We start from the raw sequence: 55,939 nt of genomic DNA, 5'->3' as shown, positions 1-55,939 counted from the left end.
GGCGGCCAACCAAGCGTTGATGACGGTCTACTTGATGAAGGCTGAACTCAAAACACTCTGGACCCCGAGTACTGCCTGGGGTTGGCGATCGGCCTGGAAGCAATGGCTGCGCCATGCGCATGAAAGCGAAATACCAGCTCTGATCCAGTTCGCCAAACGGCTAAAGGGTTACTGGCGGGGCATCGTGAGCCGGGTTCGCTGGCCGATGCACACCGGTCAGTTGGAAGGAATAAACAATCGAATAAAGGTCATCAAGCGGATGGCGTACGGTTACCGGGATAGCGAATTCTTTTTCATGAAGATCAAGAGCGTCTTTCCCGGTAATCCGTGAAGAACCTTTTTTCAGCCCCTTTCCTGCCGGCCCCGGAGGCTTTTTCCCGGTCATTGGCAACGTTGCCGCCCGACGCCTGGCCACCTTTGCGGCCGGCTTCCGAAGCCCGCTCAGGGTCGTTGGCAAAGTTACCCCCCGATGCTTGCCCGCCTTTGCGACCGGCTTCAGCGGCGCGTTGCGGGTCGTTGGCAAAATTGCCGCCTGACGCTTGGCCACCCTTGCGTCCAGCCTCGGAGGCGCGCTCAGGATTATTGGCGAAGTTGCCACCCGACGCCTGGCCACCTTTTTTCCCGGCTTCCGATGCCTTCTCACGATCGTTAGCGAAATTGCCAGGGTTGTTATTACCTGTGTTAGCCATTTCATTCACCTCGTTTAGTTGATATCCACGAGCCTTGCTGACTCGTCTTATTCGGAAAACATGACGCCGCCAAGGTTTGAAGGAAACGCGGCAAACGGCGACGAGTGGTCAATGCTCAATTCATATCGCCGCTGCCGTGGTCTTTAGTGCAACAGGCTATTAAACAGGCCGAGACCGAAACTTCATCCAGTGACAGTCCTGTGGGGCGAACTTGCTCGCGATGGCGGTGTGTCAGTCATATCAATGCAGGCTGATCCGACGCTATCGCGAGCAATCTCGCTCCCACAACTGCCTCGCTTCAACATTAAAAACAGTGCGTGTCTTTCCACGCTGTCCGCCAAAGGCCAAGCAACGCCGGCACCCCATTGCACCGGTCTCGTCACCTGGCCTCGCGCCGTTCCAGGAAGCCAAAACTCGCGGGCTGCCGGCGTTGTCCTGCACCACCGCACTGACCGGCTTGCGGCGTCCGGATACCCTGTCGCCGATACCCGGATTAGTGGTTGAACATCCGTTGCGGATCCATCTCGCCTTGGCAATCAGGGCAACCGCACTTTAATTTGCTCATGCTCTTTCTCCCGAGGTCACGGGCTGAAGGCGTCGTCACAACCGGACATCAAGGTTCGCCGCCGCAACACCGTGGTTGGCCACATACACATCGGCAGTCCAGCCCTTGGTCAGGTTGTGATAGGACTGGGTACCCAAGGCCGTACCACTGTCCCACGCCAGGATGTCGCCAATATCGATGTCACTGGCTGAACTCAGCTTCAGCACCGTATGGCGGTCCTCTTGCTTCACGTACACACCCACCATTGAACTCTCTCGATTGATGGCCCGTACTTCACCCTTGGTCCGCTTCATACGTTTCCTCTCTCGGCAGTTTCAGGAGCGGTCGCCCCCTAGGACCGGCCGCTCTTTGCTGCTCAGCGCTTGGCTTCGGCATGCGGGGGTTCTGAAGTACCGCACATAAAAGTGGATAGCGCGGCACGGGGGAAAGTTTGAACAAACCAGCCCCAGGGCGACGAAAGGCGTCGACTCGATCCAAGTGCTAACCTCAACGGCCCAAGGCCAGCGCAGACACCTCCCATGCCCGAAGACCTTCACCAGGCACCCATCGATCAGTTACTGGCGTACACCGCCGGGCGCCGCTTCCTGGTGCTCACCGGCGCCGGCATCAGTACCCCTTCGGGCATCCCCGACTACCGCGACAGCGACGGGGTCCGTCGGGGTCGACAACCGATGATGTACCAGGAGTTCCTCGCCCAGCCCGAGGCACGACGGCGCTATTGGGCAAGGGCGATGCTGGGCTGGCCGCGGGTCAGGCAGGCCAGGCCGAATGTGGCTCACGAAGCCTTGGCCGAGTTGCAGGCGCAGCAACGCATCACCGGCTTGATTACCCAGAATGTCGACACCCTGCACGACCAGGCCGGCAGCCAGGACGTCATCGAACTGCACGGCAGCCTGCATCGTGTGCTGTGCCTGGATTGCGGCCAGCGCAGCGAGCGACAGCAGATTCAACGGTTGATGGAAACCGAAAACCCTTATCTGGCCGGTGTCGATGCGGTGCAGGCCCCCGATGGCGACACCCTGCTCGACCCCGCGTTCGAGGCGCGCTTTCAAGTGCCCCATTGCCCCCATTGCGGCGGCGAGCGGTTGAAACCCGACGTGGTGTTTTTCGGCGAGAACGTCGCCCCCCTCACCGCGACCCGCGCCATGCAAGCCGTCGAGCAAGCGGAAGGCCTGCTGGTGGTGGGTTCGTCGCTGATGGCCTATTCGGCGTTTCGCCTGTGCCGGGCCATCAAGGACCAGGGCAAGCCGCTGTTGGCGATCAACCGAGGCAAGACCCGGGCCGATGAGCTGCTGGACCTCAAGCTTGAAGAGCCGTGTGAGCAATTACTGCCATTGCTGACACAACACCCGTTTTAGCAACACCCGGACCCTTTGTGGGAGCGGGCTTGCTCGCGAAAGCGATGGAACATTCGATACTGCTGTCGACTGACACACCGCTTTCGCGAGCAAGCCGGCTCCCACAGTGGCCGGGGTCAACCTGCGGCCAACTGCATACCCAACTCCTGATCCCTGAGCGTATCGAACAACGCCTGCGCCGCCGCCGACAGTTCATGGCCCGGCTTGGTCAGCACCCCGATGGCTCGCTCGATCACCGGGTCACTCAAGGTGATGCAGCGGGCACCCAGCTCATGCATCTGCCCGACGCACAATGCCGGTACGGCACTGACCCCCAGCCCACTGGCGACCATCCGGCCGACGGTCGCCAACTGGTGGCTCTCGAACTCCACCGGCAGCTTCATGCCCCGGGCTCGCAGATGCTCTTCCAGCATCACCCGTACGGTGGAGGGTCGTTGCAGCGTGATGAACGGCTGCTCCAGCAGGGTTTCCCAGTGGATTTCGTCGCGCTGGGCAAAAGCTGAATCCAACGGCACCACCGCGACGAAGCGATCGAGGTACAAGGGCGTGAACGCCAGGGACGAACCCTGCATCGGCTCGAACGCCACGCCCAGTTCGACATGACGATCACGAACCATTTCCAGCACTTGTTCGTTGATCACATCGTTGACCGTGACGTTGACATTCGGATAGCGGGCGCGGAAGGTCTTGAGGATCGGCGGCAACAAGTTGCCGGCAAACGAAGGCATCGCCGCCAGCGTCACGCGACCGCGCTGCAAGGTGAAGCGCTGGCGCATTTCGTCCTCGGCGTTGTCCCAGTCGGCCACCAGCCGTCGAGCCAGTGGCAGCAAGGATTCACCTTCGGGGGTCAACGCCACGTTACGGGTATTACGGCTGAACAAACGACCGCCGAGGCCTTCTTCCAGGGCCTTGATGGTCAGGCTCAAGGCCGATTGGGACAGGTGCAGCCGCTCGCAGGCCACAGCGAAGCTCAGGCTCTGGGCCACGGCGAGGAAGGCGCGGATTTGCTTGAGGGTCATGGGTGTTTGTGTCCGGTGGGGTAGGAGCTGCCGAAGGCTGCGATCTTTTGATCTTTTGCTTGGGATTCAAGTGTTTTTGGAAAGATCGCAGCCTCGTTGCACTCGACAGCTCCTACAGAAGGAGGCAATTGTTGAGTTTTATCAATCAATCCAACCTAAAAATCAACTTAACAAATATATGACTTGGCGCAACACTGCATTCATTGCGACCCCATCAAGAATAAAAGAGGTGTCTATGGCAGGTTTCGACAAACGCGTGAGCTCTTATGAACAAGCGCTGGAAGGCTTGAAGGACGGCATGACCGTCATCGCCGGCGGCTTCGGCCTGTGCGGTATTCCGGAAAACCTGATCGCCGAGATCAAGCGCAAGGGCATCCGCGACCTCACCGTGGTGTCCAACAACTGCGGCGTCGACGGTTTCGGCCTCGGCGTGCTGTTGGAAGACCGGCAGATCCGCAAGGTGGTCGCCTCCTACGTGGGCGAGAACGCCCTGTTCGAGCAGCAACTGCTGAGCGGCGAAATCGAAGTCGTGCTCACCCCCCAAGGCACCCTCGCCGAAAAAATGCGCGCCGGCGGCGCCGGCATCCCGGCGTTCTTCACCGCTACAGGCGTCGGCACGCCGGTGGCCGAAGGCAAGGAAGTGCGTGAGTTCCATGGCCGCCAGTACCTGATGGAAGAATCCATCACCGGCGACTTCGCCATCGTCAAAGGCTGGAAGGCCGACCATTTCGGCAACGTGATCTATCGCCACACCGCCCAGAACTTCAACCCGCTGGCCGCCACGGCGGGCAAGATCACGGTGGTGGAAGTCGAAGAAATCGTCGAACCCGGCGAGCTGGACCCGACGCAGATCCACACCCCTGGCATCTACGTCGACCGGGTCATTTGCGGCACGTTCGAAAAACGCATCGAACAGCGCACCGTGCGCAAGTGATCCCCTGCCCCCGGCCCGAATGAAGGAATAAGAACATGGCACTTTCCCGCGAACAAATGGCTCAACGCGTCGCCCGCGAAATGCAGGACGGCTACTACGTAAACCTGGGCATCGGCATTCCGACCCTGGTCGCCAACTACATTCCCGAAGGCATGGAAGTCATGCTGCAGTCGGAAAACGGCCTGCTCGGCATGGGCGCATTCCCCACCGAAGCCGAAGTCGATGCCGACATGATCAACGCCGGCAAACAGACGGTCACTGCGCGCATCGGCGCCTCGATCTTCTCTTCGGCCGAATCGTTTGCCATGATCCGTGGCGGCCACATCGACCTGACCGTGCTCGGCGCATTCGAGGTGGATGTCGAAGGCAACATTGCCTCGTGGATGATACCCGGCAAGCTGGTCAAGGGCATGGGCGGTGCGATGGACCTGGTGGCCGGTGCCGAGAACATCATCGTCACCATGACCCATGCGTCGAAAGACGGTGAGTCGAAACTGCTGCCGCGCTGCAGCCTGCCGCTGACCGGCGCCGGTTGCATCAAGCGCGTGCTGACCGACCTGGCCTACCTGGAAATCCAGGACGGCGCCTTCATCCTGAAAGAACGCGCCCCAGGCGTCAGCGTCGAGGAAATCGTCGCCAAGACCGCCGGCAAATTGATCGTGCCGGACCACGTGCCTGAAATGCAGTTCGCTGCCCAGTGAGGAGAGATTCGATGCAAGAAGTCGTGATTGTCGCCGCTACCCGGACCGCCATTGGCAGTTTCCAGGGTTCGCTGGCTTCCATTCCCGCACCGGAACTCGGTGCTGCGGTGATTCGGCGCCTGCTGGAGCAAACCGGCCTGTCCGGCGAGCAGGTCGATGAAGTGATCCTCGGCCAGGTGCTGACTGCGGGCTCCGGGCAAAACCCGGCGCGCCAGGCGTCGATCCTCGCCGGCCTGCCCCATGCGGTGCCGGCGCTGACCCTGAACAAGGTCTGCGGTTCGGGCCTCAAGGCGTTGCACCTGGGCGCCCAGGCGATTCGTTGTGGCGATGCCGAAGTGATCATCGCCGGCGGCATGGAAAACATGAGCCTGGCCCCGTATGTACTGCCGGCCGCCCGCACCGGCCTGCGCATGGGCCACGCGAAGATGATCGACAGCATGATCACCGACGGCTTGTGGGATGCCTTCAACGATTACCACATGGGCATCACCGCCGAGAACCTGGTGGACAAGTACGGCATCAGTCGCGAGGAGCAAGACGCCTTCGCCGCCGCTTCCCAGCAGAAGGCCGTTGCCGCCATCGAGGGCGGTCGGTTTGCCGATGAGATCACGCCGATCCTGATTCCCCAGCGCAAAGGCGATCCCGTGGCGTTCGCCACCGATGAACAACCGCGCGCCGGTACCACCGCCGAATCCCTGGGCAAGCTCAAGCCTGCCTTCAAGAAGGACGGCAGCGTCACCGCGGGCAATGCGTCCTCGCTCAACGATGGTGCCGCCGCCGTGATCCTGATGAGCGCGGAAAAAGCCAAGGCCCTGGGCCTGCCGGTGCTGGCGAAAATCAGTGCCTACGCCAATGCCGGCGTCGACCCGGCAATCATGGGCATCGGCCCGGTCTCGGCCACCCGTCGCTGCCTGGACAAGGCCGGCTGGTCGCTGGACCAACTGGACCTGATCGAAGCCAACGAAGCCTTCGCCGCCCAGTCGCTGGCCGTGGCCCGGGAACTGAAATGGGACATGGACAAGGTCAACGTCAATGGCGGCGCCATCGCCCTGGGCCACCCTATTGGCGCGTCGGGTTGCCGGGTCCTGGTGTCGCTGCTGCATGAAATGATCAAGCGCGACGCCAAGAAAGGCCTCGCGACCCTGTGCATCGGCGGCGGCCAAGGCGTGGCCCTGGCGCTGGAACGGGCATAACCGACACGGGTTCAACGGTGGCTGCACGGACCCACGAATATCCGTGCAGCCACTGGCACCACCACCGGCGCGACCTCGGTTACGCCGGTTTTTTTGCCTGCCGGTTTATGTGGATGGCTTGCTCGCGATAGCGGCGGGTCTGTTTGTTGCGGTAAGCCCTGGCCCAAAAAAAACGGCACCTTTCGGTGCCGTTCGTTTTCACATCCGGGGCTTTACTTGCGTGCCGCCTCCCATGATTTCAGCAGCTCGGCGTAGCTCACGGTTTCGCCTTTAGGCTTCTCGTTCGCCAGTTTCGGCTTCGGTGCGCCCGGTTGGTCGAACCAGTATTGCGCGTCGCGCTCAGGGTTCATCTTAGGTGCGCAAGTGGCTTGGGCCTTGGAGCGTTCCAGGCGGGTCATGATCGCATCCTGGTCCTTGGCCAACCCGTCGAGGGCCTGCTGCGGCGTTTTCTCGCCACTGGCAGCTTCGGCGATGTGGCTCCACCACAATTGCGCCAGGCGTGGGTAGTCCGGCACGTTGGTCCCGGTCGGGGTCCATTGCACGCGGGCCGGGCTGCGGTAGAACTCCACCAGTCCACCGAGTTTCGGTGCCAGGTCGGTCAGCGCCTGGGAGTTGATGTCCGACTCACGAATCGGCGTCAGGCCAACGATGGTCTTCTTCAGCGACACGGTCTTGGACGTCACGAACTGCGCATAGAGCCAGGCCGCGAGTTTCTGCTTCTCAGGCGTGGACTTCATGAACGTCCAGGAACCCACGTCCTGATAGCCCAGCTTCATGCCCTCTTCCCAATACGGACCGCGTGGCGATGGCGCCATGCGCCATTTCGGCGTGCCATCGGCGTTCATCACCGGCAGGCCCGGCTTGGTCATGTCGGCCGTGAAAGCGGTGTACCAGAAGATCTGCTGGGCGATGTTGCCTTGGGACGGCACCGGGCCGGACTCGGAGAAGGTCATGCCCGCCGCTTCCGGTGGCGCGTACTTCTTCATCCAGTCCACGTATTTGGTGGTGGCGAACACGGCCGCGGGACCGTTGGTGTCACCGCCGCGGGTCACGCTGGAGCCGACCGGATGGCAGTCTTCGACGCGAATACCCCACTCGTCCACCGGCAAACCATTGGGCAAGCCCTTGTCACCGCCACCGGCCATGGAGAACCAGGCATCGGTGAAGCGCCAGCCCAGGGACGGGTCTTTCTTGCCGTAGTCCATGTGCCCGTAGACGCGCTTGCCATCGATCTCCTTGACGTCTTCGGAGAAGAACTTGGCGATGTCTTCATAGGCCGACCAGTTCACCGGCACACCCAACTCGTAGCCGTATTTTTCCTTGAACTTGGCCTTCAGGTCCGCACGCTCGAACCAGTCGGCGCGGAACCAGTACAGGTTGGCGAATTGCTGGTCGGGCAGTTGATAGACCTTGCCGTCCGGCGCGGTGGTGAAGGAAATACCGATGAAGTCCTTGAGGTCCAGGGTCGGCGAGGTGAAGTCCTTGCCTTCGTTGGCCATCAGGTCGGTGATCGATTCGGTCTTGCCGTAGCGGAAGTGCGTACCGATCAAGTCCGAGTCGTTGACCCAGCCGTCATAGATATTCTTGTCCGATTGCATCTGGGTCTGCAGCTTCTCCACCACGTCGCCTTCCTGGAGCAGGTCGTGGGTCAGCTGGATCCCGGTGATTTCGCTGAAAGCCTTGGCCAGCACCTTGGATTCATATTCGTGGGTGGCGATGGTTTCCGACACCACGTTGATTTTCATCCCGCGAAACGGCTGGGCGGCCTTGATGAACCATTTGAGTTCTTCGAGCTGCTGCTCGGCTGTCAGGGTCGACGGCTTGAATTCACTGCCGATCCATTTTTTAGCGGCGTCTTCATAGGCGTCGGCCCAGGCCGTAGCGCTCAGCCCGCTGAGTGCCAGCATGGCTGCCAATGAAACGCTATGTCGCAGCTTATTGTTTTTATCGAACATAGAGACCTCCTGTTTGGGTTTAAGAGCCTGATCGTCGAATTGTCGCGATTAGCCCCACCGCATCACTGCCAACAGCCACACCCAAGACAACGCGAACGCTATCCAGATGCTCCAGTCGGTGGCGCCGATCACCAGCAAGTGCAGGTAGGCGCTACCGAGAAGACCGATAAACAACCGATCGCCACGGGTGGTGGCAATCGGCAGGAAACCACGCCGAGGGATGCTCGGCGAACGCAGTTCCCACGTGGTCATGCCTGCCAGCAGCAAGGCGATGACCCCAAAAAAAGCCGCCGTCGGGCCGGTCCAGTTCATCCATTCCATCATCGACTCCTCAGACCCGGCCCAGGGCAAAGCCCTTGGCCACGTGGTTGCGAACGAACCAGATCACCAGCATGCCCGGCAGGATGGTCAACACCCCCGCCGCCGCCAGCACCCCCCAGTCGATACCGGACGCCGATACCGTACGGGTCATGACCGCCGCGATCGGCTTGGCATTCACCGAGGTGAGCGTGCGCGCCAGCAACAGTTCGACCCAGGAAAACATGAAGCAGAAAAATGCCGTCACACCGATGCCGGAGCCGATCAACGGAATGAAGATCTTGGCGAAGAACTTGGGGAAACTGTAGCCGTCAATGTAGGCGGTCTCGTCAATTTCTTTCGGCACCCCGGACATGAACCCTTCGAGGATCCACACCGCCAACGGCACGTTGAACAGGCAATGGGCCAGGGCCACGGCGATATGGGTGTCGAACAGCCCGATGGACGAATACAGCTGGAAGAACGGCAACAGGAACACCGCCGGTGGCGCCATGCGGTTGGTCAGCAGCCAGAAGAACAGGTGCTTGTCCCCCAGGAACCGATAACGGGAAAACGCATAGGCGGCCGGCAACGCGACGCCCAGGGAAATCACCGTGTTCAGGCTCACGTAGTACAGCGAGTTCAAGTAACCGGTGTACCAGCTTGGGTCGGTGAAGATCACCTTGTAGTTGTGGAAGGTGAAATCCTGCGGCCACAGGGTCAGGCTGCCGAGGATCTCGGTGTTGCTCTTGAACGACATGTTCAGCAGCCAGTAGATGGGCACCAGCAGGAACAGGATGTAGATCAACAGCGGAATCAGCTTTTTCTTGCTCATTGTGCGGGCCTCAACGGTTGGCGTCGGAGTGCGTCATGGCGGTGTAGAACAGCCAGGACACCAACAGAATGATCAGGAAATACACCAGGGAAAACGCCGCCGCCGGGCCCAGGTCGAATTGGCCGATAGCCATCTGCGTCAGGGTCTGGCTGAGGAACGTGGTGGCGTTGCCCGGCCCGCCGCCGGTGAGTACGAACGGCTCGGTGTAGATCATGAAGCTGTCCATGAAACGCAGCATCACGGCGATCAGCAGCACGCTCTTCATCTTCGGCAACTGGATGTGACGGAACACGGCCCAGTTCGACGCCCGGTCGATCCGCGCAGCCTGGTAGTACACGTCGGGAATCGCTCGCAGCCCCGAATAGCACAGCAGCGCCACCAACGAAGTCCAGTGCCAGACATCCATCACCAACACAGTGACCCAGGCGTCCATGGTGTTGGCCGCATAGTTGTAGTTGATGCCCAGGCCGTTGAGGGTCGAGCCCAGCAAACCGATGTCGGCGCGGCCGAAAATCTGCCAGATGGTGCCCACCACGTTCCACGGGATCAGCAGCGGAATCGCCAGGATGATCAGCACCAGGGACGACCATTTGCCCTTGGTCGGCATGGTCAGGGCGATGGCGATGCCCAGGGGAATTTCAATCAGCAGCACGCACGCCGAGTAGATGAACTGGCGCAGCAGCGAATCGTGCAGCCGCGGATCGAGCAGCACCTGCTTGTACCAGTCGGCGCCGACGAAGTAGCGGCTGGATTGGTCGAAGATGTCCTGCACCGAATAGTTGACCACGGTCATCATCGGAATCACGGCGCTGAAGGCCACCAGCAGGAACACCGGCAATACCAACCACCAGGCCTTGTTGTTCTGCACCTTGTTCATGGCTGCACCTCGCTCAACGGTTCCAGCAAGTATTCATCGGCATAGACCATCAGCCATTGGGCCGGAAAACTGATGTACGCCGTGCCTTCGGGCACGGGCTTGTCTTCGGCCAGGCGGACCTTCAGCGGTGCGCCATCGAGGTTGAGGGTCAGGATCTTGTAGGTGCCCAGGTCTTCGACGTGCACCACATCAGCCTGCATCGCGTCGTCGTAGGGGCCATCCCAGACATGCACGAACTCGGGACGGATACCGACCTTCAGGCTTTTGCCTTCGGCTTCGGCGACACGACGTTGCAAGGTTTCCGACAGCGGCAAGTGGGTCGAGGCGAAACCGACACCGCCAGGCTGCACCGTGACCTCGATCAGGTTCATCCCCGGGCTGCCGATGAAGTAGCCGACAAAGGTGTGGCTCGGGCGCTCGAACAAGTCCCGGGGCGTACCGAACTGCACGATCTGGCCGCCGTACATCACCGCGATCTTGTCGGCGAACGTCGAGGCTTCCAACTGGTCGTGGGTGACGTAGACCATGGTGATGTTGAACTGCTCATGGATCTGCTTGAGCTTGCGCCGCAATTTCCATTTCAGGTGCGGGTCGATCACCGTCAGCGGTTCGTCGAACAGGATCGCCGACACATCGTCACGCACCAGCCCGCGGCCCATGGAGACTTTCTGCTTCTCATCGGCGGTGAGGTTGCGGGCCTTTTTGTCCAGCAGGTTCTGCAGGTCCAGGACCTCGGCGATTTCCTGCACCTTGGTGTGGATCCGCGCTTCGGCCATGCCCTGGTTGCGCAGCGGGAACGCCAGGTTGTCGAACACCGTCATGGTGTCGTACACCACCGGGAACTGGAAAACCTGGGCAATGTTGCGGTGTTCCGGGGTCAGGTCGTTGACGACTTTGCTGTCGAACATCACCTGCCCTTCGGAAGGGCTGAGCAAGCCGGAAATGATGTTGAGCAAGGTGGACTTGCCGCAGCCCGAAGGTCCGAGCAGCGCATAGGCGCCGCCCTGCTCCCAGATGTGGTTCATCTCGCGGATCGCGTAATCCTCGGGGCCCGCCGGGGTGCTGGTGTAGCTGTGGGCGAGGTTCTGCAAACGAATTTCAGCCATCAGGCAACCCTCGCGATACGCTGCCCTGGGGCTTGGACCAGCTTGCCCTGGGCGTCGAAGACAAACAGTTTATGGGTCGGAATGTAGATGCGAATCGGCGCATCCACGTCGTACTCATGTACCCCCGGCAAATGCAGCACCAGCAGGAAATGTTCATTGCGCACGTGCAGGAATGTCTCCGAGCCGCTGATCTCGGCCACTTCGACGGTCACCGCCAGTTCGAGGTCGTCGTCGTTGCTCGGCACCAGGGAAATATGGCTGGGGCGCACGCCGAAACGGAACTCGCCCTCGCCCACCGGGCGCAGGTCGACGTTCAGCGGGAAGTGCACGAAATTGGCGAAGCTGACTTCGTTGCCGGCGATACGACCCGGCATGAGGTTGATCGGCGGTTCGGAAAACAGCTCGGCGGCCAGCACGGTTTGTGGCTGGTGATAGACAGAAGACGACTTGCCACTTTGAATCACCCGGCCCTCATGCAGGATCGTGGTGGTGCCGCCCAGGGCCAGCGCTTCGTTAGGCTCGGTGGTGGCGTAGACAGCGATGGTGTGGCGGGCCTGGAACAGCTCGCGCATTTCCTGGCGCAGCTCTTCACGCAGCTTGTAGTCCAGGTTCACCAGGGGCTCGTCGAACAGGATCAGTTCGGCGTCCTTGACCAGCGCCCGGGCCATGGCCGTGCGCTGCTGCTGGCCGCCGGACAATTCCAGCGGATGGCGCTGCAGGAACTTCTCGATCCGCAGCATCCTGGCGGTTTCCAGCACCTTGCTCTGGATGACTTCGTCGGACACACCAGCCTGGCGCAACGGCGAGGCGATGTTTTCGAAAACAGTCATGGTCGGGTAGTTGATGAACTGCTGGTAAACCATCGACACATTGCGCAGCCGCACCGGGCGGTTGGTGACGTCGACGCCGTTCATCAGGATGCGGCCGCTGTCGGGCTTGTCCAGACCGGCCATCAGACGCATGAGACTGGTCTTGCCGGACAGCGTACGGCCCAACAGGACGTTGAAGGATCCGGGTTCGAAACTCAGATTGGCATCGTCGATCCAGGTCTGGCCTTCGACGGTGCGACAGATGTGCTCAAGCTTTAATGACATGGCTCGGCCTTTTTATTATTTGGAGTCAAGCGACCCAAGCTTAAAAGCGAAAGCCGTGCCAGAAATCACAACCCCTTGATCTTGCTTATTTTTGTAAAAAAATCCGAGAAAAACACGTTCGCAGATGAACACAAGTGAACAGCCACGACTGAACAACTGAACAATTCACGGGTTGACAATGAACAATTTTGAACAACACTGAATGAACGTTTTCGGTTAGCCTGAATTCGATCCCTGTGGGAGCGGGCTTGCTCGAAGGCGGTGTGTCAGTCAGTACAAATGTCGGCTGTCACGGCGCTTTCGCGAGCAAGCCCGCTCCCACAATGGTCTGTGTTATTACGTGCTATTCAGGCCTGCCCCAGCACAAGGAGTCTGTGCGAGACTTGCCACAACAATAAAAAACAGCACCTGCGAGAGTGCCCCATGGCCGCACCTGCTCCTGCCTTGTCCCACGAGGCCATCATCCAGGCCTCCTGGTCCCGTTGCCGTGCCTTTGGCCTGAACCACCAGAGCGTGCCGGCCTTCGATCAATTGCCCGCCCAAGGCATCGCCCAGTTGCTGGAGAGCCAGCATTCGCTGGTGCAGACCACCCACCAGGAAGTCTTGCCGTATTACGAGAACATCCTGAGCAACTCCAACTGCCTGATCATGCTGGCCGACAACCAGGGCCAAGTGCTGACCTCCTGGGGCACCCAGCGCTTCATCGAGCCGAAACTGGCCCATGGCTTCAGCGCCGGGGCGAGCTGGATGGAGCGCTGCACCGGCACCAACGCCATCGGCACCGCGCTGGCCTGCGAACAGGCAGTGCACATCGAGCACGATGAACATTTCCTCAAGGCCAATCGCTTCATGACCGGCTCCGCCGCGCCGATCTTCGATGCCGAGCGCAAGGTCATCGCCGTGCTGGACGTCTCCAGCGACAGCTACCTGCCGCCTTCCCACACCCTGGGCATGGTCAAGATGATGAGCCAGACCGTGGAGAACCGGCTGATCCTCAACTTGTTTCGCGGTGAACACTTCCAACTGACCTTCAACACCGGCTTGAACAACCTCGACAGCCAATGGGCGGGGCTGCTGATCTTCGACGAGAGCGGCCAAGTCCTGTCAGCCAATCGCCGGGCCGACAACCTGCTGGGCCTGAGCCTGTCACGGGTGAGTATTGAAAGCCTGTTCAAGGTTTCGCTGCTGGAACTGCTGAACCAACCCGACGGCCTGCCGTTCGCCCTGCAAGCCTCCGGCAGCAATCGATTCCAGTGCTTGCTCAGGCGTCCGAGCCAGGTGTCGATCAGGGCACGGGTCTTCACCGAGGCGACGCCTGCGCAAGCCCCCGCCAGCAACACCATCAGCCTCAATACCCTGCACTTCGGTGACAACCGTGTGGAAAAAGCCGTGCGCCAGGCCGAGCGCTTGCTGGAGAAGGACATTCCGCTGCTGATCCATGGCGAGACCGGCGTCGGCAAGGAAGTGTTCGTCAAAGCCCTGCACCAGGCCAGCTCGCGCTGCAAGCAGCCGTTCATTGCCGTGAACTGCGCCGCGATCCCCGCCGAGTTGGTGGAGTCGGAGCTGTTCGGTTATGAAAAAGGCGCGTTCACCGGCGCCAACCAGAAAGGCAGCATCGGCCTGATCCGCAAGGCCGACCGCGGCACGCTGTTCCTCGACGAAATCGGCGACATGCCACTGCCGACCCAGGCCCGACTGTTGCGGGTCTTGCAGGAGCGCTGCGTGCAACCGGTGGGCAGCGCCGAGTTGTTCCCGGTAGACATCCGTATCATCTCCGCCACCAACCGCTCGCTGCGCGAACAGGTGCAGCTGGGGCGGTTTCGCGAAGACTTGTACTACCGCATCGGCGGCCTGACCCTGGAACTGCCGCCCCTGCGCGAACGCAGCGACAAGCAGGCGCTGTTCAAACGCCTCTGGGAACACCACCGCGAACCGACCCAATGGGCCGGCCTGAGCCGTGAGGTACTGGATTTGTTCGAACGCCATCCCTGGCCGGGCAACCTGCGACAGGTCAGCAGCGTGCTGCAAGTGGCCCTGGCGATGGCCGAGGAACAGCCGATCCGGCCGGAGCACCTGCCCGACGACTTTTTTGTCGACCTGGAAATGGAGCCGGTGGAAACACCGGAGCCGCTGAGGGTAGACCTCAACGACACCGAAGACTTGAACCGCCAACTGCAGGCCGTGGGCGGAAACATTTCACACCTGGCGCGACGCTTGGGCGTCAGCCGCAACACCCTGTACAAACGCCTGCGACAACTTGAGAGCTGATACAAAACCTGTCCCGCAAGGTGTTTGTGGTGAATACCGAAACGGTGGGAGCGAGCTTGCTCGCGATAGCGTCCGTTCAGCCAATGATCAAATGACTGACACTAGGCCATCGCGAGCAAGCTCGCTCCCACAGGAGGTTCAGTTGGAACACGGGGTCAGTCGAACGCGCCATTGAGCACTTCATAGATGATGCCACTGGCGATCGCCACCAGGATCAGGTCCGTGCCGACCTGCTGCCATTCATAACCGTCATAGTGCGGCAACCGCCCCAGCAGCCGGCCATCAAGCTTCTTGGCGATGCCGGGGGGCAACGGCTTGCCTCGGGCCAGGTTTTTCTGGATACCCGGCGGCAGTGCCGGGCCAGGGCTCCAATAATCGCGATAGCCGCCAATCACGCCCAGGATGCCGCCACGGTCAATGCTCGGGCCGTTCTGCCAATCGCCACCTTGGTTTCCCTTGCCGCCCTGGTTGCCCTTGTTGCCGGGATTGCCTTGACCGCCCTTGTTGCCCTGCCCGCCTTTACCTCCTTGCCCGTGGCCCTGGCCTTGATCGAATTGGGCGTTGCCCTTGCCGTTACCCGGGTCCGCCACGACAACCTCGGAAGCCGCCACCAGGGCGAGGCAGGTTAAAGCTGCAATCAACGAGCGCGATGTGAACATGGTAATGCTCTCAAGAAAGGGGATATCCCCCTGTCAATGTAGACGATCAACACGGTCATCGGTTCGTGCAGCCGCAACCGCGGATACAAGCCCCATACAACCGAGGCAACATTCCGTTTTTATCAGTACGCGGGCCTACTGGGTTTCAAGAATATTCTTACTTAGGTTGAAAACTTATATTTAGGCAATTTCCCACACTTTCTTCGGACATCTAATATTGTCACGATACCGTGACAAAAACCTTGCACCAGCTCGGCCCGGCAAGCTTGACAGTCAAACTTCCGAATGGAACTATCAGGCCGACTTCAAGCTACAGCTTCATCATGGATGGCAATAAAAACAACAAGGAGATCACGCTTGTGCCGCCTCTCGGTGCCCCACTGCCTATCGCCTCTGAATACTCTTCTCGATCCTGCACTGGCGTGTATTTCTTCTCGCCGATAAATATCGCCGTCCTGGTGAATCTTCGATTCAATTGAAACGACAGGCGGTTAATGCAAAGGGATCGCTGATGCCTCTTTTTCATCATTTCTTCGAAAACAATGCCCGTCTTACGCCTGGTAAATCAGCACTGGTAATCGACGGTGTCCACACTCGGTATGACACCCTGGAAAAGCGCGCCACATCGATCGCCGCTTTGCTGATCAAGTGCGGCGTCAAGCGTGGCGACCGTGTGGCCCTGTACTCGCGGATCAGCGCAGACTTGATCGCGGCTTTTCTGGGCGTATTGAAAATCGGCGCAATCACTGCCGCGACACACCCCACCTACAGCCGCAGCAAACTGCTCTACCAACTGGAGCACACCGATGCCCGGGTATTGCTCACCGATCGCTATGAGGATCCAGGGGTGCTGGACTCGGTGGCCAAGCTGGAGACAATCCTTGTATTCGGTGCGCCCCAGGACCTCCCGGCAGACGCCCCCGGCCTTGGAAAAGCCCTGGAAGCACTGACGCCGGACGACCTGGAAAAACCGCTTCCCGCTATCGACGAACGCCTGCCGACCTCGATCTTCTACACCTCCGGATCCACCTTCAACCCCAAGGGCGTGGTGGTCAACCACCCCATCATGATCGCGGCCGCGACCAGCGTCATCGATTACCTGGGCAATACCGCCAGCGATGTCATCCTCAGTTACTCGACCCTGGCTTCCGACTACGGCGTCTACAACATCATGATGCCGTTGTTCTTTGGCGGCACCGCCGTGATCGAAAGCCAACCCGCGAACTGTGCCGACGACGTGCTCGAAGTGATCAGGCGAGAACAGGTGACCGGCCTGCATGAATCCGGCCTGGCGCGACGGCAGCTGTCCATGGACGAACTGCTGCGGCTCAAGCGTGATCGCAGCTACGTGGCGCGGCCCGATTCGCCCCGGCGATATCTACGTACTCGACCAGCATGACCGTCATTACCTGCGCGGCGGGAAAGACCAGGACCTGATCCTGGTCAGCGTCTTCAATCCGCCCCTCAAGGGCGACGAGCGACACAACCTGAATGACGCGTCCGGCTCTGCCTATTGACCGGCTCCCCAGCTCCTCGACACGAGAACACCATGCGCAAGGATTACCTGGCTTTTTTCACCTCAATGTTCCTCTCCCGGCTGGCCGACCAGATACTGTTGTTCATCGTCCCGCTGATTGTGTTCCAGACCACCAATAGCGTTTCCTGGGCGGGCCTGGCCTTCTTCGTCGAGTCCCTGCCGCGCTACTTGTCGTTCCCGATTTGCGGCGCCCTGTGCGACAAGTTCTCGCCCATCCGCATCCTGCACATCAGCCAGGTCTATCGCGCCGCGGCGTGTGTCGCGGCAGTGGTCCTGTACGCGATCTTTGGCGGCATCTACTGGATCGTGGCCCTCTCGGCGTTGTGTGGCGTACTGACCACCCAGGGCATCATGGCCCGCGAAGTGGTGATGCCTTACATATTCAAGCACTACACCTACACCAAGACCCTGTCGTACTCGCAAATCGCCGACCAGACCGGCCTGGTGCTGGGCCCGTTGCTCGCCGCGCTGATGCTTGAGGTGTGGGCGTGGCACTGGGTGGTGCTGGCGATTGCCGGACTGTTCCTGCTGGCGGACCTGGCGATGCTGTACTGGCAGCGCACCAGTTCGGTCACCCTGGAAACGTTCGAGCAACATCACGACCTCTGGCTCAACCCGTTGCGCATCGCTTTCGGCCATATCCGCAACCTGGCGGAACTGAAAAAAGTCATCAGCCTGGCGGTGGGCGTCAACTTGATCATCGGTGTCACACTCGCCACTTCGGCGGCCATGGTCATCGGTCAATACAGCACCGGCAAGGACTATTACGCCGGGGTGCAGGCGGCCGGTGCCGTGACCACCATCGTCATCCTGTTCTTCCTGGCGCGGGTCACGCTGCCCTTGAAATTGCTGGGTGCCCTGTCCTACACGTTGATTGCCGCCGGTGCGTTCATCACCGCGTTCAGCCCCCATGCCTGGGGGTATGTGGTCGGTTTCCTGCTGGTCGTCGGCTTCGACAAGATGTTCAACGTGTACATGCGCAGCATCCGCCAACAAGTCATTCCGCCCCAGGATTTCGGCAAGACCGTTGGCGTCATTACGCTGCTCAACAACTTGTCCCAACCGCTGGCAGGCCTGTTGGTCGCAGTGCTGGCCGCGCCTATCGGCACGCAACAGGTGATCCTGCTGCTGGCATTCGCCACCAGCCTGATCGGCATCGCAGTGATCGTGGCATTTAAAAAAACGACACCCGCGCCGGCAGCCTATGGCGTCGATCCGGAGTGATCGAGCTGGGCCTCGAAGACGTGGAACGGCCCGGCACACACAATCGTTTCGAATAGATCGGTTTGTATTATCAGTGACTTATTGTTGAGGCATGGTTGCAACGTTGCAGCGTCGTACGCGTCTGCCTGGGTGCTTTGCCCGCCATTCGTCGCTTGTCGAACGTTACGGCCAACCGACGACAAAGTCTGGCTTAGGGTTTGCACCGGCTTGCTCCAGCAGCCAAGAACGACGTAATTCTGACGCGGCGGCAAATCAATCAATGCTTGGTCAGCAAACGGAGATGTACCGTGTCAACTCTCAACGAAATCGCAGCGAACCACGCGAGAATGGCAAAGGCAAAGGAAGAAGAGTCGATGCGGCTGAGTGCGCTTCAGGGACAGGTGGTGGGGAGTTTCGAGATTGCGTCCAACGAGACGAAACCAGACATCCCCCTGCACCTCCTGGCGGGTGTGCAAGAGCACTCGTTCGGGGAGGCCGCTGCACTCAACTACTGACCTGCGCATCGATTGGATTCATCGCCCGCGGCGGGCGGGCGACTCCCTGCTTCACAATTGCCTGGCTAAAGCAGCGGCCAGGATGCCGGCGGCAATCGCCGGCAAGGGCTTTTTCAGTATCAGCATGATGACCGCTGTGGTCAGCAGGGCCAGCCGCGCACCGTTGTCGCCTTTAACCGCCAGTGGCGCCAGCACCGCCACCAGCACCGAGCCGGACATGGCCGTGATGAACTGCTGCACCCGATAGTTGATCGGCACGAAGGACATCACAAAAACACCGCCCCACCGAGTCGCCAATGTCACGGCGGCCATTATCAATACGACCAGCAAGGTGCCATACCCCGCCGTTTCAATATTCATTGTTTTTTCTCCATCCACAGTGCTCCCAGAATGCCCCCCGCCAAAGCCCCCACCACGACATGACTGTTAGCCGGTAAATACCAATAGGCCAACAGCGATGAGCAAGCCGCCACGGTCCAGATGATGAGCATGCGCAGGTTCTTTTTCCCGCCCACGACCATCGCCAACAAGAAACAGCCCATCACCATATCGAGCCCGAAACTGACCGGGTTCTCGATAGCGCTGCCAAAATGAAGCCCCAGCCAACTCCCCAGAATCCAAGTGACCCACAGTGCAATGCCGCCGCCAAATAAAATCCCCAGTCCCGGCTTGCCCTGACTGAACGCCTGCATCGCCATGGCCCAGTTGGCGTCCGAGACAACCAGCATCACACCGTAGCGTTTGGCAACGGGCAACTCCCGCAGCCACGGGTAAAGCGTCGCGCCCATCAACAAGTGCCGGGCGTTGATGGCGAAGACGGTGATCATCAGCGGAACCACCGGCACTTGCTGCCCCCACAGATCCAACGCGGCAAATTGAGACGCGCCGGCGAAAACCAAGGTGCTCATGAGCACGGCTGACGTATCGCTCAAGCCCGTTTGCGCAGCCGCCAGGCCGAAAGCAACGCCGAACACGACGACAAAAAGAGCGAGGGGGATCAGTTGCTTGAAACCGTCGTAAATGTGCTTCAGCTTTAACTCATGCAAATGGGGTTGTTCGCTCGACAAAACATCGCCTCTTCTGGTTATTCACGGTGAAAAAGCTGGGAGTATGAAGCTGAATCTTCATGGCGAAAACTTCTTGGCGAACCTATATCCGTCAACTTGGCGAATCCTATCCGTCGTAAAGCCCGCGATGAGCGCGTACCGTGCCCCATTTCCCGATTCAAAATGGGCGTCATTCAAACTGCCACTACGCCATAGGTGAATACCATGAGCACCCTTGAAAAAGCGATATCGATTGCCGCGCTGGCCCATGAAGGGCAAGTGGATAAGGGCGGCGCTCCTTACATTTTGCACCCCCTGAGGGTCATGCTGCGCCTGGCCCATGACGAAGAGCGCATCGTGGCGGTGCTGCACGACGTGGTCGAAGACACCGCGACAACCCTCGCCGACCTGCGCGATGAAGGCTTCAGCGATGCAATCCTGGGCGCCATCGACGCGCTCACCAAACGCGAAGGCGAGACTTACCAGGCCTTTATCGAGCGGGCTGCACGCGACCCGATCGCGCGTCGAGTGAAGCTGGCCGACCTTGCGGAAAACAGCGATTTATCCCGCATAAGCGAGCCAAGCCAGAAAGACCTGGATCGAATTGAAAAGTACCGCAAGGCAACTGACTACCTGATGGCCTTGCAGCAGTAGGTGCCATTGAAACCAATAGAGTGAAGCGCGTCACAGACCAAGCGACCGCTCAAGCTGCCAATGCGGAATGTTCCACATCAACGGTCATAAAGCGGCAAAATAAACACCCCGGACAACTCGCTCGAATCTTCGATAAAACCAAAGCAACCAATGCTCTAGACCAGAGCACAGGATTTCTTGGAAGAAAGACAACTATTTATGGAAAACAGGAGCCTTGAAAATGAGCACGACTGAACAAGTACAAAGCACGGGCAAATACAGCGCCAAGTGGCAGGAACGCTTCGACTTCTTTGACACCTACGGTGCGCCAAACGACCCGCGCTACAAGGAAGCCGTCAAGACGCTGCCTGGCGTCAAGAAGAAAATCCTCATCAACGCCAACGTGATTGCGTTTTTCTTCGGCCCTATCTATTTGTTTGTCCTGGGGCTCTGGAAGAAAAACCTGGCCCTGCTGGGTATTTTCCTGGCGATCAATATCGCATTGAGCGTGATTTTCGCACTCATCGGCATGGAGTTTCCCCGTCCCTTGAGCACAGGCCTGAGCATCGCCCTGTCGATGATGTACGCACTCATGGCCAACTACGCGTACTACCTCAAAGAAGTGAAGGGCGAGCAAGGCTGGAACCCGTTCAAAGGCATGCGTCTCTGATTGCAGGCTCGGCTCATCAACAGCCCGCACCTCGTCATGCGTGTGCGGGCTTGTTGTTTCTGAGTCGTGGGAATTTGGATAGCCAAGCCTACAGACCTCAAATCAGTCCTGCCCAGTCATGGCATTGGCTGCAGTCTGCGCCGAAAGCGGAACATCGAACACTCGATCGAACCCCCACTGAAAAACCAGCGCGTAAAAAAAGAAAAACACGAACAACCCCAGGTTGGTCACCAGCGCCAGCCACAGGCTGATGCCCAACCATGCGCCAATCACCGGAGTGAGGATCAACGTCAAGCCGCCTTCAAATCCGAGGGAGTGAAGCAGTCGTCGCTTCCAATTGCGACGGCGGCTGGGTTGGCGGCGCTCCCACCACTCGAACAGGCCGTTGAAAAGCATGTTCCAGGCCAGCGCGACGGCAGAAATCAACAGCGACAGCAGGGTTGAATACCCCATCCCTTGTTCGTAGGTCAGCGCGAGCGCCGGGGCCACGAACAGCACACCGCCGGCTTCGTAGAGGATGGCCTGGAGGATTTTACGGGGAGTGCCTTGCATCGGTGGGCTCCTGAGCCGAGTTGGAAGCCCCCAGCCTGGCAAGTTGAGCACCCGCGCACAATTGAGCTAAATTGAGCCACGCTCAACCTGAGTAACCTACCCGCCCATGTTCGCCAAACTGCCCCTCACCGCCTTGCGCGGCTTCGAGTCCGCCGCACGGCTGGGCAGCTTCAAGGCGGCGGCTCAGGAACTGAACGTCAGCCCGGCGGCGATCTCCCACCAAGTCAAAAGCCTTGAAGCCTTCCTTGGCGTGCGCCTGTTCGATCGCTCCAGCCAAAACGTGCGCCTGAGCGCCGACGGCGAGCGCCTTCACCCTTATATGCACCGCGCCCTGCTCGATATCCAGCAGGGCCTGCAGATACTGTCGCCATCGTGTACCGCGCAATCCCTGGTGGTGAGCACAACGCCGGCGTTCGCCAGCCTGTGGCTGATACCTCGGCTCGGGGACTTTCATCGGTTGCACCCGGAAATCGACGTCAGGCTGCACAGCAGCAACGACGTGGTGGATCTGCGACGAGACGCCAGCATCGACCTGGCGATCCGTGCCCTGTTCAGGCCGGATCCACAGCTGTACGAACAGCCTTTATTGGATGAGTATTTTGGCGTTTATTGCCGCCCCGGTTGGCAACCACCCGCGGCGGGCTCGCCTGTTGAACTGATCGACGTGCCATGGCTGAGCAGCGCAAACGTCGCAATCGACTGGCCTGCATGGTGCGCCAAGGCCGGTACCCTCGGCTGGCTGGAGCGCGCGCGTTTGCGGCGCTATGACGAAGAACAGCATGCCCTGCAAGCGGCGATCGCCGGGCACGGGTTGGTGCTCGCCAGCAATGTGCTGGTTGCTGAGGCGGTTGCGCGTGGGGAGCTGGTTGATTATCGCCCCGAGGTTCGCTTGGCGGGTGCGCGGTATACGGTGGTGTGCGTGCCGGGAAGGGAGCGGCAGGTGGAAGTGCGGGCTTTTAGTCAGTGGGTGCTGGGGCGAAGTATCGGTTGAATCAGGTGTTCTTGACTTCACCCGCAGCAACCACAGCCAACTGACCGCTTGTCGCTTCTGCCATACCTGACAGTTATCACTCGAACATATCACAGGTTACATAAGCAGTTACTTACTCAACTCGCCTGCTGAAAACTGACTGCATAAAATCTGGTGCACCCCCGCATTCAATTTCATTCCTAAGGTAGTACCTCGGTACTTATTACGTAGGAAATAGAACCATGAACTTTAAACTTGAAGAATTACCTGACAACTCAATTACCGAAGCCAAACTCGTGCGCCACCTGTCTGCACGCATCGGCGCGTTGTTTAGTTCGGTCTCCGAAATGCTGGAAGATGTCGAATTGAATGACTCGACAATATCGGCAGGAGACTCTCTTCTAGCGCAAGGCTTCCGGTATGAAGTCATGGCAGAAACGGCCGAACCTCATCTGGTGACTGCCGGAGGCCTGAAACTTCGCGTACTTGCCGACGCGTCGGAGCGAATGTCATTGGCGGCATTCGGTGCAGACCCCTTGGGCAACGAAGATAGCGTGCCCGCTTTGCAGAAAGCAGCAAGGGCGGCCAACGAGGCGCAAGCGACGCTGGTTGCAAGGGGCCGGTTCAAACTCCTCGGTAACGGCCTCATTGAACTCACCACCGATTGCGATTTCTCTGGCGCCGTATTCGACTGTTCGGCTTGGTCCGGGCGCTTTGTCTTTGGCAGAAAAAACAGCGCAGAGACCTACGGGCCAGACTCTGCCGTGGTCAGGCTTTTGATGAGCTCTCAGGATCTCGATGTAGGCTCGTCACGATTCTCGGGCTGGTTCGGCCGTCCGGAAGTCAGCGACAGTTTTGTCATCATCTATACCGAACAGGATTTTTACACCTACCGCTCGGAGGCAAAAAAAAGGATCGAGCTAAACAGAGTCTACAAGGATGGCGTTGTGTCCTCGCCGCTAAGGTATTCCCTGGCCGGCGTTAACGTATCCTCTGTGAAAGTATTTCGAATGGAAGATCGACGACGCACGGTCAAGGGATTAACGCTGGACATCCGCAACAACGCTGAATCAAACGAATACGTGCGTGTCAGCACCAGCTTGCTCGATCTGGATGTGCGCTTCATCCAGGATGAAAATATCTATACGCCACGCAACCCAACCTATGTTTATTTTGCTGAATGCTGTCAGGTGAGGGCTCGCACGGAGATGCAGTGGGCGATCCGGAACGAAAATTTCAACTATGCTTATAACTTCCAACTCAATACCTGCTACGACATAGAAATAACGCCCCATGCCGACGGTGAAGGATGGGGCGCGACCGGTAACAATCTTTGCCAACGGGTCACCCTGCGAGACGGCGTGCTCAGCCGTGTGGATTTCCATCAACCATTCATGGAATGGTTGCGATTGCGCAACATGGTGGTAGGACATAGCGGGATTCTTGTGACGGCACTCGGCACTTTAGATCTCGATACGGTGACCTTCCATGCCCGTAATATGGCAAGCCGCAGCGACGGGTTTGTGAAAGGAAGAGGTGATACGGGAGGGTTCTGCGATGGCGACCTCCTGATGCGTGACATCACGATCATCAGCAATAAAGGTGTCGGCGATCTGGAGCTTCTTCTGCATACACAAAGCTCTGGCACGGCAAAACCCGCCGGGACCCCAATCGAGTATCGATTTTGGCGCAGGATCGTTGTCGATGGACTTGAATATCGATCCCAATTGAATGTGCCGCAACGGCTCTGGGTCAGGCCCGGTAAAATTCAATTCGCCGACGCGTCCATTGCAGTATGCGAGGAGCTCACCGTCCACAATGCCCATGGCTCCGGCCTGAACGTGGATGTAAATCTCGATGACAGACTCCCCTCAAAAGAAAGCCTGTTCGCACTCAAACTCGACCTGGAAAACATGGTGGGTGAGGCCATTGCTACACAGGGCAATAACGCGAATTTTCGAGTGATAGCCTCCATAAGAAACTGTCGTGGTTTTGCTCAGGAAGACGGTATCGCCTTCAAGCCTCAAGCGCCAGGCGAATACACGATGACAGGCGGTTGCGTCTCAAGGATCGACTGCCTAGGCACTCGACCTCCCATTGCGCCAGTCCTGCTCCAAGCGTATGGCTCCGTTATCGTTGATACCTATGATGATCGAGACTTGCTCACTGCCAGCCAGAATGGCGATATCCGTTTAATAGATTGCACATTCAGGGTGGCGGTGCAGGACAGGCTTGCCACCCTACTGGGCGCCCTGCTGGAGCGCCCAAAGTTCTTCGTCAATGGCACCAGAAAACGCTGGTCTCTCGGCGAAGACTTGCATGGGAAGCCGGGAAACCTGGAGCTACCTCATTCCCCACGTGAAGGGCAAAAAGTCAGATTGGTCATGGGATACACCAGTAACTCGACTGCAACCGAAGTGGAGTTGCTTATGCCTGCCGTGGGACAACGTACGGTCTTTGCCGGCTTTCATGAAGACGATGAGCCGGGCTTGGGTATTTTGCACCGCACCGCAGAGACCACACTCGCGGTATCGGGCCCTGTCTGGTTCAGGTATCTGCGTCTCGGATGACGCTCGGCGCTGCATCGCGCCTGAGCGGCTCTCCGAAAAGTGGATGACGGACCACAATTTCGAGTTCACCTAAGAAAGAGGCGGATCCGCCGCGAAATTCGTAGGAATATTGAGAAAGGAATGCCAAGCATCCACAGCGTCATGATGGCGCTGGGTGGCATCCTCCCAAGAAGGACCGGAGACCTCTTTCGCAGAAACCAGCATCATCATTTTTATCGTTGCGGCATCCAGCTCTTTGAGAAGCTCATGGGATGTGGCCCTGAATTCTTCGAACGACGTCATTCCATTTACCTCGGGCGGTGCTCACCGCTATTGAGAAATACATATTCCTCGATAAATGGAGTCCCCCGGGGCGGCAGTAATTCCAAAGGGTCGGACCGCCGGTAAATTCATTACGAGGCGATGCTCACTGCCTGCGGAACTCTCTAATCACTGGGCAGGAATCGATTGATGATCATCGAGACCGCTTGCACCGGATGTAACCACTGTGTGAAGCCGGGGACATGCCAGTAAGCGCCGTCTTGAAGCGCAATGTCACGGCTTCGGCTAATCTTCGTTTTTTTGGCAAGGAGCCAATCTGATGAATTTCAGAACCGCTTGGGCGCTTCTCGTAGCCACGTCAGTTTCGGGCTGTGGAACCATCAATACCACCTTCCGCGACGACATCATCGCAAGCAACAAGCTGGCCCGCTGGAACTCGCACTGCGACTCGGTGCCAAGAATCTATAGCGGTGCTGTTTTTGATTACTGCACGCTTGATGCTGCACCTCGTCAAAGCACCGGCTTCGACGGACAGCCCTCTGCATCGCTAATTGCGTTGGATATGGGGCTGTCCGGGCTCGCTGACACGCTTGTTTTGCCCTACACGATTTACTTGCAAAACAAGCACGGGGATATCAAAAAGGCGATTGTTGAATAGCTGTCCTTGACAGATATCGCACAGCATCGGCCTATCCATATCCGACCCCGAGTCCGAACAGTGCCAGCAACAACGTTAGGGGACATCCGACGCCTCCTGAATAGAGGACTGTTTCTCGTAAGCACTTAATCGTCCCGGGCTTACCTGGCTCCGGCTTTCATAAAAGTGTCCAATGCAGAAAAAAATCTGTCCCCTTCCCACTCACGAAATCAGCCCTTATACAGGTACTTATGGACAAGTAACGGCCTTTCGAGACTGCTTCTTGGTCCACAGAAGACGACCGTTGATTCTTCCATCAGACCATGACTCGGTAACCAGAGCGCAATTGCCGCTCAGGTTCTCAACAAACGTCCTTGGATAGCCTTCAGGCTCATCTCCACCCCAACGCATCCAATTTGGATCTGGCGAAGTCACCGATCGATAAGGCATGCAGGCTGCCAGTGTGACCAGCGAGAATGCCAAAATTATTTTTCTCATATAAGTTCCGACCAATTTGGCGAGTGTCCGGGCAAAAACGCGGGGTATAAATTGATTGGATGCTTTCCCAGCGTGAGCGACGACGAGGACTTGCTGTAAGTGCCGCTATACAACCCACCTCGATCGGCGGAAACCAGAAAGCTGGGGACAGACCGCGATTTGAGTTCACGTGTAATCGGACCGTCTCATAGTCGTGGTCTGCCCGCGTCTCCCTTTCATCCGCAGCCCGCAAGACCATTGCCGCGGGTGAAGATGAGGGGATGGGGAAAGCCTTCGATTTGAACTCATGATCCAACCCACTGTAACGCCACCCTAGCGATGCTCGCTCCCTGCGGGCTCGGCCAGTAAAGAAGGCACGGAAACGGCGCAAAGGGTTTAAATTGGACCAGGCCATATCCAAGCGTGCCTGCACCATCTCATTTTTCGCCTGGACGATCAGCCCTGCCAAACTAAGCGCCCTCCTTTTGAACTCCCTGTGAAGCGCCTGCTCCTCGGTCTCGTTTCCCAGTGGCTTAACTTTCATCTCGGAAAATGTGAAAAGCGTTTTGTCGCTGAGCACGTAAAACGTGTCGCGACATTTTTGTATATTGCCCTGAAAGATAAAATCGACCGAACAGAACGCATGTTCGTCCATGTCTACGTAATACAGCGGCTCACCCAGAAGATTTCGAACTTTTCCGTCCTGATGAATCCGGCCCAAGGGCGCCCCATCGCTGCCTCTGCCTTTGAAGACCAGGTAGCGGCCGTTCGTATAGTTGTACGGCATTAGCGCTCCCCGTTGCCCATTCGCTTCGTGTTAGCACTTGAAAAGCACATTGCACCGGGTACACCACCCTTCAGCTGCGCTCCGGTTCATTGGAAAACGGAAGGGAGGATGACTTGTATCGGCAACCGTCAAAACCAGTGAGAATTTTATGAATCTACGCCGAAGCTCATCGACTGGAACGCTCATGCCTGCCCCATCGACTACTTGCATAACCCCGCCCGACACCCGGCTGTCAATCCGTAGCCACTCAAACTGCCAGCCTGTTACCCACGTGAAGTCTCGAATTTGATAGTCGCCGGTGACGCTTTGGCATTGAGCGAGTTTCTTGTTGGAAAGGTCAAAGACAAAAAATAGGGGGCTTGGATAGCCGAGCAGTTGAGTATCGTCAAGGCTCAGACCTTCTTTCAGGTTGATGGATGCGACAAGTGCTTTTGCTCGTCTCTTGCGCCATATCAAGTACCCTATGGCGAGGCAAAAAATAGAACAGGAAGCGACGAAGAGCTGACGTCCTTCGACTGTAAGCTGATCGGGCCAAAACCGTACCACACCCCACAAGAGTCCTATCGTCGCAAGCCCCGATACCCAAGCGGCGGGGATCACTATACTGTTAGCGAGATTAGCTCCGAGCGTCCTCGAACAGCTTTTCATAACCGCATCCTCATAGAAGAGCTCGCAGGTTATCACTCACAGGGCGCTAACTTATAAGACTTGGCCCGCAATGCGTAGGTATGTGCCTTGAGCAGGGCTTCGTTTGCTTGGTTGCGCTGAGAACCTCACCGTTGGCCGGCTAACCTCTTCAGTCGTCCAGAGCCATCATCGACGTATGCAAATACGCCCAGAAACGCGGCGAGTTCGCAGGCGAGCTGTTTCTGTTGATTGACTTTTTTTCCAACGACACGGCGAGCGATTAACAAGCGCCCGTTTTCATACTCGATGTAATTGCTGTAGGACGAGCGAAAAACAGCAGCGTGGCCGTCGGGCTTGAGCACTATTCGCAGCGGTGTACGTTTCGTTAGCCGATACCATCCGAGGAAAGCCACACCAGACGATCCCACAGTCAGTGAAGCACGCTCGCTGATATCTCTGCCCAATCGATATACCCACCACATCACAACAAGGCTTGCGAGGATGATACCCGGCCATTGCCTCCCAGGTAACGACAGCCCGGTCGATAAGCTGATACAGAAGACTGCCGTGATGCCCCAGGGTGCCTGGCGAAGCAGTGGGACAAAGAGCAAACGACCGATGCCGATCTGCGGCCGGATGATGAAAACCTCGTTGGAGCCAAGTGATGTCATCCGTAATCTTCTATCGCAGCCTGGGCACGCAGCCATTCACTCACCAGCCTTATCCACGAACGCCATAGAACTCGTTCAGTGCTATTAACTCGAACACAGCGACCAACACACAGAAAGCAACGAATCTTCTTGTGAAAACCCTTCGGGGCCTTTCGTATGGCTGGATCTCACCGAGCCCGTCAAAAAGCGCGGACAAGAAATCGAGCAACCCCATCGACACCTCCTAAGCACAGCAGGCCCCATCTATCAACGCTGAGGGCAACCAATCTTGAATCGCCTGATAGACAGCGCCTCGTTACGTGCGTCCTTTTCGTGCTGAGCTTTCATGGTGAAGCTGTCGTCTTGGTAGCTGCGAGCCATGGCTTGGTTGTTTCGGTCGATTTCACTGTAAATGCGCGCGCACTCAGTGGCCACTGCTGCCGGTTCGGTTGGAATGGGTGCATTTTCGACATCGAGAACGTATTGGGATTTCTGATAGGCGCAACCAGCCAGTGTGACCGCCGCCAAAAACGTCATTGCCATTTTGTACATGAGACATCCTTATCTTAGGTAGCGGACTCGTTTCAATGAAGAACCCTGCGGCTCTCCCCGATCCTGATGCGATCGAGCGCGCGATTTAACGCATCCAAGGCGTCTAGAAGCGCTTTTGCTTCAGCTTCACGACCATCTCCCCAAAGACGCTCAGCCATTTTATTGAGGGCCAGGATCGATCTCTCGATATCAGCCGCAGTTGCCGTTTTGGAGTCTGCTGACTGTTTCGTCATGCGGTTCTTCTGATTAGAGGCAAAACCCGGTCAATGGCGGGCTGTGCTTGTTAGTTCTTGCAGACCACCTGCGGAGGCGCAGCAGGCGTCAGCTTTTTGGGAATTACAAGTGGCGTGCCAGGTAAAGTGGCGAGTTCGAAAACCCCCAATATGCAAAGAAGCGCTTGCCCGCCTTCATTGTTTGGCATGCTACCCACCCCTGCCAAAGCTTCGTAGTCTTTTCCTGGTTCCAGCGTGTAAACGAGCGCCTGGCCACCGCAGGATGAGTAAGTGCTGCCATAGCTACCGATGGTCGCGCCCAGGGTCGCAATCTGGAATGGCAAATCAGCCCTGACGCGATACTCGGTTACGACCTCTTTATACATCCCTTCGCCCATCCGAATAGCAGGAATGTACTGAGTAAGAGTGGGCGAAACTCTTTTCGGCATGTCAATGGTCGTCGACTTCAGGGGGTGCTGCGGATAGTTGATGTTCGCCGTCCCGTCCCGCCCGAAACGTCCGGCTTCAGCCATCTTATGCCGGGTAGCAGGAGCGCAACCGCCCACGATGCTATCGCCATACACACTGGAATTGGTGATAACGCGAACACGCGCCAATCCCTCGGATTGAGCAGGCTCTTCGTATGGAACTGAAGGTATCCCAGAGCAACCAGTAAGGGCTGCAGCAAAAAAAGTTACGAAAGCGACAACCCGCATGACCATGTCCTTATGCACTCGATAAATCCAAAAAAACCCGACACTATGGCCGGGCTTTTTGTGCACTCCAGTGCACAGGAATGACAGGATGAATAGATGATGGCTTGTTGGCTCACCGGGAGTCAAACAGCTTTGGTGTGGTCGCAGCAAACGTCAGGGGCGCCCTGCCAGGCACTTGAACTCAAGGCCCGCCATGGACGGGCTACTCACGAAAGTACGCCAGCTAGCGATTAAAGCGCTCGACAAGCGAATATTGCGTTGACGCTGTCTTGGTCAACTCCTTGTTCAGATTTGCCGATTGGTTTGCTTGTTCAGAAGTTTGGTCGGCCAGGTGAGCGATCGTTGTGATGTTACGACTAATCTCTTCGGCGACGGCTGTTTGCTCCTCAGTGGCGGCAGCAATCTGTGTGGTCATGTCGGTGATGTGGGAGACGGCCTCGCTGATGCCTTGTAAAGCCTTGTCCGCCTCAAGTACCCAAGAAACGCCTTCCTGTGCTTGACGGTGACCGCTTTCCATTTTCTCCACTGCATTGTTGGATGACGTCTGGAGCTTGGTGATCAGGTCATGAATCTGGGTTGTTGATTGCGCAGTGCGCTGGGCTAATTGACGAACCTCATCAGCCACTACAGCGAACCCTCGCCCCATGTCGCCAGCACGCGCTGCTTCGATCGCGGCATTGAGTGCGAGCAGATTGGTCTGATCGGCAATGCCTTTGATCACATCGACAACCGTACTGATTTCGCTGCTGTCCTTGGCCAACTGGGCAACTGTCAAACTTGTTTCGCCTACAACGGTAGAGAGGCGCTCAATAGCCACACGGGTATCCCGAGCGACTTCACGGCCTCGACCGGTAAGGAGGTTCGCTTGTTGCGTGGCGTCGGCCGTCCTTTGAACATGGCTCGCAACTTCCTGGGTGGTCGCAGCCATTTGGTTGACCGCGGCGGAGACCTGCTCGGTTTCTAGGCGCTGGCGGTCCAAACCTTTAGAGCTGTCAGTGGCGAGCACGTCGGATTGCTCGGCTAGCGCACTAAGTTGTTCGGCGGTGTCTTGCAGTCGAGTCAGGCAAGTCTTCAGGCGCGAAGTCTGGCTGACGAAGGCTGCTTCTAAACGGGCTTGTGGTCCGCTCGCATCGCTATACATCTGAGCGATGAGTGAATCAGAGGTAGAGGGTTCAGCCATCTGCAACAGACGCAGAATGCCTCGGCTCTGCCAGTGTGAAGAGAGCAATCCCACCGGCACTGCTATGGCTATGGTCAGGGCTATCGCCACAGATGCGCTGAAGAACAATCCTAACGAGGAGCCAGTCAAACCTATGGCGACATACGGCAAACAACCCATTAGAGCGGGCAGCCAGAGGTCTCGACGAGGGGTTTCCGGCTTTCCCTGACTGATGCGTTTATAGAGGGATTCCGCGCGGCGTATCTGATCAGCTGTCGGTTTTACTCGAACCGATTCGAAGCCTACCACCTGGCTGCCTTCAAATATTGGTGTGACGTAGGCGTTGACCCAATAGTGATCGCCATTTCTGGAGCGGTTCTTAACGATACCCATCCATGGCCGGCCCTGCTTGAGAGCCGCCCACATGTGGGCGAAAACGGCAGGGGGAACGTCAGGATGACGGACGATATTTTGCGGAGCACCAATCAGATCGGCTCTCTCAAAACCGCTGATCTCTACAAAGGCATCATTGCAGTACGTAATAACCCCCCGAACGTTTGTCGTCGAGATGAGCTTCTGCTGAGGCGCGAGTGAAATCTCACGCTGTGTTACCGGCTGATTATTTCTCATTCCGATGATTCCTTGATTCCTTAAGAAGCCATCGGCCAATAAGTGAATAAACTGAATTTACTTATGAGAAAAATCATTGCGCCGCTGGCTGACAACACACCCAGCAATCGAGGTGTGCGCCGAACTGGCGTTCTGAGGTGGGGGTTTTGCAAAAGTTTTGCAAATGGCAGAACGCAAAAAGGGGCTACCGTTTCCGGTAACCCCTTCTAGACCGCCCAGCAGAGCGGATTTTGTTTGGTAGGCGCGATTGGACTCGAACCAACGACCCCCACCATGTCAAGGTGGTGCTCTAACCAACTGAGCTACGTGCCTGCTGTGAGGCGGCATTCTACGGAATTCCAAAGGGGTGTCAATACCTTTTTTTCACCTAACCCTATGAATATGCAAAATATTTAATTTCACCAATACGACGAAGATTCAAGGGGTGGCTGGCGGCCGATTTTTATCTCGGGTAGGATCGCTGCATTCGTAAAAAATATAAAACAGAGGTTCCAGAATGGCGAACACACCGTATCCAGAGTCTTATTACGCCGCGTCGGCCAACCCCGTTCCTCCGCGCCCTGCCCTGCAGGATGACGTCGAGACGGATGTTTGCGTGATCGGCGCTGGTTACACCGGTCTATCCTCTGCGCTGTTTTTGCTGGAGAACGGTTTCAAGGTCACGGTCCTTGAGGCGGCGAAGGTGGGCTTTGGGGCTTCAGGTCGTAACGGCGGGCAGATCGTCAACAGTTATAGCCGCGACATCGACGTGATCGAGCGCAGCGTCGGTCCTCAGCAGGCGCAGTTGCTGGGCAATATGGCGTTTGAGGGTGGGCGGATCATTCGTGAGCGGGTGGCGAAGTATCAGATTCAATGTGATTTGAAGGACGGCGGTGTGTTCGCCGCCCTCACCGCTAAACAAATGGGCCACCTGGAGTCGCAGAAGCGTTTATGGGAGCGTTTCGGTCATACCCAGCTGGAGCTGCTGGATCAGCGGCGTATTCGCGAGGTGGTGGCTTGCGAGGAGTATGTGGGCGGTATGCTGGACATGAGCGGTGGGCATATTCACCCGCTCAACCTGGCCCTGGGCGAAGCAGCGGCCGTGGAGTCCCTGGGCGGGGTGATTCATGAGCAATCGCCGGCGGTGCGTATCGAGCGTGGCGCCAGCCCGGTTGTGCATACGCCACAAGGCAAGGTCAGGGCCAAGTTCATTATCGTGGCGGGCAATGCCTACCTGGGCAATCTGGTGCCGGAGCTGGCAGCCAAGTCCATGCCTTGCGGTACCCAGGTGATCGCCACCGAGCCATTGGGCGATGAGTTGGCTCATAGCCTGCTGCCTCAGGATTATTGCGTCGAAGACTGCAACTACTTGCTCGACTACTACCGGCTGACGGGCGACAAGCGCCTGATCTTCGGGGGCGGCGTGGTTTATGGCGCGAGGGATCCGGCGAACATCGAGGCGATCATTCGGCCGAAGATGCTCAAGGCATTCCCGCAGCTCAAGGACGTGAAGATCGATTACGCCTGGACCGGAAATTTCCTGCTGACACTTTCGCGTCTTCCCCAGGTAGGGCGACTGGGGGATAACATTTATTATTCCCAGGGCTGCAGCGGCCATGGCGTGACGTACACACACCTGGCGGGCAAGGTCCTGGCCGAGGCGCTGCGTGGCCAGGCTGAGCGTTTTGATGCGTTTGCGGACCTGCCGCACTACCCCTTCCCTGGTGGGCAGCTATTGCGCACGCCGTTTGCGGCGATGGGGGCTTGGTATTATGGGTTGCGGGATAAATTGGGGTTCTGAAGCAGCCAACAACAAGGGCTGCTTCGCAGCCCTGCGGGGATAAATCCCCTCGCCACAGCAAGCTCCCTCGCCACGGACTTGTTCCAAGATCGTTATTCCGAAAACAAAAAACCCCGGTCTTTCGACCAGGGTCTTTGCTATCGACTAGAAGTAGCTTTACAGCTTTCTTCGTAGCTTCAAGGCGTTCAGTGGGCCTCGAAGCAGATATGGCGCAGCGGACGGGACTCGAACCCGCGACCCCCGGCGTGACAGGCCGGTATTCTAACCGACTGAACTACCGCTGCGTATCGCTATGGACTTGCGTCCAGTTAACTCGTCTGATCAAAACCCTTGGGCTTCAATCTCGAACCAGGCGAACCTGCTTCGGAAATATGGCGCAGCGGACGGGACTCGAACCCGCGACCCCCGGCGTGACAGGCCGGTATTCTAACCGACTGAACTACCGCTGCGCGTCGGTGGAGGCTTTTGACAGCTTCCGTTTTGCTTTCGCAAAACTCTCGTAAAACATGGTGGGTGATGACGGGATCGAACCGCCGACATTCTGCTTGTAAGGCAGACGCTCTCCCAGCTGAGCTAATCACCCTTTGCTTCGTTGAGGCCGCGAAATTTACGCAGGTGCCGAAGCTAAGTCAATAGCAGGGTTGAATTTTTTTCAAAAACAGCTTCGAGCCGCAAGCTTCAAGCTGCAAGTCAAAAGCGCCAACACCACATAATCGCTTGCAGCTTGCAGCTCGCGACTTGTAGCGGCTGTTCATTCATAAATCATTTTCTTGGTCATGCCACCGTCCACCACGAACTCCTGCCCCGTGACAAAACCGGCATTGCGCGACAACAGCCACGCCACCATCGCCGCCACGTCCTCTACCGTGCCGACCCTCCCCGCAGGATGCTGGGCATGATCGGCATCCGTCAACGGCTCTGCGCGACGCTGGGACGGATCCCGCGCGTCGATCCAGCCAGGGCTGACGGCGTTGACCCGGATCTCCGGCCCCAAGCTGATTGCCAGGGCATGGGTCAGGGCCAGCAGGCCACCCTTGCTCGCCGCATAGGCTTCGGTGTCGGGCTCCGATTGCGCGGCCCGGGTCGAGGCCAGGTTGACGATAGCTCCGTTGTGAGCGCGCAGATACGGCGCGCAGTGCTTGGCCAGCAGCATCGGCCCGCCCAGGTTCACCGCCAGGACCCGATTCCAGTAAGCCAGGTCGAGGCTCTCCAGGGTGATGTTGTGCGGATCGGCGATAGCCGCGTTGCACACCAGCGCGTCGAGCCGCCCGAACTGCCCGAGCACCTCGGCGATACCGGTGGCGACCTGCGCCTCGTCCGCCACGTCCATGGCGATGAACCAGGCATGATCGCCCAAGGTCTTCGCCACCTTGGACCCGCGCTCGCGGTCCAGGTCAGTCAGCACCACCTGCCAGCCTTCACAGATCAGCCAGGCAGCAATGCCCAGGCCGATGCCCCGCGCGGCGCCCGTAACCAGTGCAACCCGGCCATGAGTACCGCTCGGCGGCGTAGCCAGCTCAATCACAAGGCCGCCAACCCGCGGGCCAGGTCGGCTTGCAGGTCCGCGACGTCTTCCAGGCCGACCGCGACGCGGATCAGGCTGTCACGAATACCCGCCGACTCGCGTTCCTGAGGCGACAGGCGCCCGTGGGACGTGGTGCTCGGGTGGGTGATGGTGGTTTTGCTGTCACCCAGGTTGGCCGTGATGGAAATCAATCGGGTCGCATCGATGAAACGCCAGGCGCCCTCCTTGCCTCCCTTGACCTCGAAGCTCACCACCGCACCGAAACCGCGCTGCTGACGCAAGGCCAGGTCATGTTGCGGATGGCTCTTGAGGCCGGCGTAATGCACTTTCTCGATACCGTCCTGCCGCTCCAGCCACTCGGCCAGGGCCTGGGCGTTGGCGCAATGGGCCTTCATGCGCAGGCCGAGGGTTTCCAGGCCCTTGAGGAAGATCCAGGCATTGAACGGGCTGAGGGTCGGCCCGGCGGTACGCAGGAAGCCCACGACTTCCTTCATCTGCTCGCCACGACCAGCCACCACACCGCCCATGCAACGACCCTGGCCATCGATGAACTTGGTCGCCGAATGCACCACCACGTCGGCGCCCAGCTTCAGCGGTTGTTGCAGTGCCGGGGTGCAGAAGCAGTTATCGACCACCAGCATGGCGTCCTTGGCGTGGGCGATTTCCGCCAGCGCGGCGATGTCCACCAGCTCGGCCAGAGGGTTGGAAGGCGACTCGACGAAGAGCAGCTTGGTATTGGCCTTGATTGCCGCATCCCAAGCGGACAGGTCCGCCAGGGGCACGTAATCGACTTCCACGCCGAAACGCTTGAAGTACTTTTCAAACAGGCTGATGGTCGAACCGAAGACGCTGCGCGACACCAGCACATGGTCGCCGGCGCTGCACAGGCTCATCACCACGGCCATGATCGCGGCCATGCCGGTGGCGGTCGCTACGGCTTGCTCGGCGCCTTCCAGGGCGGCGATGCGCTCCTCGAATGCCCGCACGGTCGGGTTGGTGTAGCGCGAGTAGACGTTGCCCGGGACCTCGCCAGCAAACCGCGCCGCAGCGTCGGCGGCCGTGCGAAACACGTAACTGGAGGTAAAGAACATCGGATCGCCATGTTCGGCTTCCGGTGTACGGTGCTGACCCGCGCGAACCGCCAGGGTATCGAACGCTACGCCTTCAAGGTCGCTGTCCAGCCGACCGGCATCCCAATCCTGACTCATGCTGCCACTCCTTAATCGGTTAAACGCAAACCGGCCCCTCGGGGCCGGTTCGTACTCAGTTGTTGTACAGATCGATGATCGCACTGACCGCCTGGGTCTTGGCCTTGGACGCATCGTTACGCGCGTTCTCGATCTTGTTCAAGTATGCATCGTCGATATCGCCGGTGACGTACTTGCCATCGAATACCGCGCAATCGAACTGTTCGATCTTGATCTTGCCACCGCCCACCGCTTCGATCAGGTCCGGCAGGTCCTGGTAGATCAGCCAGTCGGCGCCAATCAGGTCGGCCACGTCTTGGGTGGTGCGGTTATGAGCGATCAGCTCATGGGCACTCGGCATGTCGATGCCGTAGACGTTCGGGTAGCGCACGGCTGGGGCCGCGGAGCAGAAATACACGTTCTTGGCGCCGGCTTCACGGGCCATCTGGATGATCTGCTTGCAAGTGGTGCCACGAACGATGGAGTCGTCCACCAGCATCACGTTCTTGCCGCGGAATTCCAGCTCGATGGCGTTGAGCTTCTGGCGTACGGATTTTTTCCGTGCGGCCTGGCCCGGCATGATGAAGGTCCGGCCGATGTAGCGGTTCTTCACGAAGCCTTCGCGGAACTTGACGCCCAGGTGGTTCGCCAGCTCCAGTGCGGCGGTGCGGCTGGTGTCCGGGATCGGGATGACCACGTCGATGTCGTGTTCCGGACGCTCGCGCAGGATCTTGTCGGCGAGCTTCTCGCCCATGCGCAGGCGCGCCTTGTAGACCGAGATACCGTCGATGATCGAGTCCGGACGCGCCAGGTAGACGTGTTCGAAGATGCACGGGGTCAGGGACGGATTGGTCGCGCACTGACGGGTGTGCAGCTTGCCGTCTTCCGTGATGTAGACCGCTTCGCCCGGAGCCAGGTCGCGAATCAGGGTGAAGCCCAGCACGTCCAGGGACACGCTTTCGGAAGCGATCATGTACTCGACGCCTTCGTCGGTATGACGCTGGCCGAACACGATCGGGCGGATGCCGTGGGGATCGCGGAAACCGACGATGCCGTAGCCGGTGATCATCGCTACCACCGCGTAGCCACCCACGCAACGGTTGTGCACGTCGGTCACGGCGGCGAACACGTCTTCTTCGGTAGGCTGCAACTTGCCACGCTGGGCCAGCTCATGGGCAAACACGTTGAGCATCACTTCCGAGTCGGAACTGGTGTTGACGTGGCGCAAGTCAGATTCGTAGATCTCCTTGGCCAGTTGCTCGACGTTGGTCAGATTGCCGTTGTGCGCCAGGGTGATGCCGTAAGGCGAGTTGACGTAGAACGGCTGGGCTTCAGCCGACGTCGAGCTGCCCGCGGTCGGGTAGCGCACGTGGCCGATACCCATGTGACCGACCAGGCGCTGCATGTGACGCTGGTGGAACACGTCACGCACCAGGCCGTTGTCCTTGCGCAGGAATAACCGGCCGTCATGGCTGGTCACGATACCGGCAGCGTCCTGGCCGCGGTGCTGGAGCACGGTTAGCGCGTCATACAGCGCCTGATTGACGTTCGACTTACCGACGATACCGACGATGCCACACATGCGACGCAACCCCTACTTAATGGATCTGAACTGAACAACACTCACTGCGGCGTTTTGGCCGTCGGCAAGAGGTGTTCCTTGAACGGTATTTCAGCGGGTACGCTGATACCGCTGGCAAGCCACTGACTGCTCCAACCCAGGATCAGGTTTTTGGACCAGTCTGCGACCAATAGAAATTGTGGCACGAGCCGGGACTCCTGCCACCACGTATCCTGCTGCACCGGCCCGAGGCTCAAGAGCCCGACGGCCACGACCACCAGCAACGCGCCACGCGCCGCGCCAAAGGCCATGCCCAGGAACCGGTCCGTCCCGGAAAGCCCGGTGACGCGAATCAGTTCGCCGATCAGATAATTGATCATTGCGCCAACCAGCAAGGTGGCGATAAACAAGATGGCACAGCCCGCGATCACGCGGGCCGAGGGAGTTTCGATGTATCCGGCGAGGTACTGGGACAGCGAGCCACCGAACATCCAGGCTACGACTCCCGCGATGATCCAGGTCAGCAGCGAGAGGGCTTCCTTGACGAAGCCGCGGCTCAGACTGATCAATGCGGAGATGGCGACGATCGCAACGATCGCCCAGTCAACCCAGGTAAATGGCACGGTGCAGCCTACAGACGGATAAGGCGGCGCATTTTAGCAGAGCCCAGGGCTGTCGGTAAGCTGCGTGATTCAAATCAGCTAAATCGCCGTCAACCACGCTCTGGCTGGAAGCGCACGACGAACCCCTTGAGGTTTTGCTGGCGGCTGAGCAGGTCACGCAGGCGGTCGGCCTCGGCGCGCTCGATCAGCGGACCGACAAACACTCGATTCTTGCCATCGGCGGAACGGATGTAGGCGTTATAGCCCTGGCTGCGCAAGGTTTTCTGCAAGTTCTCGGCACTTTCGCGACTGGTCAGGCTGGCCAGTTGCACCGACCAACTGACCGACAGGCCATTGGCATCCACACGACTCTGGGTCGTGTCCGGCTTGGCCGGAGCGGCGGTGATCGGCTGGCTCGGGGCCGGCTTGATCGCCGGCGCCGCCGGAACAGGCACGGGGGCGACAGCCGGTTTGCTCGGTGCGGCGGGAGCCGGCGTGGCAGGCGCCGGTGCAATCGGCGCGGAGGGCGCAGCAGGTTGCTCGGCCAGTTCCTCGTCGCTTGGCACCGGTTCCTGAGGCAACGCCTGGGGCTCGGGCACGGCCACCGGCTCGACCTGCACCGGCGGCACCGAAGGCGCCTGGGGCGCGGCTGGGGCGTCGACCGTGACCTGGCGCTGCTCGTCCTGGCGGGAAAACAGCATCGGCAGGAAAATCACCGCCAGGGCCACCAACACCAGGGCCCCGACCATGCGCTGCTTGTACGCCTTATCCAGCAATGCCATCTGCAGCTTCCTCCGTGGAGCGCCGGGCCAACCATTGAAGGGCCTCGGCAACACAAAAAAATGATCCGAACAGCACGATTTCATCATCGGCCGTCGCCAGGGCGCACTGCCCTTCCAGGGCGGCAGCCACACTGGCATAGGCTTGCACTGGAGCACCGTGACGCTGCAAGGCCTCCTGCAGCTCAGCCGCCGTACGCGAGCGCGGCGAATCCAGCGGCGTTACCGCCCAGTGCTGGACACTATCATCCAACGCCTCGACAACGCCATCCAGATCCTTGTCGGCCAGCAGCCCGAACACTGCCAGGCGCCGCCCTGCCACGGGCCACCGCGCCAGGCGCTCGGCCAGGTACTGCGCCGCGTGGGGGTTATGGCCGACGTCCAGCAACAGGTTCAGGCGCTTGCCTTGCCAGTCAAACTGACGGCGGTCGAGGCGACCGACCACACGGGTCGCCTGCAACGCCTGGACGATTTGCCCGGCTTCCCAGGACAAGCCCAGCAACAAGTAGGCCTGGAGCGCCAGCGCAGCGTTTTCCATCGGCAGGTCCAGCAGCGGCAGGTCGCGCAACTCAACCGGATTGCCGTGCAGGTCACTGCCGCGCCATTGCCAATGCTGCTCGGTCATCGCCAGGTCGAAATCCCGACCACGCAGAAAGAACGGGCAGCTCAGTTCGCGAACCTTGTCCAGCAATGGCTGGGGAGGATTGAGATCGCCACACAGCGCAGGCGCGCCCTGGCGGAAAATGCCGGCCTTCTCGAAGGCCACGGATTCGCGGGTATCACCCAGGTAATCGGCATGGTCCACGCCAATGCTGGTGACCAATGCAATGTCGGCATCCACCAGGTTGACCGTATCCAGCCGCCCGCCCAGGCCGACTTCCAACACAACCGCATCGAGACCGGCACGGGCAAACAACCAGAACGCCGCCAGGGTGCCCATCTCGAAATACGTGAGGGTTGTATCGCCTCGCCCGGCTTCCACCGCGGCAAAGGCTTCGCACAGCTGGGCGTCAGTGGCTTCGACGCCATTCACTTGCACCCGCTCGTTGTAGCGCAGCAGGTGCGGCGAGCTGTAGACACCGACGCTCAGCCCTTGGGCCCGCAGCAGCGAGGCCAGGAAGGCGCAGGTCGAACCCTTGCCATTGGTGCCGGTGACAGTGATGACCCGGGGCGCCGGCCTGGCCAGTCCCATGCGGGACGCTACCGTTTGCGAGCGCTCCAGCCCCATGTCGATGGCCGATGGATGCAACTGCTCGAGGTAGGCAAGCCAGTCGCCCAGGGTGCGTTGGGTCATAGCCCGGCAGGCACTGGCGGGACCACGATCGGCTCGACCGGTGCGGCGACGAATGTCGGCGTCGGCAAGCCCATCAGTTGCGCCAGCAGATTGCCCAGGCGCGGACGCAGCTCCTGGCGATGGATGATCATGTCGATGGCGCCATGCTCCAGCAGGAACTCGCTGCGCTGGAAGCCTTCCGGCAGTTTTTCACGCACGGTCTGCTCGATCACACGCGGGCCAGCGAAGCCGATCAGGGCTTTCGGCTCGCCGACGATGACGTCACCCAGCATCGCCAGGCTGGCGGAAACACCGCCGTAGACCGGGTCGGTCAGCACCGAGATGAACGGAATGCCTTCTTCACGCAGACGCGCCAGCACCGCGGAGGTCTTGGCCATCTGCATCAGGGAGATCAGGGCTTCCTGCATCCGCGCACCGCCGGAAGCGGCGAAGCAGATCATCGGGCAACGGTTTTCCAGGGCATGGTTGGCGGCGCGCACGAAACGCTCACCGACGATGGCGCCCATGGAACCGCCCATGAAGGAGAATTCGAAGGCCGAGACCACCACCGGCATGCCCAGCAAGGTGCCGCTCATGGACACCAGGGCGTCTTTTTCACCGGTCTGCTTCTGGGCAGCGGTCAGGCGATCCTTGTATTTCTTGCCGTCGCGGAATTTCAGGCGGTCCACCGGCTCCAGGTCGGCGCCCAGCTCCACGCGGCCTTCTGCGTCCAGGAATATATCGATACGGGCACGCGCGCCGATGCGCATGTGGTGGTTGCACTTGGGGCAAACGTCCAGGGTCTTTTCCAGCTCGGGACGGTACAGCACCGCCTCGCAGGATGGACATTTGTGCCACAGACCTTCAGGCACCGAGCTTTTCTTCACCTCGGAACGCATGATCGAAGGGATCAGTTTGTCTACCAACCAGTTGCTCATGCTTTCTTTCTCCAGTACCGGCGGCCCGAACGCTCTGGTTCGCGGCCCCGCGTATGCCCTTGAGCTAAATTCATTGTGCGGCGAGGGTCGAACGGCCACCACGGTCAGCGCGAAACATGACCTGCGTGCAGCCCAATCCCCTCAGCCATCCCGGCAACCGCTGCACTGCGGTTGCCCCTACGCTATCGGCCCACCCGGAGGCGGTGCCTGCCTGCTTTGTACAGTGCAGGTATGGACGGCGGCAGTCTGCCAGCCGTCACATTGACTACTGGCTGTTGCGAACAGCAGCCATGAACGCACGAATCTTTGCCGGGTCCTTGATGCCCTTGCCCTGCTCCACCCCGCCGCTCACATCCACCGCGTAGGGGCGAACCTGGCGAATGGCCGCGGCGACGTTTTCCGCCGTCAGGCCACCGGCCAGGATGATCGGCTTGCCCAGGTCTTGTGGCACCAGCGACCAGTCGAATGCTTCGCCGGTACCGCCGGGCACGCCCTCCACATAGGTGTCCAGCAAGATGCCGCTGGCACCGGCAAAGGCTGCACAACCGACGGCGATGTCGTCACCGGCCTTGACCCGCAACGCCTTGATGTACGGACGATGCCAGCCTTCGCAATCGACCGGGGTTTCGTCGCCGTGGAACTGCAACAAGCCCAGCGGCACGGCATCGAGGATCTCGCCCAGCTCGCAACGACTGGCATTGACGAACAGCCCCACGGGTGTCACGAACGGCGGCAAGGCCTGAACGATCGCCCGCGCCTGCTGCACCGTCACCGCCCGCGGACTCTTGGCGTAGAACACCAGCCCGATGGCATCGGCCCCGGCCTCGACCGCCGCCAGCGCGTCCTCGACGCGGGTGATCCCGCAAATCTTGCTGCGAACGACGGGCATGGCGGCTAAAACCTCAGGCAAATCCGTGAAAGTCCCGGATGGTAACAAATGCTACGAAGGGCGTCAGCCGTCGAGTTCCGAGAAGCCGGTGAGGAAATGTGGCCCGATGTAACGCTCCGGCAGCTCGAATTCATCGCGATATTCCACCTGCACCAGGTACAGGCCAAACGGATGCGCCGTGACGCCGCCGGAACGGCGGACGCGACTGTCGAGCACCTCCTTGACCCACTCCACCGGCCGCTCGCCGGCGCCAATGGTCATCAGCACGCCGGCAATGTTGCGCACCATGTGATGCAGGAAGGCGCTGGCGCGGATGTCGAGCACGATCATTTTGCCGTGACGGGTCACGCGCAGGTGATGCAGCTCCTTGATCGGCGACTTGGCCTGGCACTGGCCCGCACGGAAAGCGCTGAAATCGTGGACGCCGACCAGGTATTGCGCGGCCTCGGCCATGCGCTCGACGTCCAGCGGGCGGTGGTTCCAGGTGATTTCTTCGTTCAGGTGCGCCGGACGGATCTGATCGTTGTAGATCACGTAGCGATAACGCCGGGCGATGGCCTTGAAGCGGGCATGGAAATGCGCCGGCATCACCTTGGCCCAACTGACGCTGACGTCATGGGGCAGGTTGATGTTGGCGCCCATGACCCAGGCTTTCATCGAGCGTTCGACCTGAGTGTCGAAATGCACCACCTGGCCGCAGGCATGCACGCCGGCATCGGTCCGGCCGGCACAATGCAGCGACACGGGCGAGTCGGCGACTTTGGACAGTGCGTTTTCGAGGGTTTCCTGCACCGTCAATACACCAGACGCCTGGCGCTGCCAGCCACGGTAGCGCGAGCCTTTGTATTCAACGCCCAAGGCGATCCGGAAAAAGCCGTCGGCCGCCATTTCGGCGGCCGGGTTGTCTATGTTTGCCAAGGAATTACAGCCTGCTGAGTACGCAAAGGCGGGCATTATAAGGCCGGCGGGGCGGGATGCCAGTGCAAAGGGTGGTCCTGGGTTGGATCGACGGGCGCCATCGCGAGCAAGCTCGGCTCCCACAGGGATCTGCTCCCACAGAGATCTGGGTGCTATCCCTTGTGGGAGCTGAGCTTACTCGCGATGAGGCCAGCCCAGACACCAAAAATCCCGCTGTAAACAAAAACGGCAGCCTCACCGGCTGCCGTTTCTGTCTAACTGCTGACTCACACCAAACGCGACAACATCTCCTGCGCTTCGCTCTTCTGAGTCGCATCGCCTTCGCTGAGGACTTCGCCTAGGATGTCGCGGGCGCCGTCGTGGTCGCCCATGTCGATGTAGGCCTGGGCCAGATCGAGCTTGGTCGCCACCTCGTCGGTACCACTGAGGAAGTCGAAGTCCGGCTCGTCTTCAGCACCAACCAGGGCATCTTCAGCGGTAAAGGTCGGCTGGGCCAAGCTGTCGGACAGACGATCCAGTTCGGCGTTCACATCGTCCAGCTCGGATTCAAAAGCATCCTTCGGCCGGTCATGGGCATCCATCTCGTCGGCAAGGGACAGATCAAAATCTGCCGGCAGTTCGAGATCGTCGGCCGGCGTATCGTCCAGGGCCGGCGTTTCAGCTGCTGGAAGGTCCAGACCCTTGAGATCGTCACCCAGGTCCAGCAGGAAGTCTTCATCATCGAGCGCCGGGACCGGAGTCGGCGCGTCTGCACCCAGGTCCAGGTCGAATTCCGACAGGTCGTCCAAGCTCTCGTTGGCTTCAGTCTGTTGCTTGAGCACCGACTCGAAACTCAGATCGTCGTCTTCCGGGAAAGCGTCCAGCTCGGCGACAGGCTCCGGCGCTGACGCGACCGGAGTCTCCAGGTCGTCCAGGCTCAGGTCGAAGGCGCTGTCCAGCTCCTCGTCGGTGGGCGATTTGTCCTCCAGCAGGTCCTTGACGTACTGCGCGTCCAGCTCTGCAGCCACTGCCGCCGCGGCCAGGCCGGCGGCGGTAGCGACCACCATGGCCGGGAAACGGCTTTTCAGCTGTTCGACCTGGGCGAAGTTGTCGCCATTGGCCACCAGTTGGCGCTCCTGGGCCACAAAGGCGTCGCGGTCGCCCTGCAGACCGTAAACTTCCATCAACTTCAGGCGCAGGTCACTGCGCTGGGGTTCGGCCTTGATACCCTGCTCGAGCAGGTCAGCAGCCTGATTCAAGCGACCGCGGTCCATATGGGACTGGGCCTGGGGCAGCACGTCGTCGGAGCGATCGGCCGCCGGAGCCACCAATGGCGCGGCGATAGGCGGCGTGACCACCACAGGCGCGACCACCGGGGCCGGCTTGGGTGCTGGCGCAGGAGCCGGCGCGGGTTTTGGCTCAAGCTTTACGCTAGGCGGTGGAACATCAATGCCCTCGAAGCTGCTCGGGGGCAGATCGAACTCCGGGGAGAAGTCAGCCTCCTCCTCGAGGGCCCGGGCCATGCGCAAGTGTTTTTCCGCTTCCTGCTGGGCCTTGCGTCGACGGGCGAGCAACAACAGCAGCAACAGTAAAAGCAGCGCGCCACCGCCAATCAACCCCAACAGGATCGGATTGGTCAGCAGGTCGTTGTATTTTTGCTCGTTGGACGCGGCAGGCGTCGGCTCGACCGGTGTGGCAGGTGGCGCCGCTTCCGGGGTCGCTTCTGGCGCAGGTGCAGGCGCAGTCGTCGGGGCCTGTGCCGCTGGCGCAGGGGTCAGCTCTGCGGACATTGCCGGGGGTGCCTCGCCTACCGGCGGAACCGCGGCACCTTCGGCCTGCATCTTGGCCAGTTGATTGTTCTTCAGCTCGATCAGGCGCTGCAGTTTGTCCAGTTGGCTCTGCAGATCCGCCATGCGGCTTTTCAGCTCTTCGTTGTCCCGGCGAGCCGAATCGAGGCTTTCCTGGGTAACCGCAAGTTTGTTGGTCAGCGCCTGGGCATCGCCAGCAGCGCCCTTGCCCTTGCCGCCCGCTTTCGCCGAGTCGGCCGACACCAGGCTCAAGTTGTCACGCCCGGCGGCCTGTGCCGGTGCGCCTTCGCCACGGCCACGCTTGGTGGCATCCAACTGTTGCTTGCCAGCACCCGCCACGCCGCGACGCCCCGAGCGCCAGGCGGCGTTCTGCGCAGCCACTTCGGCGATGGCCTGGGGTTGCGGCAACGCCGTGCTTTGCACCGGATCCGGCAGGCGCAACACCTGACCGGTCTTGAGCAGGTTGATGTTGCCGTTGATGAACGCGTTCGGGTTCAACGCCTGGATCGCCAGCATGGTTTGCTGGACCGACCCACCGTTGCGCACCTTGGCGGCGATTTCCCACAGGGTATCGCGCGGCGTGGTGGTGTATTGGGAAGGCTTGGTGGCCCCGGTGACCGGCGTGGCCACGACCTGGGGCGGTTTCGCCCGGGCCGCGTCGGCGGCCTGTGGCGAGAATTTGGAGGGATCGAGCAATACACTGTAGTCGCGCAGCAGGCGGCCGTTGGGCCACATCACCTGCACCAGGAACTTGACCATGGGCTCGGACAGCGGTCGGCTGGACGTGACCCGCAGGACACTCTTGCCGTTGGCGTTGATCACCGGGGTGAAGCTCAAGTCATTGAGAAAAGCCTGGCGGTCGACCCCGGCCTTGGCGAAATCGTCGGGCGAGGCCAGGCTCGGCACGACTTCGGCGGCGGTCAGTTGCTGGACGTCGAGCAACTCGATCTCGGCGACCAGGGGCTGGTTCGGCGTCGACTTCAGGGTCAATTCCCCGAGCCCGAGCGCTTGCGCCATACCGGAGGACAGCGCCGAGGCGGCCGCTATTGCTAACACCAGTTTGCGAACTTGAACCATAGCCTCTTCCTTTGTTTGAACATTCCTCGGCCAGCGAGAAGGTATTGATGCCGCTGCCGTAAGGCATTGCGCGCAGCCCCTAAACGACGGTGCGCGCGATCATTTCACTCATGCCCCGGGAAAGTCCCCCAGAGGGATGTTCGCCTTCAGCACTCCGGCCAAGCATAGCGCCCAGCTAGAATCATTCGACAAATTGATGCCAAGTATCTTTTACAGCAAGTCTTTTATCAACAACTCAGCCACCTGCACGGCATTGAGGGCCGCGCCCTTGCGCACGTTATCCGCCGTCAGCCACATATTCAGCTCAGCCGGATCGTCGATCCCCCCGCGCACACGACCAACGTAGACCACATCCTGCCCCACCGCATCACCCACCGCAGTCGGGTAGTCGCCCGCCTCCACCAGTTCGATACCGGGTGCCGCTTCCAAGGCCGCGTTGACCTTGGCCAGGTCGACGGCGTTCGCAGTCTGCACGGTCACGCTAAAGCTATCGCCAAAAAACACCGGGGCTTGAATGCAAGTGACGGAAATCTTTAACAAAGGTTGATTCAGCACCTGGCGCAACTCACGGACCAGACGCTTTTCCAGCGACGTATGGCCCTGCTCGTCCGGAGCGCCAACCTGGGCCAGCAGGTTGAACGCCATCTGCCGGTCAAAGAACTTCGGCTCCAGCGGACGGACGTTGAGCAGCTCGGCGGTCTGGCGCGCCAGCTCGCTCACGGCCACGCGCCCCTGGGCCGACACAGCTAGGCTGGCGGTCAGGCTGATGCGCTGCAGATCGAGGCACTCGCGCAGTGGCGCCAGCACGACCGCCAGGACCGTGGCCGATGCGCTGGGACTGCTGACCTGCAACGGCTTGCCCAAGCCGGCCAGGACCTGGGCATTGGCTTCCGGCACGATCTGCGGCGCCCGCTCGGGCGGCAAGGCCCCGGACAAATCGATCAGCGCGCAGCCCGCCGCAGTGGCCCGCGGGGCGAAACTCAGGGTCACCGCCGGGCCGGCGGCGAAGAACACCAGTTGGACTTTGCTGAAATCGAATTCGTCGACCTCACGCACCCGCACGTTTTTGCCGCGAAACATCACCGAGCTGCCTGCCGATTCGCTGCTGGCCAGCAGGTGCAGGTTGCCGACCGGGAAGTCCCGCTCTTCGAGAATCTGGACGAGGGTTTCGCCGACAGTACCGGTGGCGCCGATCACGGCAATATCAAAGGACTGGCTCATGGGTCTACCTCAGGTAAACGTGGGGAGCGGCACTTTACCGGGTGGTGGGTACGCAGGCAATTGGCTAGGGGAGTTGCAGTGCCTGGGCTGGCCTCATCGCGAGCAAGCTCGCTCCCACATGGGATCTTCAGTGATTGTAAAACCTGTGGGAGCGAGCTTGCTCGCGATGAGGCCAGCCCTGACACACAACCGTCTCCCAATAAAAACCCGCGCCTCTCACAAGGCACGGGTTCTTTCACAACAGCAGTCGATCAACGCTCGAGCAGGATCCGCAGCATGCGGCGCAGCGGTTCGGCCGCGCCCCACAGCAGTTGGTCGCCGACGGTGAAGGCACCGACGAACTGCGAACCCATGTTCAATTTGCGCAAACGGCCCACCGGCACATTCAGGGTGCCGGTGACCTTGGTCGGGCTCAGCTCCTGCATGCTGGTTTCGCGGTTGTTCGGCACCAGTTTGACCCAAGGGTTGTGCTGGCTGATCAGCCCTTCGATGTCGGCGATCGGCACGTCTTTGTTCAGCTTGATGGTCAGCGCCTGGCTGTGGCAGCGCATGGCGCCGATGCGTACGCAGATGCCGTCCACCGGGATCGGGCTCTTGAAGCGACCGAGGATCTTGTTGGTTTCGGCCTGGGCCTTCCACTCTTCCCGGCTCTGGCCGTTGGGCAGTTCCTTGTCGATCCAGGGGATCAGGCTGCCGGCCAGGGGCACGCCAAAGTTCTCGGTCGGATAGGCATCGCTGCGCATCGCCTCGGCGACCTTGCGGTCGATGTCGAGAATGGCGCTGGCCGGATTGGCCAGGTCATCGGCAACAGCGGCGTGGGTAGCACCCATCTGCTTGATCAGCTCACGCATGTTCTGCGCGCCGGCACCGGACGCGGCCTGGTAGGTCATGGCACTCATCCACTCCACCAGACCGGCTTCGAACAGGCCGCCCAAGCCCATCAGCATCAGGCTGACGGTGCAGTTGCCGCCGATGTAGTTCTTGGTGCCCGCGTCCAGCTGCTGGTCGATGACCTTGCGGTTGACCGGGTCGAGGATGATCACCGCGTCGTCCTGCATGCGCAGGCTGGAGGCAGCGTCGATCCAGTAACCCTGCCAGCCGGCTTCACGCAGCTTGGGGAACACTTCACTGGTGTAGTCGCCACCCTGGCAAGTCAGGATCACGTCGAGGGTCTTGAGCTCTTCGATGCTGTAGGCATCCTTGAGCGCACCGGTGTCCTTGCCCACGGACGGGCCCTGGCCACCGACATTGGAAGTGGTGAAAAACACCGGCTCAATGAGATCGAAATCCTGCTCTTCCAGCATTCGCTGCATGAGCACGGAACCGACCATGCCGCGCCAACCGATCAGACCTACACGTTTCATCGCAACTACACCTATACAAAAGTGGGCCACCGTCGAAGCGGTGGGCCCGAAAGATTACAGATTCCGCAGCGCGGCGACTACTGCATCGCCCATTTGCTGCGTACCGACTTTGGTACAACCTTGCGACCAGATATCACCGGTGCGCAAGCCTTGGTCCAGGACCACGCTGACGGCTTTTTCGATCGCGTCGGCGGCATCGTTCAAGTTGAAGCTGTAGCGCAGCATCATCGACACCGACAGGATGGTCGCCAACGGGTTGGCAATGCCCTGCCCGGCGATGTCCGGCGCCGAACCGTGACACGGCTCGTACATGCCCTTGTTGTTGGCGTCCAGGGACGCCGACGGCAGCATGCCGATGGAACCGGTGAGCATCGACGCTTCGTCGGACAGGATATCGCCGAACATGTTGTCGGTGACGATCACGTCGAACTGCTTGGGCGCACGCACCAGTTGCATGGCGGCGTTGTCGACGTACATGTGGCTCAGCTCGATGTCCGGGTAATCCTTGGCCACCTGCTCGACCACTTCACGCCACAATTGGCTGGAAGCCAGCACGTTGGCCTTGTCCACCGAGCACAGCTTCTTGCCCCGCACGCGGGCCATGTCGAAGCCGACCCGGGCGATACGGCGAATTTCGCTTTCGCTGTACGGCAAGGTGTCGTAGGCCTGGCGCTCGCCATTATCCAGCTCACGGGTACCACGTGGGGCGCCGAAGTAGATACCGCCGGTCAGCTCACGGACGATGAGGATGTCCAGGCCCGAGACGATTTCTGGCTTCAGGCTCGACGCATCGGCCAGTTGCGGATAAAGAATCGCCGGCCGCAGGTTGCCGAACAGGCCCAGTTGCGCACGAATCTTCAACAGGCCGCGCTCGGGGCGGATGTCGCGCTCGATCTTGTCCCATTTCGGGCCGCCCACGGCACCCAGCAGCACGGCATCGGCGGCACGGGCACGGTCCAGGGTTTCGTCGGCCAGGGGCACGCCGTGCTTGTCGATGGCGGCGCCGCCGATCACGTCGTGGCTGAGTTCGAAGCCCAGGCCGTACTTGTCGTTCGCCAGTTCCAGGACCTTGACCGCCTCGGCCATGATTTCCGGGCCGATGCCGTCACCTGGGAGAATCAGAATCTGCTTGCTCATGCTTTCCTCGTTTGCTCTGTCGACACGGGCCTGGGTTGCGCACCCAAGGCCTGGCCGGGAAAAATGCTATCGCTCGGCCCACAGCACCAGTACATCTGTACTGAACGAACCATCGGCCTCAATCTCAAAATATTCTCGCACTTCATCGCCCATCGAACGCTGCAGCTGGAGAATCGCGCCGCGCATCACCTCGGGCGTACGCATGCGTTCGACCCAAGAGTGGTACTCCAGGCGCAGGCGCTGGCGCGAGGTGCTGCGGGTATGCAACCCCGCTTCGCTGACCTGGCGCAACCACTCGCCGGCCGAATAATCGCGCACATGGCTGGTGTCACGCAGCACTTCGATGCTTTGCAAGTAGGTGTCCAGCAACGGCGTACCCGGCGACAGGATGTCGATGAACGCCATCATCCCGCCCGGCTTGAGCACCCGTCGTACTTCCCGCAACGCCAGGCCCAGGTCGCTCCAATGATGCGCCGAATAACGGCTGAACACGAAGTCGAACTCAGCGTCGGCGAACGGCAGGCGCTCGGCGGCGCCCCGTACCGTGCTGATGTTGCCCAGGCCACGCTCGGCCGCTGCCGCGGTCACAACATCCAGCATCTGTTGGGACAGATCGTAGGCCACCACTTCACCGGCCAGGGGCGCCACGTGGAAACTCACATGACCGGCGCCACAACCCAGGTCCAGCACACGGGCATCGCCACGACCGGCCAACGCAGCCTGTAGCAGCGCGAACTCAGCACCCTGGGCGTGCACGGCACTGCTCAGATAGGCCGAAGCCTGTTCGCCGAATTGCTTTTGTACAACCTGACTGTGGGCGGTGCTGGTCATGGGATTTCCTTATGGTTTTTTATTGCCTGGGCGGCCCCATCGCGAGCAAGCTCGCTCCCACAGGGGATTTTGGGTGTTCACAAAACACCTTTGGGAGCGGGCTTGCTCGCGATGAAGCCGGTACTGCCTACATCAATCCATCATGCATCGCGAAACAACCAAGGCTGGCTCGCCCGGTGCTTGGCCTCGAACGCGGCAATCGCCTCGCCGTCCTGCAGCGTCAAGCCGATGTCATCCAGGCCGTTGAGCAGGCAGTGCTTGCGGAACGCATCGATCTCGAAACCCAGCACCTTGCCATCGGGACGGGTCACCGTCTGGGCGGCCAGGTCGATCTGCAGTTGATAGCCGGGGTTGGCCTCGACCTGCTGGAACAGCTCATCCACGTCAGCATCGCTGAGGATGATCGGCAGCAAGCCGTTCTTGAAGCTGTTGTTGAAGAAGATGTCGGCGTAGCTCGGCGCGATGATGCTACGGAAGCCGTACTCTTCCAGGGCCCATGGCGCGTGCTCGCGGCTCGAACCGCAGCCGAAGTTCTCCCGGGCCAGCAACACGCTGGCGCCTTGGTAGCGCTCGGCGTTGAGCACGAAATCCTTGTTCAACGGCCGCTTGGAGTTGTCCTGGTACGGCTGGCCGACATCCAGGTAGCGCCATTCGTCGAACAGGTTCGGGCCGAAACCGGTGCGCTTGATGGACTTCAGGAATTGCTTGGGAATGATCTGGTCGGTGTCGACGTTGGCACGATCCAAAGGCGCGACAAGACCGATGTGCTGGGTAAAAGCTTTCATACTGCGCTCCTTCAGATCAATTCGCGGACGTCGACGAAACGGCCGTTGACGGCCGCCGCGGCGGCCATGGCCGGGCTCACCAGGTGCGTACGGCCACCGGCGCCCTGACGGCCTTCGAAGTTACGGTTGGAGGTGGAGGCGCAATGCTCGCCCGACTCCAGGCGGTCAGGGTTCATCGCCAGGCACATCGAGCACCCCGGCTCACGCCATTCGAAACCGGCCTCGAGGAAAATCTTGTCCAGCCCTTCCGCTTCGGCCTGGGCCTTCACCAGGCCCGAACCCGGCACCACGATGGCCTGCTTAATGGTCGAGGCCACCTTGCGGCCCTTGGCGATCACCGCAGCGGCGCGCAGGTCTTCGATCCGCGAGTTGGTGCAGGAGCCGATGAACACGCGATCGAGCTGGATATCGGTGATCGCCTGGTTGGCGCTCAAGCCCATGTACTTCAAGGCACGGACGATGGAGTCGCGCTTGACCAGGTCCATTTCCTTGGCCGGATCCGGTACGTTCTGGTCCACGGCCAAGACCATTTCCGGGGAGGTACCCCAGCTGACTTGCGGCTTGATCTGCGTCGCGTCGAGCTCGACCACCGTGTCGAACTTGGCATCGGCATCGGAGACCAGGTCTTTCCAGGCCTCGACCGCCATGTCCCATTCCGCGCCTTTGGGCGAGAACGGACGGCCCTTGACGTACTCCACGGTTTTTTCATCGGCGGCCACCAGGCCGACGCGGGCACCGGCCTCGATGGACATGTTGCAAATGGTCATGCGGCCTTCGACGGACAAGTCGCGGATCGCGCTGCCGGCAAACTCGATGGCATGGCCGTTACCGCCGGCGGTGCCGATCTTGCCGATCACGGCCAGGACGATGTCCTTGGCAGTCACGCCGAACGGCAACTTGCCTTCGACGCGCACCAGCATGTTTTTCATTTTCTTGGCCACCAGGCACTGGGTGGCGAGCACGTGCTCGACCTCGGACGTGCCGATGCCATGGGCCAGGGCGCCGAAAGCACCGTGGGTCGAGGTGTGCGAGTCGCCGCAGACCACGGTCATGCCAGGCAAGGTCGCGCCCTGCTCCGGGCCGATGACGTGGACGATGCCTTGGCGCACATCGTTCATCTTGAATTCGACGATGCCGTATTCGTCACAGTTATCGTCGAGGGTCTGGACCTGCAGGCGCGAGACCTGGTCGGCAATGGCTTCGATGCCGCCCTTGCGCTCCGGCGTGGTCGGTACGTTGTGGTCCGGGGTCGCGATATTGGCATCGATGCGCCACGGCTTGCGCCCGGCCAGGCGCAGGCCTTCGAAGGCTTGCGGCGACGTCACTTCGTGAATGATGTGACGGTCGATGTAGATCAGCGCCGAGCCATCGTCGCGCTGCTTGACCAAATGCGAATCCCAGAGCTTGTCGTAGAGCGTTTTGCCGGCCATCAGACGGTTTCCTCATCAGCTTGTTTCTATGCCCCGGGCCTTGAACGAATCAATAACCCCTTGGCTTGTGAGGCTGATCCTATGGGGTTACATTAAATAACTCAAATTCATATTTTTCATGCTTTGCATAACCAACTGGAATCCGACCGGAACCGCCATGGACCTCGCCAACCTCAATGCTTTTATTGCCATCGCCGAGACGGGCAGTTTCTCCGGCGCCGGCGAACGCCTGCACCTGACCCAGCCGGCCATCAGCAAGCGCATTGCCGGCCTCGAACAACAACTCAAGGTGCGCCTGTTCGACCGCCTGGGCCGTGAAGTGGGCCTGACCGAGGCCGGCCGGGCCCTGTTGCCGAGGGCCTACCAGATCCTCAACGTGCTGGACGACACCCGCCGCGCCCTGACCAACCTGACCGGCGAGGTGACCGGGCGCCTGACGCTCGCCACCAGCCACCACATCGGCCTGCACCGCCTGCCTCCTTTATTGCGCGAGTTCACCCGGCGTTATCCCCAGGTGGCGCTGGATATCCAGTTCCTGGATTCGGAAGTGGCCTACGAAGAAATCCTCCATGGCCGGGCGGAACTGGCCGTCATCACCCTCGCCCCCGAGCCCCACACGCTGGTAAGGGCCACGCCAGTGTGGGACGACCCCCTGGATTTCGTGGTCGCCCCGGAGCATGCGTTGCTGGAAAACAGCGCGGTGAGCCTGGCGGACATTGCCTTGCATCCGGCGGTGTTCCCAGGAGGCAACACCTTTACCCACCACATCGTGCAACGGTTGTTCGAGGCCCAGGGCCTGACGCCAAACATCGCCATGAGCACGAATTATCTGGAAACCATAAAGATGATGGTTTCCATCGGCCTGGCCTGGAGCGTTCTGCCGCGCACCATGCTCGACGAACAGGTCGCGCGCATTCCTTTGCCGGGCATACAGCTCAGTCGCCAGCTAGGCTATATCTTGCACACCGAACGGACGCTATCGAATGCCGCACGGGCTTTCATGGCCTTACTGGACGCACAAATCGATTTGCCAGGGACAAAGGCATAGGTTGTGCCGCCTGTAGGGCCTTGGATGCTTGTGCTTAATGCCCAAAACCGCCCAGGGTTCGCTAGAAATGCCCAAACCTGCTGACCATCTCCCGCCCCTGCCGCGTATTCAGGCGCTCGACCCGAAGCGGTCCGAGCAAAGCTGGGACAGCGCGCCACAGTTACTGGCCGCCCTGAACGGTGCGCGGCTGGGCGCTTGGTCGTGGGACATCGACAGCGGCCAGATCAGTTGGTCCCGCGGCACCCAGGCATTGTTCGGCTTCGATCCGCGCCAACCGTTGCCGGCGGACGTGGACTACCTCGACCTGCTGTTGCCCGAAGACCGGGCCAGGGCCGTGCGCGCCTTTCACGCGGCAGTGGCCGGGGCGCCGCTGGAACAGGCGATGCATCACCGCATTGTCTGGCCCGACGGCAGCCTGCACTGGCTGGAAATCAGTGGCAGCGTGCTACCCGACAAGCATGGCCGGCCGCGCATGATCGGGGTGATTCGTGAAATCACCCATCAGCGCGAGCGGGAACAGGCGCTGCGCAGTTCGGAAAAACGCTTCGCCACGCTCTTTCATCTGTGCCCGAACATGGTCTTGCTGACCCGTCAGGAGGACGGGCTGATCAGCGAGGCCAACCAGTATTTCGAAAGCCTGTTCGGTTGGCCGGTGCATGACGTGATCGGCCGTACCACCCTGGAACTGGGCCTGTGGGTGGACCCCAAGCAGCGGGCGAAACTGGTGGAGGCAACCAAGGCCAAGGGCGAACTGGTCAGCATGGAAGTGGAGTTCCGGGCCAGCAACGGCCAGATTCATAACGGCATTCTGAGTGCGCAGAAAGTCGAGCTCGAAGGCCAGCCGTACCTGCTGAGCACGTTCCTCGACACCACCGAGCGCAAGCTCGCCGAACAGGCCCTCAAGGACAGCCAGGAACGCCTGGACCTGGCCCTCGACTCTGCGCAACTGGGCACCTGGGACTGGCACATTCCCAGCGGCATGCTCTACGGCTCGGCCCGGGCCGCGCAGCTCCATGGCCTGGAACCCAGGCCGTTCCATGAATCATTCGATGCGTTTTTCGAGGGGGTTCCCACCGAAGAACGCAACAACATGCGCAACGCCTACCGCAGCCTGCGGGAAGGCCCGGCGGGCAACTATCAATTGACCTATCGCGTGCAACTGCCCGACGGCAGCTCGCGCTACCTGGAAAGCCGCGCCCGCCTCTACCGCAACGACGATGGCAGCCCCCTGCGCATGGCCGGGACCTTGCTGGACATCACCGACCAGGTGGAGCGCGAACAAAGCCTGGCCGCCTCGGAAGAGAAATTCGCCACGCTGTTCCAGGTCAGTCCCGACCCGATCTGCGTCACCCACCAGGACAGCGGGCGGTTCCTCGAGATCAACTCCAGTTTCACTCAGACCTTCGGCTGGACCACCAGCGACGTGATTGGCCTCAGCGCCGACGAAATCGGCCTCTGGGGTGGCTCGGGCAGCAGTCTGCAACGCATCGAACGGGTGATCCGCGAACAATCGCTGAACAATGTCGCCATCGTCGTCCACCACAAGAACGGCCAGCCACTGACCTGTGTGATTTCCAGCCGGCAAATCAACGTCGGCAACCAGCCGTGCATCGTCACGACCTTGCGCGACATCACGCAGCAGCAACGCTCCGAAGCCGCCCTCAAGGCCAGTGAAGAGAAATTCGCCAAGGCGTTCCATTCCAGCCCCGACGCCATCACCATCACCGAACACCAAAGCGGTCGCTACCTTGAGGTCAACGACGGCTTCTGCCGGTTGACCGGCTACCGCGCCGACGAAGTGATTGGGCATACGGTCTACGAGGTAGGGATCTGGGCCGAAGAAAAACAACGCG

Annotated in this window: 53 protein-coding genes, 4 tRNA genes and 1 pseudogene (1 of these 58 running past the window's edge); 18 read left to right on the top strand and 40 right to left on the bottom strand. The window is 59.9% G+C overall.

Annotated features, from left to right (window positions below; genetic code table 11):
• A partial coding sequence (locus BM317_RS12925; protein ID WP_139236030.1) for a transposase occupies positions 1 to 331 on the top strand: 331 nt, incomplete at its 5' end.
• Here BM317_RS12925 and BM317_RS12920 read toward each other — a convergent pair.
• Both BM317_RS12920 and BM317_RS12910 read right to left on the bottom strand, forming a co-directional pair.
• Positions 303 to 689, bottom strand: coding sequence for a con-10 family general stress protein (locus BM317_RS12920; RefSeq protein ID WP_092474490.1), 387 nt, complete (start codon positions 687 to 689; stop codon positions 303 to 305). The two genes, BM317_RS12925 and BM317_RS12920, sit on opposite strands and share 29 nt — an antisense overlap.
• A 600-nt stretch (positions 690 to 1,289) precedes the next feature.
• On the bottom strand, positions 1,290 to 1,547 hold the full coding sequence (locus BM317_RS12910; RefSeq protein WP_092474488.1) for a hypothetical protein: 258 nt from the start codon (positions 1,545 to 1,547) through the stop codon (positions 1,290 to 1,292).
• A gap of 225 nt (positions 1,548 to 1,772) precedes the next feature.
• Here BM317_RS12910 and BM317_RS12905 point away from each other — a divergent pair, with 225 nt between their 5' ends.
• Positions 1,773 to 2,612 carry an NAD-dependent protein deacetylase gene (locus BM317_RS12905; protein ID WP_092167016.1) on the top strand — a complete coding sequence of 280 codons (840 nt, stop codon included), beginning with the start codon at positions 1,773 to 1,775 and terminating at the stop codon, positions 2,610 to 2,612.
• Positions 2,613 to 2,728: 116 nt separating this feature from the next.
• Here BM317_RS12905 and BM317_RS12900 read toward each other — a convergent pair whose 3' ends face one another.
• Positions 2,729 to 3,631 (bottom strand): LysR family transcriptional regulator, encoded by a 903-nt coding sequence (locus BM317_RS12900; RefSeq protein ID WP_092167014.1) that lies wholly within the window; start codon positions 3,629 to 3,631, stop codon positions 2,729 to 2,731.
• Positions 3,632 to 3,866: 235 nt separating this feature from the next.
• On the opposite strand from BM317_RS12900, the gene BM317_RS12895 reads away from it, so the two are divergent.
• The 3 genes from BM317_RS12895 to BM317_RS12885 are packed head-to-tail and all read left to right on the top strand — an operon-like array spanning position 3,867 to position 6,459.
• The gene (locus tag BM317_RS12895; RefSeq protein ID WP_072406964.1) at positions 3,867 to 4,565 is read left to right on the top strand and encodes a CoA transferase subunit A; all 699 of its coding nucleotides are present in this window, start codon (positions 3,867 to 3,869) and stop codon (positions 4,563 to 4,565) included.
• A gap of 35 nt (positions 4,566 to 4,600) precedes the next feature.
• The gene (locus BM317_RS12890; RefSeq protein WP_003180355.1) at positions 4,601 to 5,266 is read left to right on the top strand and encodes a CoA transferase subunit B; all 666 of its coding nucleotides are present in this window, start codon (positions 4,601 to 4,603) and stop codon (positions 5,264 to 5,266) included.
• Positions 5,267 to 5,277: 11 nt separating this feature from the next.
• Positions 5,278 to 6,459 (top strand): acetyl-CoA C-acetyltransferase, encoded by a 1,182-nt coding sequence (locus BM317_RS12885; RefSeq protein WP_092145523.1) that lies wholly within the window; start codon positions 5,278 to 5,280, stop codon positions 6,457 to 6,459.
• 212 nt (positions 6,460 to 6,671) lie between these two features.
• Here BM317_RS12885 and BM317_RS12880 read toward each other — a convergent pair whose 3' ends face one another.
• Genes BM317_RS12880 through BM317_RS12855 form a run of 6 tightly spaced genes read right to left on the bottom strand, consistent with a single transcriptional unit; the run spans position 6,672 to position 12,623 of the window.
• Positions 6,672 to 8,414 (bottom strand): ABC transporter substrate-binding protein, encoded by a 1,743-nt coding sequence (locus BM317_RS12880; RefSeq protein WP_092167009.1) that lies wholly within the window; start codon positions 8,412 to 8,414, stop codon positions 6,672 to 6,674.
• A 48-nt stretch (positions 8,415 to 8,462) separates the two neighbouring features.
• Positions 8,463 to 8,735 carry a DUF2160 domain-containing protein gene (locus tag BM317_RS12875; RefSeq protein ID WP_053123382.1) on the bottom strand — a complete coding sequence of 91 codons (273 nt, stop codon included), beginning with the start codon at positions 8,733 to 8,735 and terminating at the stop codon, positions 8,463 to 8,465.
• 10 nt (positions 8,736 to 8,745) lie between these two features.
• The gene (locus BM317_RS12870) at positions 8,746 to 9,546 is read right to left on the bottom strand and encodes a carbohydrate ABC transporter permease (protein ID WP_092167007.1); all 801 of its coding nucleotides are present in this window, start codon (positions 9,544 to 9,546) and stop codon (positions 8,746 to 8,748) included.
• A 10-nt stretch (positions 9,547 to 9,556) separates the two neighbouring features.
• Positions 9,557 to 10,423, bottom strand: a complete 867-nt coding sequence (locus BM317_RS12865; RefSeq protein ID WP_030142069.1) for a carbohydrate ABC transporter permease — start codon at positions 10,421 to 10,423, stop codon at positions 9,557 to 9,559.
• Complete coding sequence (locus BM317_RS12860) at positions 10,420 to 11,529, bottom strand: ABC transporter ATP-binding protein (RefSeq protein WP_092167004.1); 1,110 nt, start codon at positions 11,527 to 11,529, stop codon at positions 10,420 to 10,422. Before BM317_RS12860 ends, BM317_RS12865 begins: the two co-directional genes overlap by 4 nt.
• On the bottom strand, positions 11,529 to 12,623 hold the full coding sequence (locus BM317_RS12855) for an ABC transporter ATP-binding protein (RefSeq protein WP_092167002.1): 1,095 nt from the start codon (positions 12,621 to 12,623) through the stop codon (positions 11,529 to 11,531). Before BM317_RS12855 ends, BM317_RS12860 begins: the two co-directional genes overlap by 1 nt.
• A 423-nt stretch (positions 12,624 to 13,046) precedes the next feature.
• Between BM317_RS12855 and BM317_RS12850 the strand changes: the two genes are divergently transcribed.
• Positions 13,047 to 14,891 (top strand): sigma-54-dependent Fis family transcriptional regulator, encoded by a 1,845-nt coding sequence (locus tag BM317_RS12850; RefSeq protein ID WP_092167000.1) that lies wholly within the window; start codon positions 13,047 to 13,049, stop codon positions 14,889 to 14,891.
• A 155-nt stretch (positions 14,892 to 15,046) separates the two neighbouring features.
• On the opposite strand, the gene BM317_RS12845 is transcribed toward BM317_RS12850, so the two are convergent.
• A complete protein-coding gene (locus BM317_RS12845) occupies positions 15,047 to 15,550 on the bottom strand; it encodes an anti-virulence regulator CigR family protein (RefSeq protein WP_092474486.1) in 504 nt (167 codons plus the stop codon).
• A gap of 511 nt (positions 15,551 to 16,061) precedes the next feature.
• On the opposite strand from BM317_RS12845, the gene BM317_RS12840 reads away from it, so the two are divergent.
• From BM317_RS12840 to BM317_RS12825, 4 genes and pseudogenes are all read left to right on the top strand, one after another.
• The gene (locus BM317_RS12840; RefSeq protein ID WP_256574136.1) at positions 16,062 to 16,949 is read left to right on the top strand and encodes an AMP-binding protein; all 888 of its coding nucleotides are present in this window, start codon (positions 16,062 to 16,064) and stop codon (positions 16,947 to 16,949) included.
• A pseudogene (locus tag BM317_RS12835) lies at positions 16,909 to 17,067 on the top strand (ectoine synthase); the annotation flags it as partial. The gene BM317_RS12840 and the pseudogene BM317_RS12835, both read left to right, overlap by 41 nt.
• Positions 17,068 to 17,099: 32 nt before the next feature.
• The gene (locus BM317_RS12830; RefSeq protein ID WP_092474484.1) at positions 17,100 to 18,311 is read left to right on the top strand and encodes an MFS transporter; all 1,212 of its coding nucleotides are present in this window, start codon (positions 17,100 to 17,102) and stop codon (positions 18,309 to 18,311) included.
• Positions 18,312 to 18,598: 287 nt separating this feature from the next.
• On the top strand, positions 18,599 to 18,805 hold the full coding sequence (locus BM317_RS12825) for a hypothetical protein (RefSeq protein ID WP_092166994.1): 207 nt from the start codon (positions 18,599 to 18,601) through the stop codon (positions 18,803 to 18,805).
• 51 nt (positions 18,806 to 18,856) lie between these two features.
• Here the strand turns inward: BM317_RS12825 and BM317_RS12820 are convergent, their stop codons facing one another.
• Both BM317_RS12820 and BM317_RS12815 read right to left on the bottom strand, forming a co-directional pair.
• Positions 18,857 to 19,165 carry an AzlD family protein gene (locus tag BM317_RS12820; protein ID WP_092443208.1) on the bottom strand — a complete coding sequence of 103 codons (309 nt, stop codon included), beginning with the start codon at positions 19,163 to 19,165 and terminating at the stop codon, positions 18,857 to 18,859.
• Positions 19,162 to 19,872 carry an AzlC family ABC transporter permease gene (locus BM317_RS12815; protein WP_092166989.1) on the bottom strand — a complete coding sequence of 237 codons (711 nt, stop codon included), beginning with the start codon at positions 19,870 to 19,872 and terminating at the stop codon, positions 19,162 to 19,164. The genes BM317_RS12820 and BM317_RS12815 overlap by 4 nt, the downstream gene beginning before the upstream one ends.
• Before the next feature lie 204 nt (positions 19,873 to 20,076).
• Between BM317_RS12815 and BM317_RS12810 the strand changes: the two genes are divergently transcribed.
• Positions 20,077 to 20,505: an HD domain-containing protein gene (locus tag BM317_RS12810; protein WP_092166986.1), complete on the top strand. Its 429-nt coding sequence runs from the start codon at positions 20,077 to 20,079 to the stop codon at positions 20,503 to 20,505.
• Between the two features lie 220 nt (positions 20,506 to 20,725).
• On the top strand, positions 20,726 to 21,154 hold the full coding sequence (locus tag BM317_RS12805; RefSeq protein WP_060741463.1) for a DUF2628 domain-containing protein: 429 nt from the start codon (positions 20,726 to 20,728) through the stop codon (positions 21,152 to 21,154).
• Positions 21,155 to 21,256: 102 nt separating this feature from the next.
• On the opposite strand, the gene BM317_RS12800 is transcribed toward BM317_RS12805, so the two are convergent.
• The gene (locus BM317_RS12800; RefSeq protein ID WP_092474482.1) at positions 21,257 to 21,706 is read right to left on the bottom strand and encodes a PACE efflux transporter; all 450 of its coding nucleotides are present in this window, start codon (positions 21,704 to 21,706) and stop codon (positions 21,257 to 21,259) included.
• Between the two features lie 106 nt (positions 21,707 to 21,812).
• On the opposite strand from BM317_RS12800, the gene BM317_RS12795 reads away from it, so the two are divergent.
• A complete protein-coding gene (locus BM317_RS12795) occupies positions 21,813 to 22,697 on the top strand; it encodes a LysR substrate-binding domain-containing protein (protein ID WP_092166982.1) in 885 nt (294 codons plus the stop codon).
• 221 nt (positions 22,698 to 22,918) lie between these two features.
• Complete coding sequence (locus BM317_RS12790; protein ID WP_092166980.1) at positions 22,919 to 25,246, top strand: hypothetical protein; 2,328 nt, start codon at positions 22,919 to 22,921, stop codon at positions 25,244 to 25,246.
• Positions 25,247 to 25,315: 69 nt separating this feature from the next.
• Here BM317_RS12790 and BM317_RS12785 read toward each other — a convergent pair whose 3' ends face one another.
• A complete protein-coding gene (locus BM317_RS12785) occupies positions 25,316 to 25,528 on the bottom strand; it encodes a hypothetical protein (protein ID WP_092166977.1) in 213 nt (70 codons plus the stop codon).
• A 298-nt stretch (positions 25,529 to 25,826) separates the two neighbouring features.
• Between BM317_RS12785 and BM317_RS12780 the strand changes: the two genes are divergently transcribed.
• On the top strand, positions 25,827 to 26,165 hold the full coding sequence (locus BM317_RS12780) for a YceK/YidQ family lipoprotein (protein ID WP_092166974.1): 339 nt from the start codon (positions 25,827 to 25,829) through the stop codon (positions 26,163 to 26,165).
• Between the two features lie 370 nt (positions 26,166 to 26,535).
• Here BM317_RS12780 and BM317_RS12770 read toward each other — a convergent pair whose 3' ends face one another.
• The 7 genes from BM317_RS12770 to BM317_RS12735 all read right to left on the bottom strand — a co-directional run bounded on the left by BM317_RS12770 (position 26,536) and on the right by BM317_RS12735 (position 32,266).
• Positions 26,536 to 27,408 (bottom strand): hypothetical protein, encoded by an 873-nt coding sequence (locus BM317_RS12770; RefSeq protein ID WP_170866256.1) that lies wholly within the window; start codon positions 27,406 to 27,408, stop codon positions 26,536 to 26,538.
• A gap of 773 nt (positions 27,409 to 28,181) precedes the next feature.
• A complete protein-coding gene (locus BM317_RS12760) occupies positions 28,182 to 28,706 on the bottom strand; it encodes a hypothetical protein (protein WP_092166966.1) in 525 nt (174 codons plus the stop codon).
• A gap of 246 nt (positions 28,707 to 28,952) precedes the next feature.
• Positions 28,953 to 29,237 (bottom strand): hypothetical protein, encoded by a 285-nt coding sequence (locus BM317_RS12755; protein WP_092474478.1) that lies wholly within the window; start codon positions 29,235 to 29,237, stop codon positions 28,953 to 28,955.
• A gap of 32 nt (positions 29,238 to 29,269) precedes the next feature.
• Positions 29,270 to 29,470: a hypothetical protein gene (locus tag BM317_RS12750; RefSeq protein WP_092166961.1), complete on the bottom strand. Its 201-nt coding sequence runs from the start codon at positions 29,468 to 29,470 to the stop codon at positions 29,270 to 29,272.
• 50 nt (positions 29,471 to 29,520) lie between these two features.
• Complete coding sequence (locus BM317_RS12745; protein ID WP_092166959.1) at positions 29,521 to 30,165, bottom strand: hypothetical protein; 645 nt, start codon at positions 30,163 to 30,165, stop codon at positions 29,521 to 29,523.
• Positions 30,166 to 30,388: 223 nt separating this feature from the next.
• Complete coding sequence (locus BM317_RS12740; RefSeq protein WP_092474476.1) at positions 30,389 to 31,954, bottom strand: methyl-accepting chemotaxis protein; 1,566 nt, start codon at positions 31,952 to 31,954, stop codon at positions 30,389 to 30,391.
• Positions 31,955 to 32,189: 235 nt separating this feature from the next.
• Positions 32,190 to 32,266: transfer RNA gene (locus BM317_RS12735), tRNA-Val, on the bottom strand.
• Positions 32,267 to 32,450: 184 nt separating this feature from the next.
• On the opposite strand from BM317_RS12735, the gene BM317_RS12730 reads away from it, so the two are divergent.
• Positions 32,451 to 33,734, top strand: a complete 1,284-nt coding sequence (locus BM317_RS12730) for an NAD(P)/FAD-dependent oxidoreductase (protein WP_092166955.1) — start codon at positions 32,451 to 32,453, stop codon at positions 33,732 to 33,734.
• A gap of 207 nt (positions 33,735 to 33,941) precedes the next feature.
• Here the strand turns inward: BM317_RS12730 and BM317_RS12725 are convergent.
• The 19 genes from BM317_RS12725 to leuC form a co-directional block, all read right to left on the bottom strand.
• Positions 33,942 to 34,018, bottom strand: a tRNA-Asp gene (locus BM317_RS12725).
• Positions 34,019 to 34,106: 88 nt separating this feature from the next.
• Positions 34,107 to 34,183: transfer RNA gene (locus BM317_RS12720), tRNA-Asp, on the bottom strand.
• 58 nt (positions 34,184 to 34,241) lie between these two features.
• Positions 34,242 to 34,317, bottom strand: a tRNA-Val gene (locus tag BM317_RS12715).
• Positions 34,318 to 34,485: 168 nt separating this feature from the next.
• On the bottom strand, positions 34,486 to 35,259 hold the full coding sequence (locus BM317_RS12710) for an SDR family oxidoreductase (protein WP_092166953.1): 774 nt from the start codon (positions 35,257 to 35,259) through the stop codon (positions 34,486 to 34,488).
• Positions 35,256 to 36,467, bottom strand: a complete 1,212-nt coding sequence (locus BM317_RS12705) for an O-succinylhomoserine sulfhydrylase (RefSeq protein ID WP_092474474.1) — start codon at positions 36,465 to 36,467, stop codon at positions 35,256 to 35,258. The genes BM317_RS12710 and BM317_RS12705 overlap by 4 nt, the downstream gene beginning before the upstream one ends.
• Before the next feature lie 55 nt (positions 36,468 to 36,522).
• The gene (gene purF, locus BM317_RS12700) at positions 36,523 to 38,028 is read right to left on the bottom strand and encodes an amidophosphoribosyltransferase (protein ID WP_053123453.1); all 1,506 of its coding nucleotides are present in this window, start codon (positions 38,026 to 38,028) and stop codon (positions 36,523 to 36,525) included.
• Positions 38,029 to 38,069: 41 nt separating this feature from the next.
• Positions 38,070 to 38,630, bottom strand: a complete 561-nt coding sequence (locus BM317_RS12695) for a CvpA family protein (protein WP_030142022.1) — start codon at positions 38,628 to 38,630, stop codon at positions 38,070 to 38,072.
• Positions 38,631 to 38,719: 89 nt separating this feature from the next.
• Complete coding sequence (locus BM317_RS12690) at positions 38,720 to 39,391, bottom strand: SPOR domain-containing protein (protein WP_092166949.1); 672 nt, start codon at positions 39,389 to 39,391, stop codon at positions 38,720 to 38,722.
• The gene (folC, locus tag BM317_RS12685; RefSeq protein ID WP_092474472.1) at positions 39,375 to 40,682 is read right to left on the bottom strand and encodes a bifunctional tetrahydrofolate synthase/dihydrofolate synthase; all 1,308 of its coding nucleotides are present in this window, start codon (positions 40,680 to 40,682) and stop codon (positions 39,375 to 39,377) included. The genes BM317_RS12690 and folC overlap by 17 nt, the downstream gene beginning before the upstream one ends.
• The gene (gene accD / locus BM317_RS12680; RefSeq protein WP_072407026.1) at positions 40,679 to 41,599 is read right to left on the bottom strand and encodes an acetyl-CoA carboxylase, carboxyltransferase subunit beta; all 921 of its coding nucleotides are present in this window, start codon (positions 41,597 to 41,599) and stop codon (positions 40,679 to 40,681) included. The genes folC and accD overlap by 4 nt, the downstream gene beginning before the upstream one ends.
• Before the next feature lie 265 nt (positions 41,600 to 41,864).
• Positions 41,865 to 42,488: a phosphoribosylanthranilate isomerase gene (locus BM317_RS12675; protein ID WP_092166945.1), complete on the bottom strand. Its 624-nt coding sequence runs from the start codon at positions 42,486 to 42,488 to the stop codon at positions 41,865 to 41,867.
• Between the two features lie 63 nt (positions 42,489 to 42,551).
• The gene (gene truA, locus BM317_RS12670) at positions 42,552 to 43,376 is read right to left on the bottom strand and encodes a tRNA pseudouridine(38-40) synthase TruA (protein WP_092166943.1); all 825 of its coding nucleotides are present in this window, start codon (positions 43,374 to 43,376) and stop codon (positions 42,552 to 42,554) included.
• Positions 43,377 to 43,672: 296 nt separating this feature from the next.
• Positions 43,673 to 46,270 carry a FimV/HubP family polar landmark protein gene (locus BM317_RS12665; RefSeq protein ID WP_092474470.1) on the bottom strand — a complete coding sequence of 866 codons (2,598 nt, stop codon included), beginning with the start codon at positions 46,268 to 46,270 and terminating at the stop codon, positions 43,673 to 43,675.
• Positions 46,271 to 46,480: 210 nt separating this feature from the next.
• Positions 46,481 to 47,491, bottom strand: a complete 1,011-nt coding sequence (locus BM317_RS12660; protein WP_092166939.1) for an aspartate-semialdehyde dehydrogenase — start codon at positions 47,489 to 47,491, stop codon at positions 46,481 to 46,483.
• Positions 47,492 to 47,742: 251 nt separating this feature from the next.
• Positions 47,743 to 48,855, bottom strand: a complete 1,113-nt coding sequence (gene asd, locus BM317_RS12655; RefSeq protein ID WP_024779161.1) for an aspartate-semialdehyde dehydrogenase — start codon at positions 48,853 to 48,855, stop codon at positions 47,743 to 47,745.
• Positions 48,856 to 48,909: 54 nt separating this feature from the next.
• Positions 48,910 to 49,992: a 3-isopropylmalate dehydrogenase gene (leuB, locus tag BM317_RS12650; protein ID WP_060741441.1), complete on the bottom strand. Its 1,083-nt coding sequence runs from the start codon at positions 49,990 to 49,992 to the stop codon at positions 48,910 to 48,912.
• A 66-nt stretch (positions 49,993 to 50,058) separates the two neighbouring features.
• Positions 50,059 to 50,823 carry a class I SAM-dependent methyltransferase gene (locus BM317_RS12645; RefSeq protein WP_092474468.1) on the bottom strand — a complete coding sequence of 255 codons (765 nt, stop codon included), beginning with the start codon at positions 50,821 to 50,823 and terminating at the stop codon, positions 50,059 to 50,061.
• Positions 50,824 to 50,963: 140 nt separating this feature from the next.
• Complete coding sequence (gene leuD, locus BM317_RS12640) at positions 50,964 to 51,608, bottom strand: 3-isopropylmalate dehydratase small subunit (RefSeq protein WP_092166934.1); 645 nt, start codon at positions 51,606 to 51,608, stop codon at positions 50,964 to 50,966.
• Positions 51,609 to 51,619: 11 nt separating this feature from the next.
• Positions 51,620 to 53,038 carry a 3-isopropylmalate dehydratase large subunit gene (gene leuC / locus BM317_RS12635; RefSeq protein WP_003203866.1) on the bottom strand — a complete coding sequence of 473 codons (1,419 nt, stop codon included), beginning with the start codon at positions 53,036 to 53,038 and terminating at the stop codon, positions 51,620 to 51,622.
• A 157-nt stretch (positions 53,039 to 53,195) separates the two neighbouring features.
• On the opposite strand from leuC, the gene BM317_RS12630 reads away from it, so the two are divergent.
• Together BM317_RS12630 and BM317_RS12625 are read left to right on the top strand one after the other, a co-directional pair.
• Positions 53,196 to 54,086 carry a LysR family transcriptional regulator gene (locus BM317_RS12630; RefSeq protein WP_060741438.1) on the top strand — a complete coding sequence of 297 codons (891 nt, stop codon included), beginning with the start codon at positions 53,196 to 53,198 and terminating at the stop codon, positions 54,084 to 54,086.
• Positions 54,087 to 54,153: 67 nt separating this feature from the next.
• A protein-coding gene (locus tag BM317_RS12625) for a PAS domain S-box protein (RefSeq protein ID WP_092167324.1) crosses the window boundary here: on the top strand, positions 54,154 to 55,939 show its 5' portion. Its footprint extends 1,493 nt past the window's final position; only the first 1,786 of its 3,279 coding nucleotides appear in the window; the start codon lies at positions 54,154 to 54,156; its stop codon lies off the right edge, out of view.

Source organism: Pseudomonas sp. NFACC24-1 (assembly GCF_900115235.1).
Taxonomy (GTDB): Bacteria; Pseudomonadota; Gammaproteobacteria; order Pseudomonadales; family Pseudomonadaceae; genus Aquipseudomonas; species Aquipseudomonas fluorescens_AA.
This window is presented reverse-complemented; position numbering and strand designations above follow the sequence as displayed.

Excerpts from the sequence above, each read along its gene's own strand:
- BM317_RS12795 (WP_092166982.1), top strand. The coding sequence starts at position 21,813 with ATGTTCGCCAAACTGCCCCTCACCGCCTTGCGCGGCTTCGAGTCCGCC.
- BM317_RS12865 (WP_030142069.1), bottom strand. The coding sequence starts at position 10,423 with ATGAACAAGGTGCAGAACAACAAGGCCTGGTGGTTGGTATTGCCGGTG.
- BM317_RS12920 (WP_092474490.1), bottom strand. The coding sequence starts at position 689 with ATGGCTAACACAGGTAATAACAACCCTGGCAATTTCGCTAACGATCGT.
- BM317_RS12755 (WP_092474478.1), bottom strand. The coding sequence starts at position 29,237 with ATGTACAAAATGGCAATGACGTTTTTGGCGGCGGTCACACTGGCTGGT.
- leuB (WP_060741441.1), bottom strand. The coding sequence starts at position 49,992 with ATGAGCAAGCAGATTCTGATTCTCCCAGGTGACGGCATCGGCCCGGAA.
- BM317_RS12850 (WP_092167000.1), top strand. The coding sequence starts at position 13,047 with ATGGCCGCACCTGCTCCTGCCTTGTCCCACGAGGCCATCATCCAGGCC.
- truA (WP_092166943.1), bottom strand. The coding sequence starts at position 43,376 with ATGGCGGCCGACGGCTTTTTCCGGATCGCCTTGGGCGTTGAATACAAA.
- BM317_RS12630 (WP_060741438.1), top strand. The coding sequence starts at position 53,196 with ATGGACCTCGCCAACCTCAATGCTTTTATTGCCATCGCCGAGACGGGC.
- BM317_RS12750 (WP_092166961.1), bottom strand. The coding sequence starts at position 29,470 with ATGACGAAACAGTCAGCAGACTCCAAAACGGCAACTGCGGCTGATATC.
- BM317_RS12910 (WP_092474488.1), bottom strand. The coding sequence starts at position 1,547 with ATGAAGCGGACCAAGGGTGAAGTACGGGCCATCAATCGAGAGAGTTCA.
- BM317_RS12830 (WP_092474484.1), top strand. The coding sequence starts at position 17,100 with ATGCGCAAGGATTACCTGGCTTTTTTCACCTCAATGTTCCTCTCCCGG.
- BM317_RS12870 (WP_092167007.1), bottom strand. The coding sequence starts at position 9,546 with ATGAGCAAGAAAAAGCTGATTCCGCTGTTGATCTACATCCTGTTCCTG.
- BM317_RS12885 (WP_092145523.1), top strand. The coding sequence starts at position 5,278 with ATGCAAGAAGTCGTGATTGTCGCCGCTACCCGGACCGCCATTGGCAGT.
- BM317_RS12800 (WP_092474482.1), bottom strand. The coding sequence starts at position 21,706 with ATGCAAGGCACTCCCCGTAAAATCCTCCAGGCCATCCTCTACGAAGCC.
- BM317_RS12745 (WP_092166959.1), bottom strand. The coding sequence starts at position 30,165 with ATGCGGGTTGTCGCTTTCGTAACTTTTTTTGCTGCAGCCCTTACTGGT.
- BM317_RS12860 (WP_092167004.1), bottom strand. The coding sequence starts at position 11,529 with ATGGCTGAAATTCGTTTGCAGAACCTCGCCCACAGCTACACCAGCACC.
- folC (WP_092474472.1), bottom strand. The coding sequence starts at position 40,682 with ATGACCCAACGCACCCTGGGCGACTGGCTTGCCTACCTCGAGCAGTTG.
- BM317_RS12690 (WP_092166949.1), bottom strand. The coding sequence starts at position 39,391 with ATGGCATTGCTGGATAAGGCGTACAAGCAGCGCATGGTCGGGGCCCTG.
- BM317_RS12730 (WP_092166955.1), top strand. The coding sequence starts at position 32,451 with ATGGCGAACACACCGTATCCAGAGTCTTATTACGCCGCGTCGGCCAAC.
- BM317_RS12890 (WP_003180355.1), top strand. The coding sequence starts at position 4,601 with ATGGCACTTTCCCGCGAACAAATGGCTCAACGCGTCGCCCGCGAAATG.
- purF (WP_053123453.1), bottom strand. The coding sequence starts at position 38,028 with ATGTGTGGCATCGTCGGTATCGTCGGTAAGTCGAACGTCAATCAGGCG.
- BM317_RS12780 (WP_092166974.1), top strand. The coding sequence starts at position 25,827 with ATGAATTTCAGAACCGCTTGGGCGCTTCTCGTAGCCACGTCAGTTTCG.
- BM317_RS12810 (WP_092166986.1), top strand. The coding sequence starts at position 20,077 with ATGAGCACCCTTGAAAAAGCGATATCGATTGCCGCGCTGGCCCATGAA.
- accD (WP_072407026.1), bottom strand. The coding sequence starts at position 41,599 with ATGAGCAACTGGTTGGTAGACAAACTGATCCCTTCGATCATGCGTTCC.
- BM317_RS12790 (WP_092166980.1), top strand. The coding sequence starts at position 22,919 with ATGAACTTTAAACTTGAAGAATTACCTGACAACTCAATTACCGAAGCC.
- BM317_RS12905 (WP_092167016.1), top strand. The coding sequence starts at position 1,773 with ATGCCCGAAGACCTTCACCAGGCACCCATCGATCAGTTACTGGCGTAC.
- BM317_RS12880 (WP_092167009.1), bottom strand. The coding sequence starts at position 8,414 with ATGTTCGATAAAAACAATAAGCTGCGACATAGCGTTTCATTGGCAGCC.
- BM317_RS12665 (WP_092474470.1), bottom strand. The coding sequence starts at position 46,270 with ATGGTTCAAGTTCGCAAACTGGTGTTAGCAATAGCGGCCGCCTCGGCG.
- BM317_RS12855 (WP_092167002.1), bottom strand. The coding sequence starts at position 12,623 with ATGTCATTAAAGCTTGAGCACATCTGTCGCACCGTCGAAGGCCAGACC.
- BM317_RS12705 (WP_092474474.1), bottom strand. The coding sequence starts at position 36,467 with ATGAGTCAGGATTGGGATGCCGGTCGGCTGGACAGCGACCTTGAAGGC.
- BM317_RS12875 (WP_053123382.1), bottom strand. The coding sequence starts at position 8,735 with ATGGAATGGATGAACTGGACCGGCCCGACGGCGGCTTTTTTTGGGGTC.
- BM317_RS12895 (WP_072406964.1), top strand. The coding sequence starts at position 3,867 with ATGGCAGGTTTCGACAAACGCGTGAGCTCTTATGAACAAGCGCTGGAA.
- leuD (WP_092166934.1), bottom strand. The coding sequence starts at position 51,608 with ATGAAAGCTTTTACCCAGCACATCGGTCTTGTCGCGCCTTTGGATCGT.
- BM317_RS12840 (WP_256574136.1), top strand. The coding sequence starts at position 16,062 with ATGCCTCTTTTTCATCATTTCTTCGAAAACAATGCCCGTCTTACGCCT.
- BM317_RS12645 (WP_092474468.1), bottom strand. The coding sequence starts at position 50,823 with ATGACCAGCACCGCCCACAGTCAGGTTGTACAAAAGCAATTCGGCGAA.
- BM317_RS12660 (WP_092166939.1), bottom strand. The coding sequence starts at position 47,491 with ATGAGCCAGTCCTTTGATATTGCCGTGATCGGCGCCACCGGTACTGTC.
- asd (WP_024779161.1), bottom strand. The coding sequence starts at position 48,855 with ATGAAACGTGTAGGTCTGATCGGTTGGCGCGGCATGGTCGGTTCCGTG.
- BM317_RS12900 (WP_092167014.1), bottom strand. The coding sequence starts at position 3,631 with ATGACCCTCAAGCAAATCCGCGCCTTCCTCGCCGTGGCCCAGAGCCTG.
- BM317_RS12820 (WP_092443208.1), bottom strand. The coding sequence starts at position 19,165 with ATGAATATTGAAACGGCGGGGTATGGCACCTTGCTGGTCGTATTGATA.
- BM317_RS12760 (WP_092166966.1), bottom strand. The coding sequence starts at position 28,706 with ATGACATCACTTGGCTCCAACGAGGTTTTCATCATCCGGCCGCAGATC.
- BM317_RS12770 (WP_170866256.1), bottom strand. The coding sequence starts at position 27,408 with ATGCCGTACAACTATACGAACGGCCGCTACCTGGTCTTCAAAGGCAGA.
- BM317_RS12740 (WP_092474476.1), bottom strand. The coding sequence starts at position 31,954 with ATGAGAAATAATCAGCCGGTAACACAGCGTGAGATTTCACTCGCGCCT.
- BM317_RS12805 (WP_060741463.1), top strand. The coding sequence starts at position 20,726 with ATGAGCACGACTGAACAAGTACAAAGCACGGGCAAATACAGCGCCAAG.
- BM317_RS12675 (WP_092166945.1), bottom strand. The coding sequence starts at position 42,488 with ATGCCCGTCGTTCGCAGCAAGATTTGCGGGATCACCCGCGTCGAGGAC.
- BM317_RS12785 (WP_092166977.1), bottom strand. The coding sequence starts at position 25,528 with ATGACGTCGTTCGAAGAATTCAGGGCCACATCCCATGAGCTTCTCAAA.
- BM317_RS12845 (WP_092474486.1), bottom strand. The coding sequence starts at position 15,550 with ATGTTCACATCGCGCTCGTTGATTGCAGCTTTAACCTGCCTCGCCCTG.
- leuC (WP_003203866.1), bottom strand. The coding sequence starts at position 53,038 with ATGGCCGGCAAAACGCTCTACGACAAGCTCTGGGATTCGCATTTGGTC.